Origin of the sequence: Phragmitibacter flavus, assembly GCF_005780165.1 — a bacterium.
In the GTDB taxonomy this organism is placed as follows: Bacteria; Verrucomicrobiota; Verrucomicrobiia; order Verrucomicrobiales; family Verrucomicrobiaceae; genus Phragmitibacter; species Phragmitibacter flavus.
In genome coordinates this window covers 1-57,671 of the sequence record NZ_VAUV01000013.1, presented here as the reverse complement: position 1 = coordinate 57,671, position 57,671 = coordinate 1, and the positions used below count along the sequence as shown (strand labels likewise).

The window sequence follows — 57,671 nt, the reverse complement described above, 5'->3', positions numbered from 1 at the left end:
GGGTTCAGCGGTTACTTTTTGGTGATCTGGGATCTGGTGAATTTTTGTCGGGACGAGGGCATTTTGGTGCAGGGTCGGGGCAGTGCGGCGAATAGTGCGGTGTGTTATTCGTTGAGCATCACCAATGCGGATCCGATTGCGGGGCAGTTGTTGTTTGAGCGGTTTCTGAGTGAGGGTCGCAAGACGTGGCCGGACATTGATCTGGATCTGCCGAGCGGGGAGAAACGCGAACGGGTGATCCAGGAGGTGTATCGTCGTTTTGCTCCGCATGGCGCGGCGATGACGGCGAATGTGATTACTTATCGGGGGAAGAGTGCGATGCGTGAGATGGGCAAGGTGTTGGGGTTGACGCCGGATGTGTTGAGCCGGTTTTCGGATTTGTTTGGGCATGGGGATTTTGCGCATACGCTGGAGTTGAAGGATCATTTGAAGCGGTCGGGATTGCCGGATGGGCATCCGCGTTTACCGGCGTTGTTGAAGCTGTATCAGGCGGCGTATGGTTTGCCGCGGCATCTGGGTCAGCACAGTGGTGGCATGGTGTTGTGCAGTCAGGGGTTGGATGGGATCGTGCCGCTGGAACCTGCGAGCATGCCGGGGCGGGTGGTGGTGCAGTGGGACAAGGATGATTGTGAAGACCTGGGCATCATCAAGGTGGACCTCTTGGGGCTTGGCATGATGGCGGTGATTGAGGAAACGCTGGCGACGTGCAGGGCACGCGGCGAGGCGCGCACGGTGGAACTGCATCGCATTCCGGCGGATGATGAAAAGACGTATGCGATGATCCAGCGGGCGGACACGGTGGGGGTTTTTCAGATTGAGAGCCGGGCACAGATGGCGACCCTGCCGCGTCTGAAACCGAAGTGTTTTTATGACATTGTGATCGCGACGGCGATCATTCGTCCGGGGCCGATTGTGGGCAAGATGGTGCATCCTTTTTTGAACCGGCGCGCGGGCAAGGAGAAGGTGGATTACATTGCGGATTGTTTTGAACCGGTGTTGAAGCGCACCCTGGGCATTCCGTTGTTTCAGGAGCAGATGTTGAGCATGGCGATGACGGTGGCGGGGTTTAGTGGCAGTGAGGCGGAGGAGTTAAGGCGCGCGTTGAGTTTTCATCGGTCGCAGGACCGGATGCAAAAGGTGATGGTGAAGCTGCGTGTGGCGATGGATGAGCGGCGGGTGGATAGTCATGTGCAGGAGCGCATTGTGCAGTCGATCCAGTCGTTTGCGGTGTATGGATTTCCTGAATCGCATGCGATCAGTTTTGCGTTGCTGGCTTATGCGAGTGCGTGGTTGAGGGCGCATCGGCTGGCGGAGTTGACGGCGGCGTTGTTGAACAATCAGCCGATGGGATTTTATTCGTCGTCGACCTTGGTGAGTGATGCCAGGCATCATGGGTTGCGGGTGTTGCCGGTGTGTGTGGTGGAGTCGGCGTATGCCTGCGAAGTGGTGGATGATGAGACGATTCGACTGGGTTTGAAAATGTTGCGTGGGTTCAGTCGCAAGTCGGCGGAGCGGTTGTTGATGGAGAGGTCGCGCATGGCTTGGGGGAGTCTGGATGATTTGTTGTTGCGATGTTCGTTGCCGCGAGATGAGCGTCGGGTGCTGGCCAAGGCGGGGGCGTTGAATGCGCTGGCCGGGCATCGTCGTTCGGCGTTGTGGGAGGTGGAACGCGAGCGTGAGGTGGATTTGTTTTCGTGGAAGCAACGCGAAGCGGAAGCGAGCGTGTCCAACGTGCTGGAGGCAATGACGCCGGAAGAGCGGTTGGAAGCGGATTATCAGGCGGTGGCGTTGACGGTGGGGGTGCATCCGATGCGCTTGATGCGGGCATCATTGCCGGGGGTGCGGAGGGCCATTGAGCTGCCGCGAGGCCAGCATGGTCAGTTGGTGACGATTGCCGGGCTGGTCATCTGCCGACAGCGTCCCGGCACCGCCAACGGGCATGTGTTTATCAGTCTTGAGGACGAAACGGGGATTGGAAATGCCTTTGTGCCGTCGGCCCTCTTTGAGGCGCAGAGACTGGTAATCAATCAGGAGAGTTTTTTGAAGATCCAGGGTCGTTTACAAATCGTGGATGAGGTGACCTCGGTATATGCGTTGAGAGTGGAGGCGCTGGTTTTTGAGTCAGAAGTGACGGCGAAGTCGCATGATTTTAAGTGAAGAGGGGTGGACAAATGGGGATAATCCTTTAGGCGTGAAGAGATATTTGGCTGGTTACGGCTGTGGATTAGGGGGCTGAAAGCTGGATTCGGAAAAATCTTGAGGGGCCGTCAATGGGAGTGGTGAGGGTGCGGGTTTGAGTGTTGGCGGGGATTAGCCAAGTGTTGGTGGGGACGTTCCAAGGGGTCCAATTCATGAGGTCGAGAGAGGTTTCGACGATGGCGGTGCGGTTGGCGGGGTGTTCGAAGGTGAGGGAGATGTGGCTGCTGGTGGTGGACAGGGTGGGTTGCCAAGGCGGGTTGATGGCGAGGGGATCCTGGCCGAGGAGGAATTCGAGGCGGTTGATGGTGCCGTCGTTGTCGGCGTCATCGCCTGGCTGGGAGTTGGGGGCATCGGGAGTGGGGAAGTTCTCTTGCTGCCACTCGGCGTAACTTTGTCGGGAGGGGAGTGCGAGATTGATCCAGTCGGTGAGGAGTTGTTCGGCGGCGAGGTCGCGTTCGGTGGTGGCGAGAGGTGGCATGCGTGGGACGCCGTCGCCGCGGAGACGTTTGAGGATCATGGAGCGGGCGGTGTCGCCGGGAATGCTGAAGCGATTGGTGGGATCGCCGCCGTCGTTGACCAGGGGTCCACGGATGAGGTTGGCGAGATCGGTGGGGGTGGTGGAGCGGGCATCCCAGGATCCGGTGGAGGGGCCTCCGGGTTGGTGGCATTGGACGCAGTTGACTTCAAGGTAGGAGCGGACACGCCATTCAAGGGAGGCGCTTTGGTCATCGGCGGCGGCCAGGGCTGGCAGGATGTGGGTGTTGGTGACCGGTTGGGAAAAATAGCCGGCGTTGCTGAGTGCGGCGATTTGGTTTTGGGTAGTTGTGGGGGATTCGAAGAAGCGGTTCATCTGTTGGGTGTTGAAGCTGAGGGCGTAGCCGCCGACAGGGGTGTGGCAGGTGCGGCATTCGTTGCGACTGGGGTAGCGCCAAGTTTGGGTGGGGCTGGAGGCAGGGATGGGTTCGGTCTGGCCTTCTTCGGGGACGAGGTCGGCGTCGGATTGATCTTCGCGCCATTTGTAGGTGAGGCCGTAGATGTCGGTGGCAGTTTTGATGAGGAAGCGGGTTTCTAGTCGGCGGCTGGTGGCGGGGTCGCCGCGGGTGGTGTTGATGTCGAAGTGTTTGACCCAGACCATGCCGGTGGGGAAGGTCCATGGGGTGTCGGGGGAGAAGGTGATGGTGTCGGTGAGGTTGCGAATGGCGAACCAGCGTGATTTGGTGGCGTGGTCGCTCCAGAAATCCACGTTGGGAGCGTAGGCGACGAGGCCGGGGTTGGGGGTGAGGGTGGTGAGGTCGGAGAAGGCTCCGGTGGCGGAAAGGGTGGCGGGTGGTTCAGTGCCGGTAGTGCCACTACGGGCGAGACGTTTGACCTCGTTGCCGGTGATATCACAGAGCAGGGCATCGCCGTTGCGTGGGTCGTATCCCCAGCCGGAGATGCCGTTGTCGGTGGCGAGTTGTTGGCCGAAGCCGTCGCCGCCTGCCCAGGTGCCGTCGGGTTGTTCGGTGAGGGCGACGATGAAGCCGGAATTGTAGTCGCAGAAGAGGTATTTGCCGGCAAGCTCGGGCAGGCGGTCGCCGCGGTAGACAAGGCCGCCGGTGACGGAGGTGCCGTGGATGACGGTATTGGATGGGAGGGAGTTGGCGGTGCGGCCGTAGTCGTAGATGGGAGGATTGCTGGTCCAACCTTCTGGCGGGGCGAATGGGGCGAGGGCGGGGGTGTGGGGCTGGAGACCTTCGCGCCAGGACCAGCCGCCGTTGAAGCCCGGGGTGATGAGGTTGATTTCTTCGCGGTTGTTTTGGCCGACATCGGCGCAGAAGAGGCGTCCGCTTTGGGGATCGAAGGACATGCGCCAGGGGTTGCGGAAGCCGATGGCGTAGAATTCGGTGCGGATGGCGGTTTTGGGGAAGGTGAAGCCGTTGTAGGTGGCATCGCCGGTGCCTTGGGCGAGTGGGAGGAATGGGTTGTCGGGGGGGATGGCGTAACTGTCGGCAGTGATGGCGCTGTCGCCGACGGTGTCGGTGCTGCTTTCGTCGTGCGGATTGGGTGGGAGGGAGCCGGGTTTTTTATCGACGTCGATGCGCAGGATGGCGCCGAAGAAATCTTTGGCGATGCGGCGGGCGTTGTCGGCGCCGTCGTTTTGGGGGCCTTCGTCGCCGACGGAGATGTAGAGGTAGCCGTCGGGTCCGAAGGCGAGGTCGCCGCCGTTGTGGTTGCCGGCTTCGTCGCGCTGGGTGATGAGCGGGGCTTCGGTTTCTTCATTGGCGACGGTGGCGGCGTTGAAGTTGCCGGGGGTTCCTGAGGCGGTGAAGCGGGTGACGCGTTGGTGGAGTTGATTGTTGATGGCGAGGCTGTAGAAGATGTAGAAGTAGCCGTTTTGGTTGTAGTTGGGGTGAAAGGCGAGGCTGAGGATGCCGCTTTCGCTTTCGGTGCGAAGGGGGGTGCCTTCGTCGTCGAGATAGTCCTTGAGGGGAAGGAAAGTGGATTTGGTCATGGTGTCCAGATCCACGATTTGGATGCCGAGATTGCGTTCGATGACGAAGAGACGGTTGGTGACGCCTGGAGGAGATGCGACATCAATTGGACTGGAGAAAGTCAGTGAACCGAGTGCATTTTCGGTGATGTAGCCGGTGGCAGAGGGGAGTTCCGCGGGGAGGTTAAGCGTGGTGTTGGCAACCCGCACCAGCTGGGCATGGGTCGTAGAGAATGCCGAAAGGAAAAACAGCAGCGAAAGCAGAAAGGGTTTCATCATGGTGCGCATGAAGTTGAGGTTGAGGGCGATGCATGGTTTCGAATAATGCGTTCGCTGCCCTTTATGGATTCTATGCAAAGTCCGAAGTGGACGTCTTAATCGACGGATATTCTTTCGTGCGGCTTTGTGAACGGGTTTTGGAAAGTGGCGGTCCGATGCGAAATTGGCCGACAATATTGGCAGCCACGATGGCTGCGATTGGAGGATCTGCTGTGCAGTAGTAGTGGCGGAGAGAGAGGGATTCGAACCCTCGGTAAGATTACTCCTACGCATCTTTAGCAAAGATGTGCTTTCGACCACTCAGCCATCTCTCCAAATCGTTCAACGCGACTCTTGGTTCGCGTTGAAGCGTCCGTTAGTTAGCACCAGTGGAGGGACGTCGTCAACTGGGTTGTGAGAGTTTCTTGAAGGATTTTGAGGATGGGACGGCGGATCTCAAGACCGACGGAACGTCGGTAGTCCGATTGAGGAGGAATGTCCGACGAAACGTCGGCGCTCCAGGGTATGAGACGAAACGTCGGTAAGCGGCGCGTCAGGATTGCGGGGAACGGGGAGGGCGGGGGGATTCGCCGCGACGGAGGCCGCCGGTTTGTTCGGGGCGGTTGGGACGATTGGATCGGTTGCCTTGACCCTGACCTTGTCCACTGCCTCCACCGGTGCCACCGCCGCTACTGCGCTGGCTGTCTCTGCCGCGAGGGTTGATGGGGTTGCTGCGATTGGGGCGGCTGTTGCGGGTGCTTTGGTTTTGGTCGCCGGGCTGGCGGGGTTTGCGTTCGCGCTGGGCGACGTCGTGATTGGCACCGGGGGAGACGGTGTAGTCGAATCCTTCGGCTTGTTTGCGGATGAGGCCGCGGTTGATGAAACGTTCGAGGGCCTTGAGGGAGCCGTGGTCTTCTTTGGTGACGAAACTGATGGCGTCGCCGATGGCCTGGGCGCGGCCGGTGCGGCCGATGCGGTGGATGTAGTCCTCGGGGGCTTTGGGGAAGTCGTAGTTGATGACGTGGGAGATGCCGTCGACGTCGATGCCGCGGGCGGCGATGTCGGTGGCGATGAGCACCCGAACGGCGCCGCTTTTGAAGTCGGCAAGGGCGCGAAGGCGCTGGTTTTGGGTGCGGTTGGAGTGAAGGGTGGCGGTTTTGACGCCGTAGCTGTCGAGGTAGCGGGCGATGCGGTCGGCCCCGTGCTTCATTTTGGCGAAGACGAGGACGGTGTTGAAGGAGGGGTCGACGAGGAGGTGGAGGAGAAGGGGGGATTTGAGGTGTTGGGGGACCTCGTAGACGAGCTGGGTGACGCTTTCGGCGGGGTTGGAGCGTTTGCCAATCTGGACGGTTTTGGGTCGCTGCTGAAATTCGTGGGTGAGGGCTTCGATCTCGCGGCTGAGGGTGGCGGAGAACATAAGGGTCTGACGCCGGGAGGGGAGGGCTTTGACGATGCGCTTGATGGAGGGGAGGAAACCCATGTCGAGCATGCGGTCGGCTTCGTCGAGGACGAGGCATTCGAGATTGCTGAAGTTGCCGTGGCGCTGGCCCATGAGGTCGATGAGACGGCCGGGGGTGGCGATGATGATGTCGGCTCCGTCGCGCAGGGCCTGGATTTGGGGGCGTTCGCCGACGCCGCCGAAGATCATGGCGACGCGCAAGGGGAGGTGTTTGGCGTAGGCGTCGATGTTGTCTTTGATTTGGGCGACGAGTTCGCGGGTGGGGGCGAGGATGAGGGCTTTGGTGCTGCGCATGCGGCCCTGGCCCTGAAGGCTGGCGAGGTGGGTGAGGATGGGCAGGGTGAAGGCGGCGGTTTTGCCGGTGCCGGTTTGGGCGATGCCGATGAGGTCTTGTCCGGTGAGGATCTGCGGGATGGCAGCGGCCTGGATGGGGGTGGGTTCAGTGTAGCCGGCTTCTTGGATGGCTTGGAGAATGCGGGGGTCTAACCCGAGGGAACGAAATGGCATGGAAAGCGGACTATCGTCGGGATTGGGGAAATGGCACGGGATTTTGGGGGATTCTTTTTGTGGCCACGAAGGATCACAGAGAAGATAAAGGCAAGGTGGGTGGCGGAGTGGAGGACCACGGCAGAGGAACAGGTAAAATGCCTGTCAATGCAGATGGCATCTGCGGGGGGGAGGTATCTATGTGCACTGAAAGGGAAGCCGGGCAGAATGCCCGGCTCACCCACAGGCTGCAAGCCTGTGTCACTCACGGCAGACCTACTCGCTGAGAAAGTGGTGGCGGCTGGCGTGCTGGGCGCTCAGGGCGAGGAGGGCGGTGGACTCGTTGCCGAGTTCGGCGCCGATGATTTCGTGTTCGCGTTTGAGGTTGGTGTGAATGAGATAGGGGTTGTCGGTGTTTATACAAAAGGGGATGTCTGAAGCGGCGAGCTCACGCACAAACTGGGCGATGTGGGTGATGTCGGGAATGACGCGGGTGACGATGTTTACGGTTGGACAGAGTTCGAGGCACACGCTGTTTTGGCGCAGGAGGTGGACGAGAGAGGCCTTGGTGGTGCCGGTGGCGTGACGCAGTTCGATGCCGTGTCCGATGCGATCAGGCTGAATGTTTTCGAGCACGCGCAGCATGCCTTGCGGACCGCTGCTGGGACTTTCGCCAATGTGATAGGTGATCTTCAGTCCGGCTGCACGCGCCTGGTGCATCATGGTGGTGGTTTCGCTGAGCCAGTCGGGGTCGAGTTCGAGGGCGCGGGATTCGGGTCCGGCCATGTCGATGCCAACGACGCCACTGGCTCCGTTCAAGGGTCCACGGCTGCGCCATTTGATGGCGGCTTCGATGATCTGCCAGTTGGCGTCGAGGGGGAGGTCGCGTCCGAGCGAGAGAATGATGCCGGTGGCGACGCCGTAGTGGAGGGAGGCGCGTTCGAGGCCCTGGATGACGGCGAGGATGATGGCGTCCATGGTGTGGAGTCCATGGCGCATGCGTTTGTGGGGATTGAAGCGCAGTTCGAGGGAGGTGACTTTGGCGCGTCGGTAGGCTTTTGCGACGACCTGATAGGCGGAGACGTTGGCGGCGGAGGGGGAGGACTGGATTTCTTCGGTGACTTGAAAGTAACGACCGAGGAAATCGTCGAGGGATTTGACTTCGTCGGGACGCGCGGTGAGGGAGTCGTGGAAGGTGGCAAAATCGACAAACTCGGTTTGCAGTCCGTTGTCGCAGAGGGTTTCCCAGAGGACGGAGGAAGGGACGGCACCGCCGAGGTGGATGTGAAGGTCCTGCATGTTCGTGAGTTACTTCAGTAAATACGTTGCGGCAAAGTGGTTGGCAATGGCGGATAGGTGAAGCTTTAGCAATTGGGCGGCCAAGTGGATGACCGCGTGTGGTCGAAAGTTTTGTGGCTTGAGGACGTTGAGGTATCTCATGAGCGGATCCACCACAGGGGAATACAGGCGTGAATTTTTGGGACGATGCGGGATGATGGGTCTGGGATTTTTCGTTGGGGCGGGATCAGGAATGGCCAAAGGATCGGCTCCGCAATGGTTATGGGACGCGAAGTGGAAAAAGCATGGGGAGTTGTTTCGGCATGAGGGCGAGCCTGCGGGCGGTTGGGTGCAGAATTTTACCAGCACGGTGGAGGCGATTGAGGGGGATCGATGGAGAATATGGACCAGCGTTTCAGTGCCGAAATCAAAGTTCAAACAGATGGGGTTTCACGAAGGCAAGGTGGGAGGCGAATGGAAGCGCACGCTGGCGGTATGCACTCCGGGAGAGCCGGATGAAAAGGCGGCTTTGGCGATCGGAGGTTTGCCTGAGGGATGGCATCCGGTGCAGGGGGTGACGTTGCGACTAAAGGACGGGCGCACGAGGATTTATTTTTGGGCGCATGGGGAGGGCATTGTGCGTTACTTGGCGGCAGACAGTGATGACGGGCGGGCGTTCAAGGTGGTGAACGCGTTGCAACCTTGCATCTATCATCCGGCGGATCGGGCGGTGGATGGCAAGGTGGCGCTGGAGTTGGGGCTGAAACGGTTTGCCAAAAGGAAGGCGGCTCCGGCGGATGGGGAGGATTTGGCTCCGTCAAGATTGATCACCAATGACGCGACGAATGTTTATCAATTGCCGGACGGTAGCTTTGAGATGTTTACGGTGGGGCTGATTCAGGTGGGCAAGGATGATCCACGTTATGCCGCGAATGATAACATTGCTGGTATGGTGAGGGTGATTGACCGCTATGTGAGCGAGGATGGTTTGAGGTGGGGCGATCGCCGACGGGTGCTGGTTCCCGATGAGCGCGATCCGCATGATTTGCAGTTTTATTATTTATCCGTGACGCACACGGAACAGGGAAGGATTGGTCTCTTGGGCCATTACCGGTTGGGTGCCCAGACGATCGATATTGAACCGTGTTTTTCGACGGATGGGATTCATTGGGAAAGGCCTTTGAGGAAGCCGTTGATCAGTCGGGATGAGGCCAAGGTGACGGTGGCGAGTTACATCCTCCATGCGCCTCATGCGATGGTGAAGCGGGATGGTTTATGGCACTTGTTTTACACCGGGGGTAACTTTGCGCACAATCATCTGGAAACGCATGGGACACCTGATCGAGCGGTGATGCTGGCGAGTTGTAGCGCCGACTAATTGATGTCGGACGACTCCGGGAAAAGTGCGGATTGAATGCGGTTCAAGAAGCGCTCTTCCGAGCTGGTAAGTCCATCGACGGAAAGAACTTTGGAAAGCCAGGTAAACGCTTCGGTGGAACCGCCTTGCTCGTTGATGGTGGAGGTGAGTTGATGGAAAAGGGCTTCGGCTTTTTCGGGATCGATGGCTGCTTCGCGCGCGATGTCGAAGGAGGTGAAAATGAAGCTCTCGCGTGACGAGGCGGATTCCCAATCCAGGGATTCAAGGGCGTCGTTGAAGACGCGGTCTTCCGCGAGGGAGACGTGGTTGTCCCGGTAGAGGGCAAGAAAAAGCAATTGGATGATGGCTTGGCGCGATTGCTGGGTCATGGAACGGGAGTTTAGCCGGAGACGGGACAAAGAACAGGGATATCAATTTTTGAAATTGGATGGTTTTCGTTTTTGGGCAAAGAGCCATTCGGCAATCTTTGGATCGCTCCAAACATAGACGGAGATTCGATGGGCCCCTTTGGCGAACTCGGTGTAACGGGGGTGCCCTCCGGCGGCGGTGATTTCGGCAAAGGCGCGTCGGGATTCGGCAACGGGCACGATGTTGTCGTTTTCGCCGTGGAAGATCCACAGGGGAAGGCGCTTGAGTTGGGCAGCCTGACCTTCGGGCATGCCGCCGCAGACGGGGATGGCGGCGGCGAAGCGTTGGGGTTCGCGCACGATCCAGTCCCAGGTGCCGTAACCGCCCATGGATGCACCGGCGAGGTAGATGCGGGTGGGGTCGATGGGGTGGGTTTTGAGGAGTTCATCGAGCAAGGCCATCACATCGGCGAGGGCAGGGGCGGGTTGGGGTGCGAGGGGATGGTCGGGCGAAGTCCAGGAAGCGGTGTGAGTCCACATTTCGCCCGGTGGGCATTGGGGGGCGAGGACGAAACAGGGGTGTTTTGCTTGGGATTCGGGGCTCGCCCAGACGCCTGCGCTGAGGGTGGCGTTGCCGCCAGTGAGTTGGGTGAGGTTGTCGCTGCCTTTGCCGGAGCTGCCGTGTAGGGTGATGATAAGTGGCAATCGTCCGTCGGCTGACTTCGGAGTGAACCAACGATAGCGCACTTCCCGGCCGGCATGTTCAAAGGTGCGGGCTTGAAAGCGACGGGGGTTTTCCTTTTCCAGACGTTGATGCAAGGCTTCTACTTCGGCATCGCGGGATTGGTAGTCTGATGGAGGGACGATTTGAACTTGTGGTTCGACTGATTGAGCCTGGGTGGATAAACTTACCAACAAGATAAAAGAGAAGATGGCGCGATGGATCATTGGTTGAACGAACTTCGCGGTTCTCAGGATTTGGACGGGATAAACCCGCTGTCGGTGAGCCATTCGCGGAACCGGTAGGGCCAGGCACCGGCGGCGGTTTTGGTGCCGGGTTTGTAGCCGAAACCGTGACCGGCGTTGGAGTAGATGTGCAGCTCGGCTTTGACGTCGGCTTCCTTGTATTTGAGGTAGAGGGAGGCCATGCCTTTGGCGATGTCGGGCCGGTCGCTGTAACCGCAGGCAATGAACAATGGAGGCATGCCTTTCTCGACGGTGAAGAGATGAGAAGTGCCGGGATAGATGAGGGCTTGGAAGTCAGGGCGGGAACTGGTGCGTTCGATGGGATCGGTGTTGTCTAAGTTGCCGGAATCGGATTTCATGGCGGAGAAGGCGGCGAGTTCGCCACCGGCGGAGAAGCCGAGGATGCCGATGTGGTCGGGTTTAATGTTCCATTCGGTGGCGCGGCTGCGGATGATGCGCAAAGCGCGGCGGGTGTCGGCCATGGCATGGTCCTGGATGGTGTAAGCGCCGTTGGAGTCTTTGTCGCGGGCGAGGCGGTATTTGAGGACAAAGGCGGCGATGCCTTGATCGCGGAACCATTCGGCGAGGGCATAACCTTCGTGACCGAGGCAGAGTTTGGAATGGCCGCCGCCGGGGGCGATGATGACGGCGACGCCAGTGTTGGTTTCGGGAGTCGGGAGATAGGGCGTAATGGAGGGGTTGTGAACGTTGGTGACGTTGCTGCCTTCGAGTTTCTCGGGTTCGGTGCGGCGGGATTCGGAGCCAAGGGCGCCGTTAGGCCAGAGCGGGAGGGCGGCGGGTGGTTCGGCGAGGAGGGGTTGGATGAAGAGAGGAACCGTCGCGAGGAGGGAGAGGAGGTGCTTGGTCATGTGAGGAGTAAATGATAGAAGGTTTTAGGGAGAGAATTCCCAGGGGTTGACGAGGGAGATGCCGGTGGGTTTGAAGTCGGCGGTGTTGCGGGTGGCAAGGGTGAGGCCGTGGATCTTGGCGGTGGCGGCGATGAGGGAGTCTTCGAAGGAAGTTCCGTGCTCTGCGCGGAAGTCGGCTGCTTGCTCGGCAATGGCGCGGTCCACGTTGAGGATACGGAAATGGTCAGGCAGGGCGATGATTTGGTCATACCAAGTGGCGAGGTTTGACGCAAAAACGGGATCACGGGACTGCACTTTTTTCATCCCAAAGCGGAGCTCATTTAGGGTCACAACGCTCAAGTAGCCAATCTGACCCTGCTGCGATTGCTGCCATTGAACCAGCTGGGGACCGGCCTTCGCAGGACGACGGAAAGCTGATATCGTCACGGTGTCGAGGAGGAACGGCATCAGTCCTCGTCAGGCTCGAAGGTGAACTCACGGTGTTTTGTGGCTTTTCGATCTGGCAGGGGGAAATCCTTCTCGTAGAACGAAGCGGGCATGTCGGGAAGGGTCAGGGCTTCGATCCAGGTTTTTGGCTTTTCGATTTCGGTGGCGGACTTTGTGGCGAGTTCTCGGCGAACAAGGTTAGCCATCCAAGCAGAGAGGGATTGGGATTGGTTGACCGCCAGGTGCCGGGCTTCGCGGACGAGGTCGTCGGGGAGTTTGAGGGTAACGTTCATGGCGGTAAACTGACGAGGTTCGTGCAGCACGATTGCACGGTTGCACGAGAAAGTCAATTCGCTGATCCGATGGCACCACTCACATTTCCCAAGGATTGATCAAGGTAATCTCAGTTGGGTGATCACTGGTGTTTCTGGTGACCAGGCGGTGTCCGTGAGTGATGGCGGTCGCAGCAATGAGGCTGTCGAGGACGGGGAGGCGTCGTCCTTTGCGTTCATATTTGGCGCAGAGCTGGCCCCAAGTGCGCATGACTTCGGTGCTCGGTGGGAGCAGTCTGTCAGCGGCCCAGTGATTCAGGCGGTCAAACCAAGCGGCGATTTGTTTACGGCGTTTTCCAGGGGCTAGAAGCTCGATGCCTTTGACGAGTTCTCCATAGGAGATGGTGGACAGGTAGATTTCGTGATCATGGGCGTCCAGCCAGGACATGACCTTTTCATTCGGGATTGCTTTCGATGATTCGCTCAGAACATCGGTGTCGAGCAGATAGCCCATGTCAGTCGAGGTGGATGGTGCGGCCTGTATCCTTGTCGCGGGTAAGGTTCCATCCCTTGGCCGGGCAATCGCGAAGAATGCTGGAGAGTTTTTCTTTTTTGGTCTGACGGTTGTATTCGTCTGCTGCGATGACAACCACGGTGGGTCGACCATGACGGGTGATCGTTTGCGGGCCTTCGCTCAAGGCGAGGTCGACCAGTTCACTGAGTTGGTTTTTCGCCTTTTGGAGTTGCCAGACCATGATGACAATCTAGCTAGTCTGGCTAGATTGTCAAGAATTGGTTTCGAAGTCATGGGGACGGTGTTCGGGTTTGTTTCGAGGGTTGAGTTGTGGACTTCGTTCTGCAGGTCTGCAAAAATGTGTAGAAAGCCGAGTCTCGTAGTGTCGATGATCAATTTGGATCGGGTGGTCGAGATGCAAATATATTCAGAACCTGTCATGGGGGTGATGGGAAATGTATTTGAATGTGGATTTATACGACGCTTGGGTAATGCTGATGGGCATTCAATGAATCGACGCACCTCATGCACCTATGGCGGCATACAGTTTCCTGGCGGACTACTGGATGCGCAGAATGCTGGCAAATTGGTAGTTTTTGCAGGTGCTGGAGTTTCCAAGCCATGGCCAAGTTGCCTGCCGGATTTTCGAGGATTGGTAAAAAAGATTGGAGGCGGGCATTTTAAACAGAAAAGTCGTGAACCTTTTGATCAATATTTGGGCAGGCTAAAAGAGTCGGGAGTCGACGTGCATGCAAGGGCCGGAGAATTCCTTGGCGGGACCGCACCCCACCGGCAGCTTCATGAGGACCTATTGAGGATCTTTGTTGATTCTGAATCAGTTCGGCTGGTCACTACGAATTTCGATGGGCATTTTTCAACGGCAGCAAGAAATGTCTTTAAAGGCATTGCGCCGGAAGAATTCTACGCGCCGGCGCTGCCGCTTGGAAACGACTTTGGAGGCATTGCTTATCTTCATGGTAAGCTGACTCGTCCTCAGCAAGGGCTAGTTTTGACGGACATGGATTTCGGCAAAGCCTATGTCACCGATGGATGGGCACGTCGGTTTCTCATCTCGCTGTTTCAAAACTATACCGTGCTCTTTGTGGGCTACAGTCACGAGGACCCGATCATGCATCATCTTGCCAGGGGCATGGCCAAGATCAGCAATGATAAAAATGACGATGAAAATGGGTTCGTGCCTGAGCGATACGCCATAGTCACGGATGATCTGGGAAGCCGCGAGCGATGGAAATATCTAGGGATACAACCAATTTTATATACTGTTGATCCCAAGGAGAAAGGCAAAGGTCGAAAATTCAACCCGCATCATTCGCTCGATACGTCAATCCACCTTTGGGCATCACACTATCGTCGCTCAAACTCCGAGCGCGTCCTGCGTTTAAGAGAGTTTGCCAGAGATCCACTTTCTGTAGCTGATCCAGACAACGCCACAGAAGTCCTTGAGGTATTTGGAGAACCTTTTCTAGCTGAGCAATTTCTGAAGGGGGCCGAATCTGTGGAGTGGATGGACTGGCTCAATGGACAGGGGACATTAAAGCCGCTGTTTGAATTGGATGGTGAATCGGACAGAGCGGCGCATCCGACTCTGATTGAATTGGCAAAATGGTATGCAGGACAGTTCAAGCGGAATCATCAAGAGGCGCTGAGTGTATGCCAAAGGCACGGTGGAAAGCTTCATAGCAAACTGGTCTGGCAGTTGTTTGTAAGCATAGCCTACGGCCCGCCCGAAAAAGTGCCGGATGAAGTTTTTGATAAAGGTGGCTGGCTGCTGTTGCAGCAAGCTGATGGTGTTCTTACTACTGAGAATTGGGGCCAAATGTTGGATCGGTGTCAAATTCCACAGCATCGAGTGCTAGCGCTGGAGATATTTCGGAGGCTTACACGACCGAGGCTTGAATTGCGTGAGGAATTCAGGTTTTCTTGGGAAGATTCGAATGCTCCAAAAGCAATTTTCAAACTGGTGCCTCCTGAATTGCATGGTGCAGGGCTTTATGACTGGACGGATAGAATCCTGAGGAATTATCTGAATCTATATGGTGATGAAATCGGTTTCATACTTACCTGCCATCTTGGCCAGGCGAGTTGTCTGAGTTCAAGAACTTATCCAGATGAAGAGGTTTACTTGGGTGATGACCTCGGGTTTGGAGCGCATCATCTCGACCATGACAATTTGCTTCTGCTGCTAGCTCGGAGACTTCTGGAAGAACTTGGTAGTCAGAGGCCTGATTCGGCCATTGCGCTTATTGAACCGTGGAGCCGTTCGGAACATTTTGTTCTGAATCGCTTGGCATTACATGGGTTGGAGCATCTGAAGTCATGGACAGCTGACCACAAAATTCGCTGGATGATGGAACGCTTTGCCAATGGGGTGCTCAGAGCGGAACATGGCATCTATTATCTATTAGATGTTTTTTGGAGCGATATGTCAGATGATGTTCGTGATCAGGCGGTTGATTGGCTGCTCCTAAGTCAAAATCTGGACGACGAGAACAGAGCTAGGAGGCTATGGCGGAACTTGCATTCACTGGATAAAATTGCGCCAACGCACTCCATATCAAATGCCAAGAAAAAAATTAAGGAGCGCTGGCCAAGGTTCGAAGAGGTTACTGATATGGAAATGATTGCGGGCCCGCGTGCGCCCAAGCCATTAGAACGAGCTTTGCAATGCACGGCAGAGGAATGGGTGAAGGTGATCATACAAGATCAAAATGCTCAGGGTGATCGACGGCATTCCAACGCGCGCACCGTTTCTGAGGTGCTCATGTTGACCGGTCAGAAAAATTTGGAGTGGCATCTTAAGTTCCTGAAAGCAGCTTTGCAGGATGATGGGTTTCCTGACAATGTATTGCACTATTGGTTCTCAAGTTGGAGAGAGTCATCCCCTGACGCGAGCCATTGGCAGAAGTTGTTTGATCTGGTTGATGAAGTGCAAATGGCTTCGTTTGAATTTTGGAAGGGCATTGCAGGACTCTTATTGAGAGGTGTGGAGCGCAAGGAGGGCGGGATGCCGGATCAGTTCCTGCAAAAAGCGGGTGATATTGCTGTGATAACTTGGCCGCAGTTGGAGAGGGATTTCTCTGGAGACTGGCATGATGAAAGAAAGCATGACTGGCTATTTCTTGTATTGAACCGTGCGCCGGGAGATATCGCCCGGTTTTGGCTCTTCTGGGTTACATATTTATCAAGTGACAGTGACGAAAATTTGGCCAATGACCAAATCATCACCATGGCAGAATCGAGATCCGATGCTGGCGCGCTGGCCCAAATTACTTTTTGCTGGCATTGCAGCACTCTTTATAATCGCGCACCCAAGCTGGTATTAGAACATATTCTACCGTTGCTAGATTGGGAGCGCGATGAGGTTACCGCCAAGCGTTGCTGGAGCGGCTTTTTGCACGACAGGTGGCATAAAGATTATATCCCAAGTGTGCTGCCACATTTTGAGAAATTGTTGAAGCGTGAAGCAGAAAAGAAAAGTGATTTTGATGACCGTGTCACCAGATGCGTGGTTCACTTAGTTTTTGATTTCATTGAAGTCCAACACAAGACCAAGTGGCTCAAAAGCATGGTCGGGATGATGAATGATGGGATGCGAATACTAACCGCCGAAACTATGTGCAATCGGCTGTTGTTTCGTCCTTCTTCGGAGGCTGATGAAGCATGGATTTCGTGGTTGGCAGAATATTTGGCGGACAGAAAAACTGGATTGCCGGTTGGGTTGATTGATGATGAGGTGACAAAAATCATGTGTCTCCCTGCCTGCATGAATAACGAGTTTCCCCATATGGCGGAGTGGGTGATGCGCGAAATTGGACCTGTCTTGAATGGACTAAGGGCTAATAGACCGATTCCAATCGTTAAAACGATTAATGAAAGACAGCTAGCGTTACGATTTCCTGATGCCACCTGTCGGTTCACCACATGGTTGCTTGAGCATTCTCAAAGGCTATCGAGAATGGCGGAGTGTGATGCGGTGCTCAAGCTGAAAGAGGATCTGAGGGAGAATGGGGTTGCCGATGAGCTTTACGCAAAGCTTGAGGATGTGTTGGTTCCATTCATTTAATTGACGAGGTCCGCTCAAAAAAGGGGGCAAGTTCACAAAGCTTTGTGCGAAGGCAGAATATTAACTATGTTTTGCTGGTAGTTCAGCGGGAGATGGAGTGCACAGCTTTGATCTGGATGCGACGGCAGAGATGCGCAGGGACGTGGCGCGAAGTTTTTCCACGATGCGGATTTTTTCGGGGAAGGGGAGGTGGGCCAGTGTTTGGCGCCGCTGGATTTTTTGGTCGAGAATTTCTCGAAATAAGGGGCTCATGGCTCAAGGAAGCGTTTTTGAAACTTAGTCCATGTGTCAACGAGGTGGTGGCGTTGAAGGATTGACTCAAAGACGGTTGCGTCTGAGGTGCCGGATTCGAGGAAGGCGTGGAGGCGGGCGAAATCTTTGGCGCGTCCTGTCTGGAGAGCGATGGCCATGAGATGCTCTGCTTTCATGACGCGAGTTGGGGTGCCTTCGAAGTCGACCGTGATGGCCTGTTCGACCGCTTCGGTTAGAAGTGGCGACTCTGCAGGAAGAAATTGCACGGGCCATCCATGAATTTGAATGGCATCACCCTCGGGTTGGTGGCCGCGGGCTTCTAAAAACTCATAGATTGGAGTGAGGGTTAAAATGAGGGGGGGGGATTCGAAAAGGACAAAGATGTCGAGATCGTAGGTGGAGATGGGTTCGAGATAGAAGGTGGCACCGATGGCTCCGCCGATGGCGCTTTGGCCGATGATCTTTGCATCGGTCAATGCTTTGATTTCGGCCAAGGTTTCTTTCATGGAATATCTATGAGGATTTCGATCCACAGGCAGGATGCCCGTGGGAGTTCACAGCCTGGAAGGCTGTGTTACAGGGTGGCGAGAATCGTATTGAAGGTTTGGCTGGGGCGGAGGGCGGTGTTGGCTTTTTGGTCGTCGGGTTGGTAGTAGCCGCCGATGTCGATGGGACTGCCCTGGACGGCGAGGAGTTCAGCGACGATTTTTTCTTCGTTGGAAGTGAGCTGCTCGGCGATGGGGGTGAAGAGGGTTTGGAGTTCGTGGTCGCTGGTTTGGGCGGCGAGGGCTTGGGCCCAGTAGAGGGCGAGGTAGAAGTGGCTGCCGCGGTTGTCGATGGTGCCGAGTTTGCGGCCGGGGCTGCGGTCGAATTCGAGGAATTTGCCGGTGGCGGCGTCGAGGGTGTCGGCGAGGACTTTGGCCCGTGGGAGGTTGAAGGTTTCGGCGATGTGTTCGAAGCTGGGGGCGAGGGCGAAGAATTCACCGAGACTGTCCCAACGAAGATAGTTTTCTTCGAGGAATTGTTGGACGTGTTTGGGGGCGGAGCCGCCGGCGCCGGTTTCGAAGAGGCCGCCACCGTTCATGAGGGGGACGATGCTGAGCATTTTGGCGCTGGTGCCGACTTCGAGAATTGGGAAGAGGTCGGTGTTGTAGTCGCGCAGGACGTTGCCGGTGACGGAGATGGTGTCTTCGCCTTTGACGATGCGTTCGAGGCTGGCGGTGCAGGCTTCGGCAGGGGGGAGGATGCGGAGGTCGAGGCCGGTGGTGTCGTGGTCTTTGAGGTAGGTTTCGACTTTGGCGATGAGCTGGGCGTCGTGAGCGCGGGTTTTGTCGAGCCAGAAGATGGCGGGAGTGCCGCTGGCGCGGGCGCGTTTGACGGCGAGTTTTACCCAGTCCTGGATGGGGGCGTCTTTGGTCTGGCAGGCGCGCCAGATGTCGCCAGCTTCGACGTCGTGGGAAAGGAGGATGTTGCCGTCGGTGTCGATGACTTCGACTTTGCCGTCTGCGGGGATTTCGAAGGTTTTGTTGTGGGAGCCGTATTCTTCGGCGGCCTGGGCCATGAGGCCGACGTTGGGGACGGAGCCCATGGTTTTGGGATCGAGGGCACCGTTGGTTTTGCAGAAGTCGATGGTGGCCTGGTAGATCCCGGCATAGGAGGAGTCGGGGATGACGGCGAGGGTGTCGCCGGTTTTGCCTTGGGCGTCCCAGACTTTGCCGCCGGCGCGGATCATGGCGGGCATGGAGGCGTCGACGATGACGTCGGAGGGGACGTGGAGATTGGTGATGCCTTTGTCGGAGTTGACCATGCTGAGCGCAGGGCCGTTGGCGTAGGCGAGCTGGATGTCGGACTCGATTTCGGCTTTTTTGTCAGAGGGGAGTTTGCTGAGTTTGGCGATGAGGTCACCGAAGCCATTGTTGAAGTCGACGCCGAGTTCGGTGAGCGTCGCTTCGTGTTTGGCGATGAGGTCTTTGAAGAAGACTTTGACGGCGTGGCCGAAGATGATGGGGTCGGAGACCTTCATCATGGTGGCTTTCATGTGCAGGGAGAAGAGGACACCTTCGGCTTTGGCGATGGCGATTTGTTCTTCGATGAAGGCGGTGAGGGCCTTTTTGCTCATGAAGGTGGCGTCGATGATTTCACCGGCTTTGAGAGGGGTGGAGGCTTTGAGGATTTTGACGCTGCCGTCTTTGCCGGTGAACTGGATTTTGACGTCGGTGGCGGTGGGGACGGTGACGGATTTTTCGTTGGAGAAGAAGTCGCCTCTGCCGTTCATGGAGCCGACGGTGGTTTTCGAGTCGGGGGACCAAAGGCCCATGGAGTGGGGGTGGGCTTTGGCGTAGTCTTTGACGGCTTTGGGGGCGCGTCGGTCGGAGTTGCCTTCGCGGAGGACGGGATTGACGGCGGAGCCCATGACTTTGGCGTAGCGGGCCTTGATGTCTTTGTCGGCGTCGGTGCTGGGGTTTTCGGGAAGATCGGGGAGCGCGTAGCCTTTCGATTGCAGTTCGGCGATGGCGGCTTTGAGTTGGGGGACTGAGGCGGAGACGTTGGGGAGTTTGATGATGTTGGCCTCGGGAGTGAGGGTCATGGCACCGAGTTCGGAGAGGTGGTCCGCGATTTTTTGGTCGTCGGTGAGGAAATCGGGGAACTGGGCGATGACGCGGCCGGCGAGGGAGATGTCGCGGGTTTCGACGTTGATGCCGGAGTGTTTGGTAAAGGCCTGGACGATGGGCAGGAAGGAGTAGGTGGCGAGGGCGGGGGCTTCGTCGGTCTTGGTGTAGATGATGGTGGGAGTGGCGGACATGGTTGAAAAGTAAAAAGTGAGAAGTGAAAAGTAAGATTTGGTAAGGGGGACTTTAGGCGGGGGGGAGGGGTGGTCAAAAGCAATTGCAGTGCCGGTGGGGGGCGGGATGAGAAAAATGTTGGGTGTCAGTCGCCGCCGCCACCGCAGCCTCCACCTCCACAGCCGCTGGACCCGCCGCCACCTGAATCAGAGCCAGAGTCGGAGCCGCAACCGTTGCCGCATCCACCTCCCGCGCCAAAGGAGCTGCAGCCGTCGCCTTTGTCGTTGCGCTTGCGTTTCTTTCTGTTTTGGCGACTGATCTTGCTGATCAGGATCAAGAAAAACATCATGGCGGGGGCCACGATGATGAAGAATCCCCAAGGGAAGAAATTTTTGTTGCTGGGTTGGATGATGCACGAGGCAAGGATGAAGGCGGTGGAGGACCAGAGGGCGGCGTGTTGGGTGAGGCGTTTGGGAATGATCCAATGGGCGCTGGAATCGATGCGCTTGAAACGGTCGGCGGGTGCGAAACGAATATTTGCGGGCGGCCAGATGTCTTGTGGAGGTGCTTGGCCAAAGAGGCGTTTGTAGCTTTGCTTGGTGCGGGCATACCAATCGTCGAATTTCGCGGCTTCGGCGTGGCCGCCCTTGGTAGGGCCGTGGTGGAGGGGTTTGCCGAGAATGTTGCGGCACAGGTCATCCCAGTAGGAGCGGGTGTAAACGAGGTGAAGGTGCCAGGCTTGGTCGACTTCATCAGAGGGCGTGACGGGATGGCCGGCGACGGTGGCGAGGTAGATGAAGCGCAGGTATTCGTGGACGACGCGTTGGGCGAAGGATTCGGACCAGTGGTTTTCGCGGGCGAGCCGTTGGGTGAAGGTGAACTCAGCTCCCGGGGTGTCGATTTGCAAGGATTGAAGTCGCAGCCAGAGGGGATCGTGTTCCACAGTCATGGAATCGGAATTTCGTGGCGAAAACGTGGGTTTCAACTGCGGTCTTTGGCGGAAGCGAAGGAATTTTTAGGCATGTCGAGGCAAAAAGTTGCATCGTGAGCGGTGCAAAGTTGCGTCCGACGGCTGGCTGGGCAATGTAACGTTATTGTGATTCGTGCGGTCGGAAGACAATCTCTTAGTTTGGTTGAGGCGTTGGGGGACTTTACCCTGTTCGTCGGAAAGGCTTTCAAGTCGATCTTGGGCTCTCGGAAGATTGGACGGCGGATCGTGAGGGCGGGGTTTGAGCAGGGGGTGAGGTGTTTGCCGGTGATTCTAATTGTCGGCGTTTTCACGGGACTGGTGCTGGGCTTGCAGGGATATTATGTGCTTAATCGTTTTGGCTCGGAGACCCTGCTGGGGGCATTGGTGTCGCTGAGTTTGGTGCGCGAGTTGGGTCCGGTGCTGGCGGCGTTGATGCTGGTGGGCCAGGCGGGTTCGGCTTTGGCGGCGGAGTTGGGGATTCAACGCAACACGGAACAGATTGCGGCGTTGGAGACCATGGGGGTGAGCAGTCACGGGTATCTGGTGGCACCTAGGTTGATTGCCGCGTTGCTGGTGTTTCCGATGCAGGTGGCGTTGTTCGTGACGGTGGGTTTGTGGGGGGGGAGTTTGTCGGGTTCGTTATTGCTGGGGCTGGAGTCGAGCGTGTATTGGTCGGCAGTGGAGCGGGCGGTGCAGATGGATGATGTGATGGAGTGTTTTATCAAGGCGGTGGTGTTTGGACTGCTGACGATGTCGCTGTGTGCGTATCATGGATTTAATGCGCATCGTTACCGGACCGCGACGGGGGCGATGGCGGTGAGTGCTTCGACCACAAGGGCGGTGGTGCAGTCGAGCATCGCGGTGCTGGCGGTGGATTATGTAATCACCTCGTTACTGGTTTAGTAAGTGAACTTAGGATGAACTTAAAGGAAGATACAGCGCTGTTGCTTCGGGTGGAAGGTCTGCACAAGGCCTTTGATGATCGCGCGGTGCTGGCGGGTGCGACTTTGAAGGTGCCGAAGGGAAGTCTGGTTTCGGTGTTGGGGCGCAGCGGGACGGGCAAGTCGGTGTTTTTGAAGTGTCTGGCGAATGTGCTGGAGCCGGATGCTGGAGAGATTTATTTTGATGGCCGATTACTGGCGGCGGGAGATCGCGTGGCTAGGACGGATTTCCGCAAGCGCAGTGGGTTCTTGTTTCAGAGCAATGCGTTGTTTGATTCGATGACGGCATTGGAGAATGTGGCGCTGCCGCTGGAACAGACGATGGATTTGTCGGCGAAGGAGGTTCGTGAGCGGAGTTTGGAGGCGTTGAGTCAGCTTGAGCTTGAGGAGTTCAAGGACCGCTTTCCGTCGGAGCTTTCGGGAGGCATGCAGAAGCGACTGGCATTGGCGAGGGCGTTGGTGACGAAGCCGGAACTGGTGTTGTTTGATGAGCCGACGGCGGGGCTGGATCCGTTGCGGCGCAATGCGGTATTTTTGATGATCGCGAAGTATCAGCGGCAATTCAATTTCTCGGCGCTGGTGGTGACGCATGATGTGCCGGAGGCGCTGGCGTGCAGCGACCGGGTGGCGATGCTGGAGGATGGGACGATGTGTTTCGAGGGGACGCCGGAGGAGTTTTCGGTTTCTCCGTTGGACGCGGTGAGGAATTTTCGTGACAGCACGGTGGCGCTTGGCGTAGCCATTGCTGGACTTGGAAAGAGAAACGACGGGATGCCTGTTTAAATTAGTTTAGATTAGAGTTTAGAGATCAACGACATGAAGCAAGCAAAGTTAGAGTATCTGGTGGGCATCTTTGTGATGCTAGGGTTGGCTGCGATTTTTTATCTGACGGTGAAGCTGGGCGCGGGTTCGTTGCTGGGCGGCGACTCGTATGAACTTGAAGCGAGGTTCACCAACGTGAGTGGATTAAATGTTGGCAGCACGGTGGTGGTGGCGGGGGTGACGGTGGGTCGGGTCGAACGGATTCACGTCGACCCAAAAGATTATAGCGCCATTGCGAAGATTCGCGTCGATTCAGGATTGAAGCTGCCGACCGATTCGATGGCTTCGATCAAAACCACGGGTTTGATTGGAGACAAATACATCCTGCTTGCTCCTGGTGCTGATGAAACGGTTCTTGAACCTGGAAACCTTATCACCATGACCGAGTCATCTGTCGATATTGAATCGTTGATCGGCAAGATGGCCTTTGGTGGGGTTGAAGAGGCTTCGGAAAAACCTGCTGCTCCTGCCCCTGCTCTCGACCCCGTTCCTTAACAACCCGACCTGAATTTATTCATGAAAAGATTGCCATTTATTCTTTCCCTTTGCTTGGCCACGCTGGTGTTGCCCATGACGGCTTCGGCCGAGACTGAGGCGGCCGTGCAGAAGCTCAAATCGGCCGTGGGCGATGTGCTGGCGGTGGCGGATGGGGCATCAAGTCCGGCGGCCCTCGCGCAGAAGCTGGGGCCGGTGTTGAACAAACACGTTAGCTTTGAGGCAATGACCCGCCGCGCGGTGGGACCAGGTTGGAGAAGTTTTTCGCCGGATCAGCAGAAAGAGGCGACCAAGCTCTTTTCGACACTGGTGATTCGCACCTACAGCGCGAAATTCACGCCGGGCGCAAAACCGGTGATTGATTATCAAACGGCAACCAATCCTGCCAAGGGGCGGGTGGATGTGCCGACCAAGATGCAGTATCAGGGCAGTCGCTACAGTGTGGACTACCGCCTTGAGCAGGGAGGTGGCTGGTTGATCACCGATGTGGTGATCGAGGGGGTCAGCATGATTGCCAACTACCGGAGTCAGCTGGATGCGCAGTTCAAAAAAGGCGGTGCGGCATCCGTGATCAGTGCCCTTAACCAATCCTTGTCCCGATCATGAAAACATTGACGCAATCCTTTACCGGTCTGGTTTTTGCAGCGGGGCTGCTGGCGACGACTTCATGTGCCACCAAACAGAACGTTTCGTCAACCGGTCAGGGTGATGAGACTTCGCCTTTGCCTTCGACGGTTGCCGGGGCTGACTCTGCAACTGCGTCTTCGATGGGGGACGGAGGCATTGTCGATGATGGCGATGACTATGCGATGGCCGAGGTGTCTGATCCTTGGGAGGGGTTCAATCGCGGAGTGTTTCGTTTTAATGACGGCGTTTACACGGTGTTGTTCAGGCCGGTTTCAAAAGGGTATCAAGTGGTGTTTCCGCAGCCAGTGCGCAAGGGGATCTCCAATGCTTTTGACAATGTTCGGTTCCCGATTCGTTTTGTGAACAGCACCTTGCAGGGCAAGTTCAAACGGGCGGGGCAGGAGACGGGGATGTTTGCCGTGAATACCGTGGCGGGCCTGGGTGGTCTGTTTAAGGTTTCAAGGCAGATTCCGGCTTTGTCCGATGTGCCACCGGAGGACACCGGGCAGACGTTTGGGACATGGGGGATGGGTCACGGCCCGTATTTCGTCATGCCGGTGTTGGGTCCTTCCAGTGTAAGGGATGGGTTTGGACTGGCCTTCGACTACGCGTTGAATCCAGTGAACTGGGGGGTGTTCTGGAGCAGTGGTGGCGACTGGAAACAGATTCCTCCGTATGCCAACACGATCCAGATGATGCCGGCCCAGTTGGACTTGTATGATGTGGCGGTGGAGAACTCGGTGGATCCGTATATTTCAGCGCGGAGTGTGTATATTCAAAACCGCAAGCATGCGGTGGAGAAGTGATTGGCGGGGTGGGTTGGCTACTAAAATAGCAGGGAAGTCGCTCTTCCAAAAATGCCAGGAACTGGGACTTGCTCTAGGGCGGGTCCCGCGCTATTGCCAGCGCCCTGTTTCGTTGTTTTTTTGATCGTTGATCTATCTCCCCATGCCTGCATCTCTCCCTGCTCAAAGTGGATTCCGTCGCACCCTCAGTAATCTCATTTTCCTAAGCCGCTGGTTACAGGCACCGCTTTATGTAGGACTGATCGTCGCCCAGGCGATTTATGTTTACCGGTTCATGATTGAGCTGTGGCATTTGATCGGTCACTCGGTGTTTGGCGACAAGCACGCATTCGAGGCGGCGACGCTGGCTTTAGGGGCACCGCAGGCATCGGCGGAGACGATTGTGATGCTGACGGTGCTGGGGCTTATTGATGTGGTGATGATCGCGAACCTGTTGATCATGGTCATCATCGGCGGTTATGAGACGTTTGTTTCGCGGTTGAATCTGCAGGGGCATCCGGATCAACCGGAGTGGCTTTCCCATGTTAACGCGGGGATTTTGAAGGTGAAACTGGCGACGGCATTGATCGGAATTTCGTCGGTGCATTTGTTGAAGAGTTTCATCAATGCGACGGAGATGTTGAAGACCGACACCGGTGGTCAGGCGTTGATGTGGCAGGTGATCATCCACGTGGTGTTTTTGCTTTCGGCGGTTGCGCTGGCGTGGATTGACCGTCTTACCTGGTCGAGTGCCACTCATGCCCCCAAAGGCAAGAGTGTGGTCGGAGAGGTAGCGGCGCATTAAAGCGGAGGTTGAGGTGGGGCTTGCCTGACTGGGGTTTGGTTGGGTAGAGTGGGGGCCTTATGAGTGATGATGCGCATTGTTTGGCTGCACCGGGGGCACCGGGGTTGGAACCGAGATGGACTTCAAGCTCGAAGGTGGGGGTGGGGACGGCTTACCACACGTCGTGCCGGGTGTGGTTCACGCTGTCGCATGGGATTGTGAATGAAATTTACTGGCCGACGATCGACACGCCGCAGGTGAGGGATTTTGGGTTTTTGATCACGGATGGGGAATCGTTTGTGCATGAGGAGAAGCGGGATTTGCTGCATGAGGTGGAGTATCCGGAAAAGGATTGTTTGTTCTACCGGCTGACGAATTCAGACAAGGATGGGCGGTATCGGTTGGTGAAGGAGGTGCTGGCGGATCCGCATCGGAGTGTGGTGCTGGTGAAAAGTCGGCTGGAGGTGTTGGATGAGGCGTTGAAGGGGAAGTTGCGGGTGTTTGCGTTGATGGCTCCGCATTTGGAGGGAAGGGGGAAGGGCAACTCGGCCTGGGTGTGTGATTTCGCGGGGAGAAGGTTGTTGAGGGCGGAGCGTGGAAGGACGTTTCTGGCGTTGGGGTGTGATCGAGATTTCGTGAAGCGGTCGGCGGGGTTTGTAGGAGTGAGTGACGGGTGGCAGGACGTGATGCAGCACAGGGGAATGGAGTGGGAGTATGGGAAGGCGGAGAATGGCAATGTGGCGCTGACGGGGGAGATTGATTTATCGGAGGGGTTGGAGTGGACGTGTGGGATTTCGTTGAGTGCTTCGGGGGTGCATGCGGCGACCTGTCTGTTGCAGTCGCTGGCGGTGCCGTTTGAAGAGAAGCGGGTGGAATATTGTCAACAGTGGCGAAGGGCGGAGGCAGATGAGAAGGATGATCTAAGTGGCCATACGGGGGATGGCGGTAGCATGGCGAGGCTGAGCCGGTGTGTGCTGCTGGCGCATGAGGACAAGGTGTTTGCGGGGGCAATCATTGCGTCGCTGTCGATTCCTTGGGGGGACGATCGGGGCGATGGGGAGATCGGCGGTTATCACCTGGTGTGGACGCGGGATTTGGTGCAGAGCGCGAGTGCGTTGCTGGCGAGTGGTCAGTTGGCGACACCTCGGCATGCATTGATCTGGTTGTCGTGCATTCAGCAGGAGGACGGTTCGTTTCCGCAGAATAGCTGGATGGATGGGAGGCCGTATTGGAAGGGAGTGCAGCTGGACGAGTCGGCGGCTCCGGCGTTGCTGGCGTGGCGGCTGTGGCGGGCGGGCGGAATGAAGGATTTTAATCCGATGACAGTGCTGACGAGGTCGGCGCGGTTTTTGATGTTGCAGGGTCCGGTGACGCATCAGGAGCGATGGGAGGAGCAGTCGGGTTATTCGCCTTCGACATTGGCGGTCGTGATTGCCGGGTTGGTGTGCACGGCGGAGTTTGCGGGGATGGCGGGGGATGAGGAGGGCGCGGAGTTTTTACTGGCGTATGCGGACTGGCTGAACGGGCATGTGGATGAGTGGTGTGCGTGTGGGGAGAAGGATGGGCGGAAGGCGCACTATTTGCGGATCACGCCGTCGAGTTCGGTGAGGCCGGATGCTCATCCCGATCCTGATTCGTTGGAGATTCAACTGGCGAACGGGGGTGGGAAACATCTGGCGCGGGAGGTGGTGGGTGGGGATTTTCTGCATCTGGTGAGGCTGGGGTTGAGGGCGGCGGACGAGCCGTTGGTGTTGAGTTCGATTGAAGTGATGGATGAGATGATTCGGCATGAGTTGCCGCAGGGACCGGGGTGGCGACGATACAATTTTGATGGGTATGGTCAGCGTGATGACGGGGAGGGATTTGATGAGGTCGGGGTGGGTCGGTGCTGGCCGATTTTAACAGGGGAACGGGGGCATTACGAGCTGGCGGCGGGGCGTGATCCGTTGCCATTTATCGAGACGATGGAGAAGATGGCGAATGAGGGCGGGATGATTTCGGAGCAGTTGTGGGATGGCGAGGATCAGCCGGGGCATGGGTTCAAAAAGGGGGAGCCGACAGGGGCGGCGATGCCGTTGTGTTGGAGTCACGCGGAGTATTTGAGCCTGGTGAGAAGTCGTAGGGATGGGGTGGTGTTTGATCGGATTCCGGCGTGTTATGAGCGGTATGTGAAGCTGCGGACGGGATATGAGATGGAGATGTGGACGATGAATCACCGCACGCGTTGGGTGGGGTATGGGAAGGGATTGAGGCTGGTATTGGGAGAGGCGGCGGTGGTGAAGGTTTGGGGGTTGGGCGCGAGTGAGGAGGAGGTTTTGGAGTTGGAGGCGAGGGGGGTGGAAACGCTGAATGTGTGGTTTGTGGATGTGGCGACGGAGGGGTTGGCGGCGGGAGCGAGGGTGAGGTTTGAAGTGGGTGGGGAGAAGGGGGAGGTGGAAGTTAAAAGATGAAGGCGAAAGGATGAGGGATAAAAAGTAGAAGGCCCGTCCCGGGCCTTGGGGTCTGGATGAAATGCTCGGGACGAGCATTCTACTTTTTGGGAATGTCCGATTTTTGATAAATTTCGTCCGTGCAGTTTGGGGACGGATTGCGTTGTATGTTGAGCAACGTTTTCCTTCTTGATTGAATATGAGCAGACAAATTAATATCGCGATTGTGGGCCTCGGATTTGGGGCGGAGTTTATTCCGATTTTTCAACGGCATCCGCAGGCAAACATGCTGGCCATCTGTCAGCGCAATCAGGCGAAGCTGGATGAGGTGGGGGATCAGTATGGAGTGGAGCGGAGATACACGAGTTATGAGGATTTACTCAATGATCCGGAGGTGGATGCGGTGCATATCAATTCGCCGATTCCAGATCATGGCTGGATGAGCATTGCAGCGCTGAAGGCGGGGAAGCATGTGGCCTGCACGGTGCCGATGGCGACCTCGGTGGAGGAGTGTTTGGAGATCATTGAACTGACCAAGTCGACGGGGTTGAAGTATATGATGATGGAGACGGTGGTTTACAGTCGGGAGTATTTGTTCATGAAGGAAATGAAGGATACGGGTGAGTTGGGCAAGGTGCAGTTTGTGCAGGCGAGTCATCAGCAGGACATGGATGGATGGCCGAATTACTGGCCGGGGTTGCCTCCAATGTTTTATGCAACGCATTGTGTGGGTCCGGTGCTGGGATTGGCGGGTGGGGATGCGGAGTATGTGTCGTGTTTTGGTTCAGGGACGATCCGTGAGGAGTTGATCGCGCATTATGGTTCGTCGTTTGCGGTGGAGACGGCGCACATCAAGGTGGCGAAGTCGGATTTGAGTGCACGGATCATCCGTTCGTTGTTTGACACGGCGCGTCAGTATCGGGAGAGCATTGACGTGTATGGTTCACAGAAGGCGGTGGAATGGCCGTTGATTGAGAACGAGCCGCTGGTGGTGCATACGGCGAAGAAGGCGGAGCATGAGATTGCAGAGAAGGTGTCGTGTCCGGATTTTGCCAATCGGTTGCCGGAGGAGATCCAGCGGTTTACGACCAAGGGCGTGTATGATGCGGAGGATCACGCGCATTTGAGTTTTGTGCAGGGCGGTGGGCATGGAGGATCGCATCCGCATCTGGCACATGAGTTTATCTCGGCGTTGATCGAGGATCGCGAGCCGTTTCCAAATGCGAAGCAGTCGGCGAACTGGACCTGCACGGGGATTCTGGCACATGAAAGTGCGCTGGCGGGTGGGGAGATTCGGAGATTGCCGGCGGAGACAATATCTTGATCACAGGAGTGGGGACATTCGTGTCCCCTTGGCGGTTGAGATGAAGCGGACAGGAATGTCCGCTCTCCTTGCTCGGGGAGAGTGCGACTTCTTTAGTGGCTGTGGTTTTGATGAGAAATTTACTTCGCCTACTCAGGTGAGGTAGGGATGGGTGATTGGCATTGCCTTTGACGGCGTGGGAGGGGTAAAATGCCATTTCAGAGCGATCAAATCAGTCAACCATGGAGGACGACTATGCATACCTCATTGAATCATCTGAACCGCTGTCCTATAGACGAATTCTCTTTTCTGCTTCGTCCGGTGTTTGACCATTCGTCCTGGGTGGCCGGGGCGGTGGCGGCGAGGCGTCCGTTTGAATCGCGGGTGGACTTGCTGGAGTCGTTGTGTGCGGTGGTGAAGAACTTGGATGAGGAACAGCAGTTGGCGCTGATTCGCGAGCATCACGATTTGAGAAGTCGCAATGGGGTGACGGCGGAGTCGAGCAGGGAGAGCGACGAGGCGGGACTGGACGAGCTGGATGAGGATGAAGCGGAGGTCTTGGGGGAGGTGAGCCAGGCTTACAAAATGCGCTTTGGGTTTCCTTTTGTGATCTGTGCCAGCAAACACGACAAGAAGGAGATTTTGGAGTCGATGAAAACGCGGCTTAACAATTCACGGGAGGCGGAGATCGGTCACGCGTTGAAGCAGATTTATCAGATTGCGCGGATCCGATTGGAGCGGGTGGTGGTGGAGGGGGAGTGAATGAAAGGATGAGGGATGAAGGATAAGGGATGAAGCGGGCGCGATGAAACTGGCGAAGGGAAACTTCGCGGTCCTTGGGGGGGGATTGCCGGGACGATGGAATGAAACAGGCAAAATGCCTGTTCCACCCACAGGCTGCAAGCCTGTGTCACTTTGCCTTTTCTGGGGGGGCTTCTTTGAAGGAAGCGATGGCGAGGAGGATGGCGGCGCTGACGACGCAGGCGTCGGCAACGTTGAAGGATGGCCACGGGTTGGCGAAGGGGATGTGGAGGTCGAAGCTGAGGAAGTCGACGACATGACCGTAGACGATGCGGTCGGTGAAGTTGCCACAGACACCGGCGGCGAGAAGGGCGATGGCGAGCCGGCTGATGGGGCCGGGGAACATGCCTTTGCGATAGAGGACCGCGATCAGCACCAGGGCTCCGAGGGCGATGGCGCCGAAGATGTAGTTGGAGTAGGCGCCGCCGTTGAAGTTGCCAAAAGCGATGCCGGTGTTGTCGATGTAGTGCAGGGTGAGGAAGTTGGGAATGACTTCTTCACCGGGTCCGCGCAAAGGATATTTGTGCGCGGCCCAGTATTTGGTGATTTGATCGATGATGTAGAGCGGAAGGCTCAGTAGGAGAAGGAGGCGAAGCATGGAAAAAGTCGGAAGTCGGAGATGGGAAGTTGGAGTGTTAAGCTAGACGGCTTCGGTGCAGCGGTCGCAGAGGTCGGGTTTGGTGCCCTGGCCGACGCTGGGGAGATGTTTCCAGCAGCGGGCGCAGCGCCGATGGGGGGACATCTGCACGAGGGCGAGGGGATCGGTGATTTCGCTGCTGCGGTTGATTTTGAGGACCGAGAGGATGAAGAATTCTTCGAGAACGGGAAGGTCGTTGAAGACGGCGTTGTTGAAGGATTTTTCGGGCAGGGTGAGTTCGACGAGGGCGTCGAGGTTGGAGCCGATGAGTTTTTCCTGACGGGCTTTCTCGATGGATTGCTGGATGATGGCGCGCACTTTAAGCAGTTCGTCAACAATGACCGTAGAGTTTTCACCGGGAAAAACTTCTTGAACTTCTGGGAATTGCTCAAGATGCACGCTTTTGGAATGTCCTAAATACTCCCACGCTTCGTCAGCGGTAAATGCCAAGATAGGAGCGAGCAAAAGACAAAGTGTCTCAGTTACTTTATACATTGCTGTTTGTGTCGCTCGCCGACGAATGCTGTCTGAGGCATCGCAGTAAAGACGGTCTTTTGTAATATCGATATAGAGTGAGCTTAAGTCGACAGTGCAAAACTGATTTAGAACGGTGAATACTTTGCGGAAATCGTAGCTTTTGCTTACGTCTACAACTCCATCAACCCTGTATTCAAAAGCGTCTCGGCATTCCCTTTTCACATTCTCTAGGCGCTCCAATATCCAACGATCAAGCAAGGTAAACTGCTCTGTTTTAACAGTGTTCTTCGCGGGGTCGAATCCGTGGAGGTTGCCGAGGAGGACGCGCAGGGTGTTGCGGATGCGGCGGTAGGATTCGGAGGCTTGCTGAAAAAGTTCTTCGGAAAAGGGGACTTCGTTGAGGTAGTCGACGGAGCTGACCCAAAGACGGACGAGGTCGGCGCCGTATTTGTTGTAATAATGGTCGGCGGTCATGGGCTTGGCGTTTTTGTCGCTGCCCTGATCGGATTTGGAGACTTTTTTGCCGGAGGTGTCGACCACAAAGCCGTGGGTGATGACGGATTTGTAAGGGGCGCGGCCACGGGTGGCGATGCCGACCATCAAGGAGCTTTGGAACCAGCCGCGATGCTGGTCGGTGGCTTCGATGTAGAGGTCGGCAGGGGCGTGGAGTCGCTCGTTGCGTTCGAGCACGGCGATGCTGGAGCAGCCGGAATCGATCCAAACGTCGAGGGTGTCCTGACCGCGACGGGCGTTGTCGGGGAGGTCGAGAAGTTGAGCCCACTCGGCGTCGGATTTGGAGAACCAGGCGTTGGTGCCGAGTTTTTCGATGATGTCGGCTGTCTTGCAGATGATGTCCTTGTCGAGGATGGCCATGCCGTTCGAGTGGTAGAACACAGGAAGCGGCACACCCCAGGTGCGCTGGCGGCTGATGCACCAATCGGGACGCGATTCGACGGTGCCGTGGATGCGGTTGCGACCCCAGGCGGGAAGCCATGTGACGTTGTCGATTTCGGCGAGAGCTTGTTGGCGGATGGCGTCGATCTTGATGAAGAACTGCGGAACGGCGCGGAAGATGATCGGCGTTTTGGAGCGCCAGCAGTGGGGATACTGATGTTTGTAGTCGTGACGGGCGAGCAGGGCGCCTTTTTCCTGGAGCAGGGCGATGATCGGCTCGTTGGCTTTGAAGACGTGGACGCCCACGAGATCGGGAAGGCCGACTTCATCGGTGTAGAGACCTTTGTCGTCGACAGGCGAGAGGATTTCGAGGCCGTTGGCGAGTCCGGCCTGATAGTCATCCGCGCCGTGGCCGGGGGCGATGTGGACCTGGCCGGTGCCGGTTTCGGCGGTGACGAACAGGGCATTGATCACCTTGGAGGTGCGAGGCAGGAAAGGGTGTTGGGCTTCGTAACCGGCGAGGTCCTTGCCTTTGAACTCGGCGAGGGTGGCGCTGAGGGTGAGTCCGTTTTTGGCCTGGAATTCGTCGACGAGAGATTTGGCAACGATGAGTTTTTGGGTGGAACCTTCAGCATTGGTGAAGGAGCCGACGAGATAATCGAAGTCGGGGTGGAGCGCGATACCGAGGTTGGCGGGAAGGGTCCAGGGCGTGGTGGTCCAGATGACGAGGGAGGCATCGGTGGCAAATTCAGGGGTGTTCACCAGGTCGAATTTTACATAGACGGCGGGGGAGGTTTTGTCTTTGTATTCGACTTCGGCCTCGGCCAGAGCAGTGCCGGCGCCGTAGCTCCAGATGACGGGGCGTTTGGCGCGGTAGACGAGGTCCTGTTCAACGAATTTGGCGAAGGTGCGGATGATGTCGGCTTCGTAGCAGGGGTCGAGCGTGAGGTAGGGATGGTCCCAGTCGCCAAAAACGCCGAGGCGTTTGAAGCTGGCGCGTTGGATGTCGATGTATTTGCGGGCGTATTCTTCGGATTTTTGGCGGATCTCGACGGGGCTGAGTCCGTTGCTTTCTTTCACCACGCGGAATTCGATGGGGAGGCCGTGGCAGTCCCAGCCGGGCACGAACGGCACGTGATGGCCGAGCATGGTTTTCGATTTGGCGACGAGATCCTTGAGGATTTTGTTGAGCGCGGTGCCCATGTGGACGTCGCCGTTGGCAAAAGGGGGTCCGTCGTGGAGAATGAAGGTGGGTTTGCCAGTGGATTGCTTTTGGATTTGCTGATAAAGGCCGTCTTTTTCCCATTTGGCGAGTCGCTCAGGTTCGCGCTCGGTGAGGGAGGCGCGCATGGGGAAGTCGGTCACCGGGAGGTGAAGCGTGTCTTTATAGGCGTTGGCGGCTGGCTTTTCTTTGGCGCTCATGATGAAGAAAAAAAGGAGCGCGAAGGCTAGCACTGCATGCTGTGCTTGGCAATGGATTGCCGATGTTTGCCGTCGGTGGGTGTGGAATCGGGATCCAGATCAAGGGGTGGCAGCAGGGGCGGGGGCCGGTGACTGGCGGGCGCGTTGCTCGAGAGATTGAGTGGCGCGGGTGGAGGCGAATTTGATGAGGACGATGACAAGGATGAGCAGGGCAAACATGATCAGCTTGGAGCTGGGCATGGTGGCTTCACGTGGACGCATGATCGGATTGAGTAGATGAATGGGATGGATGGGCGACAAAAAATAAGGGATCAAGCCGCTTTTTGGGCGGTGATCCCTGGAGATTGACTCTGGCACTTGGGCCAGTCGGTCGAGCTAGCCCTTTTTGATATTGCCTTCGTATTTGGCGGGATCGGCTTCGAATTTCTTTTTGCAGTTGTTGCAGCAGAGGGCGACTTCTTCACCTTTATGGGTCACGGTGATGTCGGTGCGGGCAGGGCGGGAGCCGACCGGGCAGGTTTTGTTGACCGGAGCGGCAGAGGCGACGCTGGCGAGGGATGCAAAGGCGAGGGCAAGGAGAAGTTTTTTCATATCAGATCAGCGGGATGATTGGATTTAGATAGGTGAGCTGCCATCAAGATGAGATGGCAGCGTGGATGATGTCATAAAATTAACGTGTGTGGCGAGCAAAATATTTGCCAAAAAAGCGAGCGGTGGAGTTTTTGGCCGATTGCCGGTGAAAATGGAGGCCGGGAGATTGGGGGTGAACGAATCTTGGGCATGATTGCGATCAAAAACTTTGCAAGGTCGGAGGAGGCGCATTTGTTCGCCGCCTGGATGTTGAATCAAGGAGTCGACGCCATGGTGGTGGATGAAAGTGCGTTGGGGGGCAACTTGTTGGGCGGAACGACCCCGGGCAGTGTGCGGGTGGAGGTGCCGGTGACGCAGGAGCAGGAGGCGCAGCGGTTGGTGGTGGAGTATGAGACGTTGAGCGAGGTGCGGGGGGCTGTTTAAAAGGCGGAAGGATGAGGGATGAAGGCAGGCGCGGGTCACTGAAACAACGGACAGGATGTCCGTTGCACCCACAGGCTGCAAGCCTATGCTACCGCTCCGCGCGGAAGCTCCCGACCGGGCAGGCAAAATGCCTACCTCACCCACAGGCTGCAAGCCTGTGTCACTCACTTCTTTCCACATTTCCCTTGCTTGTGACGCGATCCCACGCATCTTTCTTGCCCGCGTTTCCGGCCTCTAATAAACGTTCGCTGCGGGGTTCAGGCCGGACGGACACTGTTGCGTGACCCGCTGCAGTTGTCAGAAACCCAACAAACCAATACACATACGCATGAGCGCATCGCTCTCGGAACTGATCGCAGGATCATTTCGCATTTATCACGAAGGATCCATCGTCAAAGGCCGGATCCTTGAAATCAAGCCCCAAGTTGTCCTGGTGGACATCGGTTACAAATCCGAAGGGGCCATCCCACACTCCGAGTTCGAAGACGAGGACATTCAGGTGGGCGACGAAATCGAAGTGCTCCTTGAGCGTCTCGAAAACGACGAAGGCATGGTCGTCCTCTCGAAAGAGAAAGCCGCCCACAAGCAGAACTGGGACAAAATTTATCGCGTCTTCCTCGACGGCGGTCTCGTCAAAGGCAAGGTCAAGAGCGTCGTCAAAGGCGGACTTATGGTCAACGTCGGTGTCGAAGCTTTCCTTCCTGGTTCGCAGATCGACATCATCCCACCGAAAGACCTCAACGAATACGTTGGCAAGGTTTACGAATTCAAGATCGTCAAGGTCAACGATGAGCGCAAAAACATCGTCCTTTCCCGTCGTGAAGTCATCGAAGCAGAGCGCGCTGAACAGCGTCAGTCCTTCCTCGGCAGCGTCGCTCCTGGCGACATGGTCGAAGGTGTCGTCAAAAACATCACCGACTTCGGTGTGTTCGTCGACCTCAATGGCATGGACGGCTTGCTTCACATCACCGACATGACTTGGGGCCGCTTGAACCATCCTTCCGAGATGGTTTCGATTGGTCAAAAGCTCAACGTGCAGATTCTCGAGGTCAACCGCGAGAAAGAGCGCGTCAGCCTCGGTCTCAAGCAGATGCAGAACAACCCATGGGAGAGCATCGAAGCTCGTTACCCGGTTGGTCAGAAAGTCAGCGGTCTCATCACCAAGCTGGTGGCTTACGGTGCGTTCGTCGAAGTCGAAGAAGGCGTCGAAGGTCTCATCCACGTGTCCGAACTTTCCTGGACCAAACGCATTGCCCGTCCATCCGACGTGCTGCAAGTCGGCCAGAAAGTCGAAGCCCAGGTGCTTGGCATCAACAAGGAAGAGCGCAAGATCTCCCTTGGTGTCCGTCAGCTCGAAGGCAATCCTTGGGACGACATCGAAGGTCGTTTCCCTCTCGGTGCTCTCATGAAGGGCAAGGTCCGCAACCTCACCGCTTATGGTGCGTTTGTGGAACTCGAAGAAGGCATCGACGGCATGATTCACGTGTCCGACCTCAGCTGGACCCGCAAAATCAACCACCCATCCGAGATCCTCAAAAAGGGTCAGGAAGTGGAGGCCACCATCCTCGAGATCGACAAGGCGAATCAACGCATCAGCCTTGGCATCAAGCAGATGGAAACCGATCCATGGAGCGAGATCGACAACCGCTTCAAAGTCGGCGACCTTGTCAAAGGCCGCGTCGCGAAGATCGCCAGCTTTGGCGCCTTCGTGGAGCTGGAAGACGACATCGACGGTTTGGTTCACATCAGCCAGCTCAGCGAAGACCACGTGGCGAAAGTCAAAGACGTGCTCAACGTGGGCGACGAAGTGGAAGCCCGCGTCATCAAGGTGGACAAAGTCGAGCGCCGCATTGGTCTTTCGATCAAGGCCGTCAACTACGACGAAGAGTCCCTCAAGAAAGAGAGCCAGGCATTCGACAGCCTTCGCCCCACCACCGACCTCGTCGGCCTGGAGCAAGCGTTCAAGTTTGCCACCGAGGAATACCGCCCCGGTCAAGGTTAAGGCTAAGTCTTGCGACCTGTTTATTTGTTTGATCAGAGCAGCCTCGAGAGGGGCTGCTCTTTTTTTGGGGTTTGCTATGAAGGATCACAAAGAAATCAGAGAGGGGAGCGGGATGGATGGATTGAGGAAGCGGCTGAAGCATCAGGAGATAGCTGGGTTGTTGTGGCGGCGTTTATTGGGGTGATGCGTTTTGGTTTAACTCTTTTCGTGGTGGTTGGGTTGGCGGGCGGTTTGCTTGCGGTGGAGGATGAGCCGTTTCTTGAGGTGCTGCCCGAGCCGGTGATGCGCGGGATGATCCATCTTCCGGGACTTTTGGTGACCGAGGCTGACACGGTGCTGCTCATTGCCCAAAGCCGCATCAAGAAGGGCGATTGGGACCCGGCGGACGTGGTCATTTCCCGCAGCCTGGATCAGGGCAGGACGTGGACGGAGCCTTTCAAACTATTTGCCTCCGATGGCAGCAGCAATCTCGGTTACAGTTGCATGCTGGTGGAGGATCGCCGCACAACGCCCCACACGGTGTTTGCTTATTACACCACGGGTCCGGTGCCGTGGGAATCTCATCAATTGATCTGGTATGGTCGACGCAGCGTTGATGAAGGAGATACCTGGAGCGAACCGTTCCTGGTGAAGAATGATGGTGACGCCGAGTCGAAACCCAGCAATGGAGGACATGGATTTCAGTTCGCGAATGGCCGGATGGTGATCCCGGGAAGAAAGAGTTTTCTCACCAGTGATGATGGGGGGATTTCGTGGAGAACGCATCGTGCGGTGGATTCAGTGGAGACCAAGGTGGCGCCACTTTCGTCGACCGAAGGGACCGGTGCGGATTCCATTTACAGCATTGGGCGAAAGACCTTGGAGTATCAGATTTTCGGATCATATGGCGACAAGCATTTGGAAACGGGAAAGCATGGCAATCCGTTCACGACGATGGGGCGCAATCCGGGATTGGTGAGTTATCCTTCATCGGATACCAAAAGTTCATCGTTGTTGCTCATGTCGGGAATCATCGAGAAGGAAGGCAAAGCGTTTTGCATCACTTCCAGCAGCGACCAGGGAAGGACTTGGTCGGCAAGAAGGATGATTGATGACCAAGGTTGGTATTCCGATCTCGGTGTTACCAAAGACGGAACCATCATTGCTGCCTACACCGTTGGCTTTTCTGCGGATCTGAAAATCGCCCGGTTCAATTTGCCTTGGGTGACCTCTAGATAACAGATTGAGCTTTCTACGAAGGAGTTAGACTTGGAGTGCGGCTGCTTGCTGCCGTTGGGTCTGATGCAGCTTGCTGCGAGGACTGGGGGATGGGGGGGCGCGACAGCAGCGGGCTGCTGGCTTCACAGCGGCAGCAGGCTGCCGCAGTCCACAGGGGGTTGCAGCCAGAACTTGGCGAATTTATTGGAGCAGGGCTACGCCCTTGTGGAAAACAACGTCGCGATGACATTCGCTGCTGCCGTCGCTTCAAGGAGATAATCCGACGCAAATGACGGGGCGTATTCAGCGAGAAATTCCTGGTCTGGGCGGAGAACCACCGTGTCGATTTGATCATTCATCACCTCAAGCAGTTTGGAACTCTGGACCTCACCGGCTTTGATGACCACATTCCAATAGACACTGAAGCCGAGTGCTTTGACGACCACGTCGGACCATTGGGCGGATTGACGCGGGTCGTTGCCCAGTTCCACAAAAGCCTGGGTCGCCAACAGCGGGGTGCGCCAGGTGAGATTGAGCAGTTTGCCATCGTGATCGGCCCCTTCCAACGTGGAAGTGAGTGGAATGAAATCGGGCTTGCCCACGGCTTCCCAATCTTTGAGCGCCCACACCCGCAGTGCTGGATTGCCCGTGCCATGCAGCATGGGATACAGTTCATCGATAACGGAGTCCTGATTCGCGCTGCGGACCCGAAAGGCTTCTGCGGGCTTGAGCTGCGAAAGTCGGTCGCCTGTTAGATCAGTGATCTTTTCCAAGGCTGATGCTGGCAGCAGACCGGGTTCGTCTTCGGTGCCAACGAAGGTGGATTGGGTCAGGGCCAGCGCTTCCCTGATATCGGCGTCGGTCATGTCGTGGCGCAGCAGTTCGAGATGATCCAACAACTCGCTCATGGTCGCAAAAATCAGCACCGGCTTTTCGGATGGCAGGTTTTGTTTCAGTGCCGTTCTGAGTCGGATATCGCTGCATACGACGGCGATCCCGGTGTCATTGGCGGTGGATACGTCGTGTGCAATGGTTTCCAAAATCAGGCGATCTCTGAACCCTTTTTCCCACTTCGATTTGTCGCCTGAAAAGGTTTCAAATGGAGGTTGGCGCCAGGTGCTGTCATAAATGAGGCGCCCCCAATCGATGGCGCGGATGGAGGGCTCGATGATGGTGATGTCATGCTGGCGAAGAAAGCTGTCGAAGCGTTTCTTCAATTGCTGCAATAGGGTGGCATCGTCGGGCACGTCATCAAACGGGCATGTCGTGGCGAGGTTCACCTGCTTCTTCGAATGGCGCAGCTGGGCGGCCTCTGCGGCCAGCAGTGAGCTCTTTTGGTAAATGATCTCATCGGCGACGATGCGTGGAATGCGCACGTCAATGTTGGCCGTGGTGCGTATTTTCGCCAGCGCACTCAGAAACGTTTTGGAGAGAAATACGGTCAGTTGATCATTCCACGCGACGCTGGAGTCCACGTAAATTCGGTAACGCAAGTTGGGCGCTGATTTCATAGTTGGGGTATGATTTGCGGCGGCGAATTATTAGAGGAACTAATGAATGTGTCAATGGGGGGCTTTGGGGATTCCGCGAATCGCTGCGGAATTCAGCCGCATATGCCGAGGCCAATTGTTTTTTGGTGTCGTGATCCGCATTGGCGTCCTGGTAGGACGCCAATGCTTTTCAATCAAATCCTGGCACCCTGTGCCGGGCTGATATGAGTCGTCTCGATGGGACGGAGATCATCGCCAAGGTCGCAGACTTCGAGGTGGCCCCATCTATTGTGGCATTTGCCATTGCTATTGCAGCGTGGGGGACGACGTAGGTCGTTGTGAATCCAAATCCTTCTTCAAGTGCCGGTCCATTGCGTATCGGTGCCATTGGTGCCGGGGGTTTTGGTTTGTTTGCCCTCCAGCAATTTCTGCAAACGCCCCATGTCGAACTCGCGGCGATCGCGGGCACGCATCGGGAAGCGGCGCTCGCCATGTCGTTGCGTTTTGGCGTGGCGGATCTGGTGGAGACGGAAACCTTGCTGGCCGATCCGACGGTGGACTTGATCTACATTGCCACACCGCCGTTTCTACACTATCCGCAGGCGCTCGCCGCTTTGCAGGCGGGGAAACACGTCATCTGTGAAAAGCCATTGGCGATGAATGTCGCGCAGGCGGATGAACTCATCGCTTTGGCGCGTTCGAAGAATTTGCTTTGTGTGGCGAACTTGATGCAGCGCTACAATCCTTTGTTTGATGCCGTGTCAGGCGTGGTGCAGACAGGTGTGCTCGGCGAATGCCTGCATGGATGGTTTGAAAATTACGCGAGCGATGAGGGACTTGCGGCTGACCATTGGTTTTGGGATCGCGAAAAAAGTGGTGGCATCTTCGTCGAGCATGGCGTGCATTTTTTTGATTTGTTCGAAGGCTGGCTGGGCGTGGGTGAGGTCGTCGCCGCCCAGCGCACTCTTCGCCCCGGTTCCGAAATCGGTGTTGAAGAACAGGTGCAATGCACGGTGCGTCATGCCAGCGGACCACTGGTGAATTTTTATCATGGTTTTACGCAACCCTCCCGGCTTGATCGGCAGGAGTTTCGGCTGCTGTTTGAGCACGGCGATCTGACGCTCGAAGAATGGGTGCCCACCCGCGCGCGGGTTCGCGGGGCGGTGAATGAAGCGCAAACACGTCAACTGATGGAGCTTTTCCCGGGGGCGCGGCTTGATGTGTTGAAGACTTTCGGCGGCCGGGATCGCGTCGCCAGGGGGCGGCACAAGGACCTGGATATTTCCCAGCAAATCGACCTGCGTCATGATGGCGGTGGTGAAGGTGACAAGATGCGGCTCTACTGTCAGCTGCTGCGTTCCCTGTTTGCCGATCAGCTCGCATGGCTAAAGGATCGCAATCATCCGCGCAAGATCACCGAGCAAAACGGCCGGGACTCTGTTGCCATGGCGGAGGCGGCGACCAACCTCTCCCTTTGCTCGCTTTGATGCGGTGAAGCTTCACGCCACCACCAATTTCTCGATGAGGAATCGCTCGCAGATCCGATGGTAAAGTTCCATGGAGGCGAGGTCCATCCACTCATCCTCTCGATGCAGATTGCCGACCACAGGGCTGGAGAGCACCACCGGGATGCCGTATTGCGCGATGAACAGCGCATCACTGCCGCCGGAGGCCCGCACCAGTTTGGCGGGTGCTCCAGTGAGTTGTTCGGTGATTTGCAGATAAAGTGGATCAGGTGACAAGCGCGTGGTCGCGGCGGTGTTGACGGGTTCGATGATCACCTCTGGTCCGGCGATTTCCCTGACGACATCGAGCATGCTTTCTATCGTGTTGGGATAGGGGAATCGGATATCGACAATCGCTTCGGCCTCACCGGGGATGCAGTTCACGGTGCGATTGGGCGTGCTGCAAATGGTCGGCACGCAGGTTGGATACCAGTGGTCTGGCGATGTGGCATCTTGCAAGGAATCGAAATGTTGTGTCAATCGAGCGATGCATAACGCAAGGGTTTTGAGCGCATTGGGCCCGAGCCACGGGGCCGCCGCATGGCCTTCGTGACCAATCACACGAAGGCGAATTTGCAGGATGCCTTTCTCTTCCACGGTGATCCGGTTGATTGAGCCGCCATCGGGAACCATCGCCAGTCCACAACGGATTCCCAGCTTTTCAAACAGATATCCCACGCCGTCTTCGCCACCGCGTTCCTCATCGGAGGTCAACGCAATGCCTAGTGAAATGCCGGGAAAGCGACGGTGAAGATCACAAAAGAGTTCGATCATGATGGCGCATTGTCCCTTCATGTCGCCCGATCCGGGACCCCACAGGCGTCCGTCACGAATCGTTGAGCGATAAACAGTTACATCGGGGTGTTCAATGACATCAAGGTGTCCCACCAGCAAAATGCCGGGCACTTCCAGACCCGCGGGACCCGCCACCAGCGAGGCAAAACCATTGCTGTCGTATTCGCGGATCGACACCCCGGGAACGGCCTGCAAAAAGTTGCGGCAAACATCAAAACACCGCGCCCGCTCTTCGGGCCGGCTTTCGGTGCTGGGGATATGCATCAGTTCGCGAGTAAGCGCGATGAGTCGATCAAGGATGGAGATGGAGTCCGGCATGAAAAGAAAAGAAAAGGTAATGGAGTTCGCTATTGACCTGATTTCAGGGTAAGGGTGGTGATTGTGTCATTGATGGCACGACATCCGCGCTGAAGCAGAAAGCGCGTGTTCTCTGAGGATGGTCTTCCGAGTCCGTTCTTAGCCCCATGAATTCAGACTACCTTGATCTCACTGTTCGCGTCGGGTGCAACCTTGTTTACGAAACTTCTCTCTTCACCCCCATTTCGTATCTGCTGCGCCCGCGTCGTGATCGTGGCTGCCTTGTGCTTCAGGAAAGCTGTGACTACGGTCCCTATCTAAATCCCTACGAATTTCATGATTCGCATGGCAACGTCACCTGCCGGTCGATGCTGGTGCCAGGTCGCAACGTCATCAACATGGACGCGCTGGTCGCCGTTTCATCATTGCCTGACAAACACGAACAGGTGCTGAATTCCCTGCCAGTCAATGAGCTGCCACAGGAGCTGCTTCGTTACACGTTGCCAAGCCGGTATTGCGATTCCGACACCCTCTCCAACTTTGCGTGGCAGCAGTTCGGTCACATCAACAACGGCATGCAGCGGGTTCACGCCATCTGCGACTGGGTCCATGACAACATTGAGTATCGCTACGGTTCAGGAAGTCCGGATCTCACCGCCTTCGATGTGTTGCAGCGCGGTTATGGAGTATGTCGTGACTTCGCCCACCTTGTGGTGGCCCTGTGCCGGGCATTCAATTTGCCAACGCGATATGTGACAGGACACCTTCCAGACATCGGTTATTTCGACAACGGCACCCCGATGGATTTCCATGCATATGGCGAGGTCTATCTCGGTGAATGGTTCACCATTGATGCGCGATTTAACGTGCCGCGAATTGGGCGGATCAAACTGGGCCATGGCATGGACGCAGTGGACGGTGCCTTTTCCACCATTTATGGTCCGGCGACCTTGAGTCATTTCATGGTTTGGGCCTATCAGGTGCCTCCGAACACCGTGTCGGTGGGCGATCCGGTTGATCTCTCCAAACGCATTGATGGGACGGTGGAACTGCGCATTTCCTGAAACACCCGCTTACTAAATAAGAATAAGAAACACCACCTATTTGAAAATCCACATCCACCATCGGACGAGCTATCGATACTCGACCCACGTCTCCTTCAGCACGCATCAACTGATGATGCGACCTCGCGAAAGTCACGCCATTGATCTCGAATCCTGTTCCATCGAAATCTCCGTGCCGCATCGAACCCGATGGATTCGTGATCCGTATGAAAACAACATCGCGCTGGTGGATTTTAATTCAACCGCGTTGGAGCTGGTGATTGAGGCTGAGTTTTTCATTAATGTCCGGGAGGATAACCCGTTCAATTTTGTCATTGCCCATGAGGCGATGGAATATCCTTTCACTTACGAGCATGATTTAGGAGCGGAACTCCGGCCACTTAGTCGCAGCATCTATGTGCGCGACATCGACGAAATCCGCGACTGGCTTTACGATTTATGGCATCCCGGCAAAAGACTCGGCACGCTGGACTTGTTGCAGCAACTTAACCTTCACATTTATAAATCCATCGGCTATCAGCGCCGCATGGAGAAAGGCGTGCAGTCCCCGGCGGAAACCTTGGAGAAGGGCACCGGATCCTGTCGAGACTCCGCCACTTTATTTATTGAAACCTGCCGCCATCTGGGGCTCGCGGCCCGCTTTGTGAGCGGCTACATGTATTCTCCTGACATCAGCGGTCGCATGTCCATGCATGGTTGGGCTGAACTGTATCTGCCGGGAGCCGGTTGGGTCGGCTTTGATCCAAGCTGGGGCATCCTCACTACCTCGAACTACATTCCCGTGGCGGTTTCGAGGCATTCTGAGCACGTGCCGCCTATTGCAGGAAGTTATCTGGGCACGGCCAAGGCATTTATTGAGTCTGAAGTGGATTTGTATGTTCGAGAGGTTGGGATTTCTGATGATTCTGCGGTTCCTGCGATGATGGCGACGCAATCCATGAAATGAAAGCATTTCCCATTAAGCTAATACATACGAACATGCAGATAGTTCAGCAATCTCAGGAATCGCCATTACTGTGGACTAATGCTCCATGTTTTTCTCACCAACCAACGGGCGGAGCTAATTGAGCGCTGCCGGGCCAAGGTGGCAAAGCGTGCTTCGCCTGAAGCCACGGCGGACGAGATGGATCACGGGGTGCCTTTTTTCCTCGATCAGTTGATCAAGACCCTGAAGGTTGAACAGACCGACAAGCCGATGGAGAGCCGCAAGGTTTCCGGTGCTTCGGGCGGTGGCAAACCCGCTCTTTCCGAATTGAGTGAGGTCGCAGCGCAGCATGGTCGGGAATTGCTGAGACGGGGATTTACCGTGGAACAGGTGGTGCATGACTACGGCGATCTCTGCCAGTCGATCACCGATCTTGCGTTTGAGGTCGATGAGCCGGTCGAAGTGGATGAGTTTCGCACGCTCAACCGCTGTTTGGACAATGCCATTGCGATGGCGGTCACGGAGTTCAACTATCAGAGAGACTTCGTGATGGCCGACAAACACATTCAGACGCTCAACGTGCAGATCGGATTTTTCACCCATGAACTGCGCAACCTCCTCAATACAGCGACCCTCGCCCTTTTCGCGATCAAGGATGGCAACCTCAGTCTCAGTGGTGCCACGGGTTCAGTGCTAAACCGTTCTCTTGTAGGCATGGGATCACTGATTGATCGTTCCCTCACGGATGTGCGCCTGATTGCCGGTCTTCCGGTGCGCAACGCCCTGTTTGCCCTTTCTGACTTCATTGGTGAAATCAAACTGTCCGCCGCGCTCGAGGCGAAGGTAAAGGAATGTGTGCTCACGGTTTCCGCAGTCGATCTGCGGCTTGCGTTGGATGCCGACCGCGATCTGCTGCTCTCGGCGGTGGGCAATCTTTTGCAGAACGCCTTCAAATTTACCCACCGTGGAACCGAAGTGATCTTGAATGCCTATTCGGTCGGGGACCGGATATTGATCGATGTTGAGGATCACGGCGATGGACTGCCTCCCGGCGAGGCGGAAACGATGTTTGAACCCTTCACCCAAGGCGGAAAAGACAAAAGCGGCATGGGGCTTGGTCTTTCGATTGCCCGTCGGGGTGTCGAGGCCAATGATGGAATCCTCAGCGTCCGCAACAAACCCGACGAGCAGGGCTGCGTGTTTACCATTGATCTTCCAAGGCATGCGATGCCTTTAAATTAAACTGACGGCCAGCATCAACTAATTGGATCACTGATACTGGGTTGACTGGGCAAAACCACACGGAACTGGCTGCCTTCGTCCATGGCGGATTCCAGATGAATCGAACCGCCCAGCAGATCCACCACGGCGGTCATGATGGCGAGTCCAAGACCGGAACCGCGAAGGGGCGATTCGTTTTCCACCCGGTAGAACTCGGAGAAGATGTGCTCACGGTCTTCTTTGGCAATGCCGATGCCGGTGTCCTTCACCACAATCGCCCATTGTTGTCCATCCAACTCGTCAAAAGAGAGGTCGACTGATCCGGTGGAAGTGTAGGTGATGGCGTTGGACACCATGATTTGGGTGATTTGCCGCACCTTGGCTTCATCGCCGACCAGATGGCTCAGATCGCCCTTTATGGAGGTGGAGAAGCGCAGACCTTTGGCTTCGGCCACGGGTCGGAAGATCGCGTCCATTTCTTCCAGCAGTTTCGGTGCATCAACAAACGACATTCGCAGGCTGCGGTTGGGTCCCAAAATGTGGGAAAGACCCAAAAGATCGTCCAGCACCTCCTGCATTTGCAGGCAGCTTTGATCGAGCTGGAGTTTGACGGTGTCAGTGGATTCGGAGCCGCTGTCATCCAGCAGCATCGACGAAAGTCCGAGGGCGTTGAGCGTGTTGCGAAGCTCATGGGAGATGGAGCGCACCAGGCGCAGACGTGCCACATCGGACCGCCGCTGTGCCAATTCTCTTTCCTCCATGAATTTCGCCACCGACACGACCTGCATCTCATCGAAGAACACGTCAGTCGCCTTGCAGGCCGCGGCATAACTGGTGAGCGAATCGGATTCGACCTTGGCGAAGGTGACCATTTCGCGCAGCAGCACGGCGCGCAGTTGGTGGATTTCCCAGATCAGTTCCTTGATGCTGTAACCCTGGCCCCAACGTTCTGTGCCATGTTTTTTGGCATTCTGATTGGCGTCGTTGCGGCCTGAGCGCAGGAACTCGATGAACGAATGAAGCAGATCGGGGACATGGTCCTTCAGCAGCGTTTTGGGAAGTTCATCCGCCTTGGGCAGGCTGGGATCGTGCCTGACGTCCTCCATCCACCGTTCCAAAACGGCGTTGATTTTGGGCTGCAAATAGTCTGCGAAACGGGAACAGGGTAAAGATTCGTCATTCGCTCGTTGATCTTGCACGGTGGGATTCGGAGGGGGGTGCAAATCTGGATGTCATTGATTGCATGGAGGGTGATCAGGGCCTGTGAGAGTCTGCAAAGGAAAAAGGAACGGCACGGAGGCGTGAGTTGCGGACCAACCAGCAGCAGCGTGGGAGTATCTGGAAGTTATGACAAAGGTGCCGGGGCGGTGACGCTGCTGATGACTTCTTTGAGCTTTTGCAGGTTGAGGGGTTTGGTGAGGTGGGCGTTGAAGCCGGCGGTTTTGCAGGCTTCGATGTCTTCTTCCATGCCGTAGCCGGTGAGGGCGATGGCGGGGAGGGAGCTGGTTTGGCGAATGGTGCGGATGATGTTGAGGCCGCTGCCGTCGGGCAGGCCGAGGTCGCAAAGGAGTAGATCGAAGGGGTGCTGGCTGAAGGTGGCGAGGGCGGTGGCGACGGTGTCGGCGTTGACAACGCGGTGACCGGAGCGGGTGAGCAGATGGGTGAGAACACGGGCGGTATCGACATGGTCTTCCACCAGCAGGATTTCAAGGGCGACCTGGTCTTGGGTCTGGGGTTTCGAAGGTGGGGGTTGGCTGGTCGCGATGGATGGTTGGGGTTCGGTGATGAGGGGCAGGATGACGGTGAAGGTGGAGCCCTGGTCGGGGCCTTCGCTGGTGGCCTGGATGTCGCCGTTCTGGGCTTCGACGAGGGCTTTGGAGATGGACATGCCGAGGCCGAGGCCGCCGTAACGGCGGATGGATTGTTCGGTGCCCTGCTCAAAGGGACGGAACAGGCGGGTGAGCATTTCGGGGGTCATGCCGATGCCGTTGTCGCGGAGGATGGTGTGGATGTGGGTGTCGGTTTGCCGGGTGGTGATTTCGATGGTGCCGTTTTCGGGGGTGAATTTGGTGGCGTTTTTGAGGATGTTGAGAAACACCTGCTGCATGCGGCCGGTATCGACCATGGCGTGATGAGAGGTGGCGTTGAGATGAAGGGTGAGGCGGAGGTTTTTGCTGTGGATCTCGCTGTCGAGTATCTGGCTGATGGAATGAATGAGCTGGTGGAGGTCGACGGGTTCGAGGTTGAGCGGGAGTTTGCCTTTGACGATGCGGGTGAGGTCGAGGAGGTCGTCGATGAGGCGGGCTTCGAGTTCGATGTTGCGCCGCATCATTTGCACGGTGGGGAGCAGGGTTCCGGGGAGGGCCGGGTCGGTTTCCCAACCTGCGAGGGTGGCGACGACGGGGGTAAGGGGGGTGCGCAGTTCATGGGAGAGGGCGGCAAGGAAGTTGTCCTTGGTGTCGTTGGCGGTTTCGGCGGCTTCTTTGGCGGAGCGGAGAGAGGTTTCCAACTGGCGATGCTGGGTAAAGTCGCGGAAGACGAGCACGACGCCGTGGAGATTGCCGTGCTGATCTCGAATGGGGGCGCCGCTGTCGTCAACGGGCAGCTCGGTGCCGTCGCGGCGGATCAACAGGGTGGGGTCGGTGGGCCCGATGATCTGGCGGGAGTGGAGGACCTGGTGGACGGGGTTCTCGACGGCGGTTCTGCTTTCTTCGCTGATGATGTGGTAGACCTCGCGGCAGTCGCGTCCCATGGCCTCGGCGGAGGTCCAGCCGGTGAGGGTTTCGGCGACCTTGTTCATGAGGGTGATTTTGGCGTGCTGGTCGGTCATGATGACGCCGTCGCCGATGCTGGTGAGCGCGACGGCGAGGATTTCTTTTTGCTGGAGATAGCGGGAGGCGGCGTGGTGGCTGGTTTCGATTTCGCGGCGGATGCGTCGATAGGCCCAGGCGAGGAAGCCAAGCGTGATGAGGGAGGAGAAGCCGAACAAAGTGGTGCGGATGTGGGCGAGGCGTTCGGTGAGGTGGAGAAGCCGGTCGAGTTCCGCGTCGGCGTTGCTGTTCATCAGCTGGGCCCAGAAGAGCATGTCGCTGGTGGAGTTTTCACTTTTGTCGGTATTGATGATGGCCATGGCAGCATCAAGGTTGCCGGCTTCTCGCAATTGGATGATTTTGGCAAACCCGGCCATTTTTTCACGGGCGAGGGTGGTGAGTTGATCGACATGAACGGGGCGGAAGTCTTTCAGGCTGGCGAGATCGGCATCGAGTTCTTTCCTGGCGAGTTCGTAGGGTTCCAGGTAGTGCCGTTTGCCGGTGAGGAGGTAGCCGCGTTGGGCGCTTTCTGCGGCCTGGATGGTCTGGATGACGGTGTGCAGGGTGCTGAGGGATTCCTCTTTGCGGTTGATTTGCTGGTGGACGCTGATGACACGCAGGCCGGTCAGATACATCATGGCGAGGCAGACGAGGGTAACAGTTCCCACGATGGCGAACGATGGCAGCAGGCCTTTCGGTGAGAGAAGGTGGAATTCTTCGTCAGGCGGCTTTTCCATGGGAATAGAAGCGGTGCGGTGCCCAGGACGTTACGGAGGGGTTGGGTCGATGCAAATCGAGACTGGTGTCGGCGTGCCACTTGGAAGGTGGGGAGTTTTAGATTGCCTTGTATCTCTCGAGGGTGGTTTTTAGTTGGTCGAAGCGGACGGGTTTGACGAGGTGGGTGTGGAAGCCGGCATCAAGGCTGTTGGCGAGGTCTTCCTCCATGCCGTAACCGCTCAATGCGATGCCGCCGAGGCCGTAGCAGGCTTTGAGTTCGCGCATGAGTTCCAGTCCACTGCGGTCAGGCAGGCCGAGGTCGCTGATGACGAGGTCGAACGATTGATTGCGGGCGAGCTGAACGGCTTCTTTGGCGGTGGCGGCAACGCTGACCTGATGGCCGGATCGGGTGAGGAGGCGGCTCAAGACATCGCGGGTGGAGTCGTGGTCTTCGACGAGCAGGATGCGGAGATTGGAGGAGGGGCTGCTGCCACTGTTGACGGTGGGCGGGGATGCGGGGGTTGCAGGACTTGGAATGGACGGGAGTTCAAGGATGAAGGTGGATCCGGTCATGGGACCTTCGCTTTCGGCGCGGAGGGTGCCTTCATGCATGAGGGTGATGCCTGCGGAGACGGCGAGGCCGAGCCCAAGGCCGCCAAAGCGGTGGGGTTCTTCGCGATTGCCTTGTTCGAAGGCGTCGAAGATGCGGGTGATCTCGTTGGCGGGGATGCCGATGCCGTTGTCGGCCACGCGGATGACGATCTTTTTTGAATTGGCGGAGTTGGTGTTGGTGGTCGAGACGGTCACCTGTCCGCCCTCAGGCGTGAATTTGACGGCGTTCTTGAAGAGGTTCCAGAACACTTGCTGCAGCCGGGCCGGGTCGCCGTGGACGTAAGGTTGTGCGGCTTGCAGGGACAGGGTGAGTTCAATGTGTTTTGCCTGGGCGTCTTCGCTGACGAGTTCGACGGTGTATCCTAGCAGTTCGTGCAGATTGATGTCGGAGAGCAGGAGTCGGAGTTTGCCATTGGCGATGCGGGTGACGTCGAGAAGGTCGTCGATCATGCGCGCTTCGAGTTCGGCATTGCGGCGCATGATGCTCATCTGCGCCCGCGTGGATTCGGACAGGCCGGGGTCGGATTCCAGCGCGGTCGACATCAGCAGGATGGGGGTGAGCGGGGTGCGCAACTCGTGGCTCAGGGCGGCGATGAACTGGTCTTTGGCGCGGTTGGCCCGTTCGGCTTCCTTCTTGGCTTCGAGCAGCTCTTCTTCGAAACGATCGCGTTCGAGGATGCGGATGAAGACGGCTTCGTGAAAGGTGGTGTCGCCGGAATTTTGGAGGGTGACGTTGGCGAGGAAGGGGACGTCTCTGCCGATGCTGTTTCTCAGGGAGAGGTAGAGTTCGTCGAGTCGGCCACGTAGTTTGAGGGTGGGGAAGATGTGGGTCTGGTAGAAGATTTGCGAGGCGGGAGCGAGGAGGTCCCTGAGTTCTGAGAGGGAGGAATGGTCCGTGTCATAACCGAGCGTTTGCAGCAGGGTATGATTGATGAAGGAAATTTTGCCGTCTTCCTGGATTCTAAGAAATCCGCAGGGAAGGGTGTGATAGAAAGGATCCATTTGCGGTGGTGGGGCAGCAGCAAAGGGGGGTGGGCTGGTTTCAACGAGAGGTGGTATTCAAGTAGTCTTCAATGTGTTGAATCGTTTCCTGAGGATGACTTAGATGGGGGCAATGTCCGGTGGCCTGGAGAATTTTCAGGGTGCTTCCCGGCAGCTCGCGATGCAGGTATTGGCCGACTTCAAGCGGGGCGATGCTGTCGTCGCTGCATTGCAGGATGAGGATGGGAAGGTTGAGCGCGACATGGGCGAGGTCGGCGCGGTTGTCGGAGAAGAAGGTGGTCTCGGCGAACTGTCGGGCGATTTTCGGATGGATGGCGCAGAAGCTTTGTTCCAGCTCCTGGGTGAGCTCGGGCTGGTCAGGATTTTTCATGACCACGGGGGCGAGGAAGCTGGCCCAGCCCATGCGGTTTTTGTCCATCATGTGCAGAAGGCCTTGCAGGTCTTCGCGGTTGAATCCGCCGTGATAATGCGGCGGGTGGTTGATGTAGCAGGGGGAGGGTCCGATGAGGATGAGGGTCTTGAAAAGATGGGGATGTTGTTTGGCCGCGAGCATGCCGATGATGCAGCTGACGGAATGACCGACGAAGATGAGGTCCTGGAGCTGCAGTTCCTGGCAGATGTCGATGAGGTCCTGGGCGTAACCTTCGAGTCGGCGGTAACGCTGGTCGTTGTAGGCGGAGGTGTCGGATTTTCCTGAGCCGACGTAGTCGAAGAGGACGGTGCGGTATTCATTTTCAAAAGCGGGGGCGACGAAGCGCCACATGTTTTGATCGCAGCCAAATCCGTGGGCGAACAGGATCGTTTCGGGACCGTGACCGGAAACGTTCACGTGGTTCCGCGTTGCGATGGTTGGGGACATGAATTGCTAGCGCATCGTGGCAGTGAGTGGTTTCACCGCAAGCGCAATCCGCCCTAAGATGAGAAAAACTTATGCTTGGCGGCTTCGGCGACGACGGAGAGTCAGCGCCATGAGGCCCATGGTGCCGAGGAGGGAAATGCCCGGCTCGGGGATGGCTTCGGCGGTAAAACGAATCTCGCTGAAGCCGATGAAGTTGCTGTTTTCGGCGGGGCCGAAGTTGGAGAAGCTGCTGAAGCGGATGAATTGAATTCCGGTGTTGGTGCCGGTAAAGGTCAGTGACTGGGCCTGGCCGCTGCTGTTGATGAGGGCTGGGTTGATGGTCTGGCCATTGGTCCAGTCGGTGCCATTGGTGGAAAATTCGACGAAGACGGAGTCGATGCCACGATTCAGCCGGTTGCCGGTTCCTTCGCGGTAGTTCCACAGCCAGAGGCCGCCGATGTCGTAGGTGTCACCCAGGTTGAAGGTGAGACTGACGCCGGCGGGAGTGAATGAGGTGCCCTGGCCGTTTTGGTTCTCGAGATTGGCGTTGTTGAAAAAACGGGCGGTGTTGGTTCCGAAGGTTTCGGTGTGGGTGGGGCCGCTGGTGACGAGGGCGGGGACGAGCTGACCGGTGGCAACCAGGGCGGCGTTGGAAAGTCCGGAGCCGTCGATGGCGCGGTCAAAGGTGGAATCGACGGAGTATCCGGTGACGACGGCGGCGGTGACGGCGGTGGGTCTGACGAAGATGGTGACGGCTTGGCTGAGAGACGTGGTGAGGATGAGGAACGAGACGGCCAGGAGAGAGTTGATGACCCATTTTTGAGGAGCTGGTGTGATGGCGGTCATGAGGCGGTCGGGACGAAGAACTTGGGAGTCTGGAGAGGGGGTTATATTAGGATCTTGAGGGGAGTTTGGCCAGCGGATTTGTTCGCGTGGATTTCGAGGGGACGATTTGGAGAGCGGTGAAAGGTTTTGGGGTTTGGAGATGTAGAATGGGGACGATGTTTCGTGTTTCTTCTTTTTGCATGCTGGGTTTGGTGGTGGTGACGATGGGTGTTGGCAGGGGGCTGGCTGGTGATGTCAAGCCGGTGTTTGAGAGTGCGGCGATGACGAGTCTTTCGAAGCCGAGGATGTCGGAGATTGAGGTGGAGTTGAAGGGGGCGAGGGAGCTTTATCTGATGGTGTCGGACGAAGGGGGGATTAGTTGTGACTGGGCCAACTGGCTTGAGCCGCAGCTGGTGATGGCAGATGGATCGGTGAAGGATTTGATGGAGAGCGAGTGGGTATCCTCGGAGTCGACCTATGGCGAGGCACGCAAGAATCTGGCGACGGGGGGATCGCCGTTGTTGGTGGAGGGGAAGAAGTTTGAGAAGGGGATTGGGACGCATGCGGCTTCGCGGATTGTGTATGCCTTGCCGGAGGGGGTGGTGAAGTTTCGGGCGAAGATTGCGTTGGATGACGGGGCCATGGTGAGGGATGGGAAGCCGAGCAATGCGGAGGTGAAGTTTGCGATTTATACTCAGAAGCCGTTGCCTGAGGCGGTGCTGGTGCCGGTGGATATGTTTAAGGTGCCGGAGGGGCTGGAGGTGACGTTGTGGGCGGCTTCGCCGTTGTTGAACAATCCGACCAACATGGATTTTGATGCGCTCGGTCGGTTGGTGGTGACGGAGGGGGTGAACTATCGGGGCAAGGGAGGAAGGCAGAAGGAGGGGGACCGGGTGGTGATGCTTGAGGACACGGATGGTTCGGGGTCGGCAGACAAAAGCACGGTGCTGATGCAGGAGCCGGGGTTGGCGGCCCCGTTGGGCGTGGCGGTTTTTGAGAACAAGTTGGTGGTGTCGCAGCCACCGGATCTTTTGGTTTATACGGATGTGAACGGGGACGGGAAGTTCGATGCCAATGGCGGAGAGAGGGAGGTATTGTTGACGGGGTTCAATGGGCGTCAGCATGATCACAGTTTGCATAGTGTGACGGCGGGTCCGGATGGGTTGTGGTATTGGAATCAGGGCAACATGGGGGCGAAGTTTACCGACAAGTCGGGCAAGACGTTTCGCATGGGGAGTCCGTATATGTTGCAGGAACTGGCGGGTCAGAAGAGTGATGATGGCAATGTTTGGATCGGCGGATTTATGGCGAAGATGCGGCCTGACGGGTCGAACGTGAAGATCATCGGGCACAATTTTCGGAACAGTTATGAGCAGACGGTGACGTCGTTTGGTGACGTGTTTCAAAGTGACAATGATGATCCGCCGGCGTGCCGGGTGTCGGTGGTGATGGAGGGGGGCAACGCGGGGTTTGCTTCGGCGGACGGATTGCGCAGTTGGGGGGCGGACAAGCGGCCGGGACAGGACACGCCGACGGCGGAGTGGCGTCAGGAAGATCCGGGGACGATGCCGGCGGGGGACATTTATGGGGGCGGATCGCCGACGGGGGTGGCGTATTATGAGAATGGAGCTTTGGGGGACAACTGGAAGGGTTTATTGTTGGCGTGCGAGGCCGGCAAGAATGTGGTGTTTGGGTATTTTCCGAAGCCTGATGGAGCCGGGTTCAAGCTGGAGCGGTTTGATTTTATGACGTCGAATGCGGAGAAGGAATTTGCGGGATCGGATTTTCAAGGAGGGAAGCCGAACAAGGAGTTGAAAACGAGGTTTCGGCCGAGCGATGTGTGTGTGGGTCCCGACGGGGCGATCTATGTGGCGGACTGGTTTGATGCGCGGGTGGGAGGGCACGGGACGCTGGATGAGGGTCACACGGGGGCGATCTACCGGATTGCGCCGAAAGGGTTCAAGTCGGTGGTGCCGAAGTTGGATTTGGCAACGACGGAGGGTCAGTTGCTGGCGTTGCGCAGTCCGGCGGTGAATGTGCGGGACGGGGGACTTCGGCGGTTGAGAGAGCAGGGGGCGAAGGCGGTGCCTGCGGTATCGGCGTTGCTTGAGGATGAGGACAAGTATGTGGCGGCGCGGGCGATTTGGTTGCTGGCGCAGATGGGTTCGGACGGGGTGGCGAAAGTGAAAGGGTTGTTGGAGTCGAAGGATGAAGCGGTGAGGCTGGTGGCGTTTCGGGCGTTGCGGACGGCGGATGTGGATGTTTTGGAAATGGCCAGGAAGATGGTGGGGGATGGTTCGGCGGCAGTGCGGCGTGAGGTGGCGTTGAGTTTGCGTGGGGTGAAGGCGGAGGTATGCGTGCCGTTGTTGGTGGAGGTGGCGAAAGGTTTTGATGGCAAGGACCGAGCTTATCTGGAGGCATTGGGATTGGGGAGCACCGGGATTGAGGTCGAGGTTTATGAGGCGGTCGCGAAAGTGATGGGCGGTCCAGCGGAAGAGTGGAGCGAGGCGTTTGCGTGGATCGCGTGGCGGTTGCATCCGGCGTTGGCGACGGCGGTGAGTGATTTTAAGACGCGGGCTTTGTCGGCGAAGTTGAGTGAGGATCAGCGCAAGTTGATGGTGACGGCGCTGGCGTTTGTGAAGAGTCGGGAGGCGGCGAGTGCGATGATGCAACTGGCGCATGAGAAGGATTTTGTGATGAAGGATCTGGCGAAGTGGTGGTTGATGAACCGCAAGTCAAACGACTGGAAGGCGTTTGGGGTGGATGAGGGGATGAAGGCGCTGGGCTTGTATGATCCGGACAAGGTCAAGCTGGTGGCGGTGGAGATGCCGGCAGAGGTGCCTGGCGCAGTAAAGTTACCGGCGGGTGCGGAGATCGCGAAGTTGAAGGGCGACGCGGCGCGGGGGCAGGCGAAGGTGGCGGTGTGTTACACGTGCCATAAGATCGGCGCGGCGGGCGTGGAGTTCGGGCCGGATTTGACGAGTTATGGTAAGCAGCAACCGGCGGAAGTGATTGCGACGGGAATCGCGCACCCGTCGGCGGACATTTCGCATGGATTTGAAGGGAGCGAGGTGCGGACGAAGGACGGGTTGGTGATCACGGGGATGATGTTGTCGGATGGCGATCCGTTGATCATTAAATGCATGGGAGGATTGATCCAGACGGTGCCGCGGTCGAAGGTGGAGTCGGTGAAGAAGATGGAGCGCTCGTTGATGTATGAGCCGGGGATGCTGGGATTGGACGCGCAGAGCGTAGCGGACATCGTGGAGTATCTTCGAAAGGATAAAGGATGAAGGATGAAGGGTAACTGGGGCGTCCTGTTGGGACGCATCATAACAGCCCGGCACACGGTGCCGGGTAGGTGGGGAGGAGTGGGATCGCGTTCTGTCGGAACGCTTCATGCGCGTCATGCGAAGTGAAACTTCGCGGCCTTCCTTAGATTCCTTTGTTTAAAAGGAGTTGTAGATGGCGTCGAGTTTTTGGAGGTCGACGCCGGCGGGGGCGAGTTTTTTGAGGAAGTCGAGGTCCTCGCGGGCACCATTGGAGTCACCAATGCGGGAGCGGAGGAGGGCGCGGTTGAGACGTTCGGCGGTGGAGTTGGGGTCGATGGCGAGGATGAGGTCCAGATAGGGAATGCTTTGTTCGGGAACTTCGCAGAAGCTGACGAGGTTGTAGAGAAGGCGGAGGATCATGTCGCGCGGAGTGGCGGCGGCGAGGTGCTCGGGCGTGGGCTGCTGCCCGGTGCTTGAGCGAATGAAGGTTTCAAGTTCTTCGCGGTCGAGATGGGTGCCATTGTTGAAAACGTCAACGTATTGGGGGCCGTCCACATCTTGATAAAAGATCATGAAGCGACCGGGAAGATTGGCACCGTGAATGTCCTGGAGCTTGAGCTGACGGACGAGCTCGAGATAGACGATGGAGAGGGTGAGGGGGATGCCTTCGCGGTCGTCGATGACTTCGTTGAGATAGCTGTTGGAGAGTTCGTTGATGGCGTCGCCACGGGTGCCGTGGAAGCCGTTTTCGCGGAAAAGATAGTCGCTGAGACGACGGGCGGCGGTCTGGGGATCTTTCTGGAGGGCGGGGTCGTTGCGCAGCTCATCGACCATTTGCTGAACGGTTTGCTGGGGAGCGCGGATGTCGATGTCGGGATTGTCGTGGGAGGCAATGAGGAGGGCGGCGCTAAGGAGTTCTACCTGGTCGTCGGGTTTTTTCAGATGGTCGACGAGCTGTCGGGTGATGTCTTGTCGGTGAAGGTTTTTCTCGAGAACGCGCAGGGCGGCGGCTTGTTGTTCGAGGGTTTTGGTTTGTTGCTGGAGGAGGCGGCGGGCCGCAGCGGGAGTGGTGAGAAGTTTTTCGGAAGGGGCTTTGTCGATTTCCTTCTGGGTAAGGAGTTTTTGAATCTCGCTCTGCAGGTCGGTGAGGATTTCTGGCGAGACGGGATTGGTGGGTGCGAGGGTGGTTCCGAGCTGGAAGTTTTTGTAGGCGGCTTTGGTGTTGCGGAATTTGCAGAGGCCGACCTTGCCGCCGCGCAGGTGGTTGTCGGTGAATTGGATGACAAGCTGGTCGTTGACGTAGCAAAGGAGGTTGTCGGCTTCGACGCGAACGCGCAGGGTGTTCCAGGTGCCGGGGATGTAGGCGGGGCTGGTTTCGTCGGCGAGGATGGTCCAACTGAAGAGGTCGGGTCCGTTGAAGCGGGTGAGGCGGAGTTTGCCGGCGGTAGGGGAGAATCCGGAATGCTGGTCGGTGCCTTCGGGGCAGAAGATGAGGGCGGCGGCTCCAGATTCGCTGTCGAGTTTGACGTCGACGGAAAGTTCGTAGGGGATGGCGGGGGGCGTGGTCTGATGCAGGAGGTTGCTGCGACCACCGAAGCCGTCGCCGGGGCCTTCAACATGGATTTGGCCGGCGTGCTGGGTCCACAAGGCACCGAGGGTGGGCTGCCAGAGGCTGGGGTTGAGTTTGCCGATGGTCAGCCAGCGGGTCATGGGGACGGGATTGGGGCGGTCGATGAGGAGCTTGAGCTGGTTGACGGGATGGGCGAAACCGAGGTTGTCGGTGATGGCGGATTTGAGGGTGATGATGCCCTGAACCTTGCCCTGGCGGTCGAGGACAGGGCCGCCGCTGTTGCCTTCTTCAATAGGGATGGCGAGCTGGAGCATGGGGCTGCTTTCGACTTCGCGAACGGCGGAGAGCACGCCTTCAACCACGCTGTAGGTGAGGCCTTGGGGATTGCCGAGGGCGAGGATGCGTTGGCCTTGCTTGAGGCGGTCGGAGTCGCCGAGGGGGAGCGGGGTCAGGCCGGTTTTGGCGATTTTGATGATGGCGAGGTCGAGACTGGCGTCGGTGGCGTGAATTTCGGTGACGTCGTGGCGGAGGCCGTCAGAGGTTTGGACCTGTAGGCGGCGGGCGTTGCCGATGACGTGGCTGTTGGTGGCGATGAGGCCGTCGGGGCTGATGACAAATCCGGTGCCGAGAGCTTCCTGTTGTCCGCCGCGTCCGAACTGGGTGACGGTGACGATGGACGCGCGGGCGGTCTGGGTGATGTTCTCGATGCTGAGGGTGCGCTTGGAAGGCGGGTCGTTTTCCCTGGCCTTGCCGGGATGGGGCAGGCTGATGGCGATTGCGGTCGCAGTCGCGATGAGAACGAGAACGAACAGGCGCATGAACTAAAGCTGGAGCTGGGGGAGGATTTCGGGGTGTCCGAAGTTTCGCTGATCCTCTTGGCTTTCTGCTGAACTTAGCGGGCCGGGCCGGGGCTGGAAAGGGTTTTTTTCGGGGGTGTCAGGCGGCCTGTTGCCTCAAAAGTTTTGACACCGGGGGCGGGGTGGATGGGCGGAGGAAAAAAGGTCGTTGACTCAAAAAGGATGACACCGGCAACCCATACCCATGCCGATGAGTCAAAAAGTCCGAGAAGAAATGCTGCCGCGCCTAC

Annotated in this window: 46 protein-coding genes and 1 tRNA gene (1 of these 47 running past the window's edge); 20 read left to right on the top strand and 27 right to left on the bottom strand. The window is 57.1% G+C overall.

Features of this window, described 5'->3' with window-relative positions:
* Positions 1-2,157, top strand: partial view of a DNA polymerase III subunit alpha gene (locus FEM03_RS17390; RefSeq protein ID WP_138087564.1) — the 3' portion only. The gene continues 954 nt to the left of window position 1, outside the view; only the last 2,157 of its 3,111 coding nucleotides appear in the window; its start codon lies off the left edge, out of view; its stop codon occupies positions 2,155-2,157.
* Between the two features lie 67 nt (positions 2,158-2,224).
* On the opposite strand, the gene FEM03_RS24515 is transcribed toward FEM03_RS17390, so the two are convergent.
* The 4 genes from FEM03_RS24515 to FEM03_RS17360 all read right to left on the bottom strand — a co-directional run bounded on the left by FEM03_RS24515 (position 2,225) and on the right by FEM03_RS17360 (position 8,171).
* On the bottom strand, positions 2,225-4,948 hold the full coding sequence (locus FEM03_RS24515; protein WP_166442944.1) for a PQQ-dependent sugar dehydrogenase: 2,724 nt from the start codon (positions 4,946-4,948) through the stop codon (positions 2,225-2,227).
* 224 nt (positions 4,949-5,172) lie between these two features.
* Positions 5,173-5,262: transfer RNA gene (locus tag FEM03_RS17370), tRNA-Ser, on the bottom strand.
* Positions 5,263-5,480: 218 nt separating this feature from the next.
* Positions 5,481-6,893: a DEAD/DEAH box helicase gene (locus tag FEM03_RS17365; RefSeq protein ID WP_138087561.1), complete on the bottom strand. Its 1,413-nt coding sequence runs from the start codon at positions 6,891-6,893 to the stop codon at positions 5,481-5,483.
* A 255-nt stretch (positions 6,894-7,148) separates the two neighbouring features.
* Entirely contained in the window at positions 7,149-8,171 is a 1,023-nt protein-coding gene (locus tag FEM03_RS17360) for an amidohydrolase family protein (protein WP_138087560.1), read from the bottom strand.
* A 139-nt stretch (positions 8,172-8,310) separates the two neighbouring features.
* Here FEM03_RS17360 and FEM03_RS17355 point away from each other — a divergent pair, with 139 nt between their 5' ends.
* Positions 8,311-9,528, top strand: a complete 1,218-nt coding sequence (locus FEM03_RS17355) for a hypothetical protein (protein ID WP_138087559.1) — start codon at positions 8,311-8,313, stop codon at positions 9,526-9,528.
* Here the strand turns inward: FEM03_RS17355 and FEM03_RS17350 are convergent.
* The 7 genes from FEM03_RS17350 to FEM03_RS17320 form a co-directional block, all read right to left on the bottom strand.
* Positions 9,525-9,896 carry a hypothetical protein gene (locus FEM03_RS17350; RefSeq protein WP_138087558.1) on the bottom strand — a complete coding sequence of 124 codons (372 nt, stop codon included), beginning with the start codon at positions 9,894-9,896 and terminating at the stop codon, positions 9,525-9,527. The genes FEM03_RS17355 and FEM03_RS17350 overlap by 4 nt on opposite strands.
* Positions 9,897-9,938: 42 nt before the next feature.
* Positions 9,939-10,886, bottom strand: a complete 948-nt coding sequence (locus tag FEM03_RS17345) for a carboxylesterase family protein (protein ID WP_138087557.1) — start codon at positions 10,884-10,886, stop codon at positions 9,939-9,941.
* Positions 10,847-11,710, bottom strand: a complete 864-nt coding sequence (locus FEM03_RS17340) for an alpha/beta hydrolase (protein ID WP_138087556.1) — start codon at positions 11,708-11,710, stop codon at positions 10,847-10,849. Before FEM03_RS17340 ends, FEM03_RS17345 begins: the two co-directional genes overlap by 40 nt.
* A gap of 24 nt (positions 11,711-11,734) precedes the next feature.
* The gene (locus FEM03_RS17335; RefSeq protein ID WP_138087555.1) at positions 11,735-12,157 is read right to left on the bottom strand and encodes a type II toxin-antitoxin system VapC family toxin; all 423 of its coding nucleotides are present in this window, start codon (positions 12,155-12,157) and stop codon (positions 11,735-11,737) included.
* Positions 12,157-12,429 carry a type II toxin-antitoxin system CcdA family antitoxin gene (locus FEM03_RS17330; protein ID WP_138087554.1) on the bottom strand — a complete coding sequence of 91 codons (273 nt, stop codon included), beginning with the start codon at positions 12,427-12,429 and terminating at the stop codon, positions 12,157-12,159. The genes FEM03_RS17335 and FEM03_RS17330 overlap by 1 nt, the downstream gene beginning before the upstream one ends.
* Before the next feature lie 79 nt (positions 12,430-12,508).
* Positions 12,509-12,922 carry a type II toxin-antitoxin system VapC family toxin gene (locus FEM03_RS17325; protein ID WP_166442942.1) on the bottom strand — a complete coding sequence of 138 codons (414 nt, stop codon included), beginning with the start codon at positions 12,920-12,922 and terminating at the stop codon, positions 12,509-12,511.
* Position 12,923: 1 nt separating this feature from the next.
* Positions 12,924-13,163: a type II toxin-antitoxin system Phd/YefM family antitoxin gene (locus FEM03_RS17320; RefSeq protein WP_206171055.1), complete on the bottom strand. Its 240-nt coding sequence runs from the start codon at positions 13,161-13,163 to the stop codon at positions 12,924-12,926.
* Positions 13,164-13,310: 147 nt separating this feature from the next.
* Between FEM03_RS17320 and FEM03_RS17315 the strand changes: the two genes are divergently transcribed.
* The gene (locus tag FEM03_RS17315; RefSeq protein WP_166442941.1) at positions 13,311-17,006 is read left to right on the top strand and encodes an SIR2 family protein; all 3,696 of its coding nucleotides are present in this window, start codon (positions 13,311-13,313) and stop codon (positions 17,004-17,006) included.
* A 248-nt stretch (positions 17,007-17,254) separates the two neighbouring features.
* Here FEM03_RS17315 and FEM03_RS17310 read toward each other — a convergent pair whose 3' ends face one another.
* The 3 genes from FEM03_RS17310 to FEM03_RS24810 all read right to left on the bottom strand — a co-directional run bounded on the left by FEM03_RS17310 (position 17,255) and on the right by FEM03_RS24810 (position 20,990).
* Positions 17,255-17,764 (bottom strand): hypothetical protein, encoded by a 510-nt coding sequence (locus FEM03_RS17310; protein WP_138087551.1) that lies wholly within the window; start codon positions 17,762-17,764, stop codon positions 17,255-17,257.
* Between the two features lie 68 nt (positions 17,765-17,832).
* Positions 17,833-20,061 (bottom strand): NADP-dependent isocitrate dehydrogenase, encoded by a 2,229-nt coding sequence (locus FEM03_RS17305; protein WP_138087550.1) that lies wholly within the window; start codon positions 20,059-20,061, stop codon positions 17,833-17,835.
* Positions 20,062-20,186: 125 nt separating this feature from the next.
* Entirely contained in the window at positions 20,187-20,990 is an 804-nt protein-coding gene (locus FEM03_RS24810; RefSeq protein ID WP_206171053.1) for a glycine-rich domain-containing protein, read from the bottom strand.
* Between the two features lie 237 nt (positions 20,991-21,227).
* Here FEM03_RS24810 and FEM03_RS17295 point away from each other — a divergent pair, with 237 nt between their 5' ends.
* The 9 genes from FEM03_RS17295 (at position 21,228) to uraD (ending at position 29,959) form a co-directional block, all read left to right on the top strand.
* Positions 21,228-21,914, top strand: a complete 687-nt coding sequence (locus FEM03_RS17295; RefSeq protein WP_206171052.1) for an MlaE family ABC transporter permease — start codon at positions 21,228-21,230, stop codon at positions 21,912-21,914.
* A 14-nt stretch (positions 21,915-21,928) separates the two neighbouring features.
* Positions 21,929-22,735, top strand: coding sequence for an ABC transporter ATP-binding protein (locus tag FEM03_RS17290; protein WP_138087548.1), 807 nt, complete (start codon positions 21,929-21,931; stop codon positions 22,733-22,735).
* A gap of 33 nt (positions 22,736-22,768) precedes the next feature.
* Positions 22,769-23,269 carry an outer membrane lipid asymmetry maintenance protein MlaD gene (gene mlaD, locus FEM03_RS17285; RefSeq protein ID WP_138087547.1) on the top strand — a complete coding sequence of 167 codons (501 nt, stop codon included), beginning with the start codon at positions 22,769-22,771 and terminating at the stop codon, positions 23,267-23,269.
* 21 nt (positions 23,270-23,290) lie between these two features.
* Entirely contained in the window at positions 23,291-23,875 is a 585-nt protein-coding gene (locus tag FEM03_RS17280; RefSeq protein ID WP_138087546.1) for an MlaC/ttg2D family ABC transporter substrate-binding protein, read from the top strand.
* Positions 23,872-24,702 (top strand): MlaA family lipoprotein, encoded by an 831-nt coding sequence (locus tag FEM03_RS17275; RefSeq protein WP_138087545.1) that lies wholly within the window; start codon positions 23,872-23,874, stop codon positions 24,700-24,702. Before FEM03_RS17280 ends, FEM03_RS17275 begins: the two co-directional genes overlap by 4 nt.
* Before the next feature lie 142 nt (positions 24,703-24,844).
* Positions 24,845-25,486 carry a TIGR00645 family protein gene (locus FEM03_RS17270; RefSeq protein WP_138087544.1) on the top strand — a complete coding sequence of 214 codons (642 nt, stop codon included), beginning with the start codon at positions 24,845-24,847 and terminating at the stop codon, positions 25,484-25,486.
* Between the two features lie 59 nt (positions 25,487-25,545).
* A complete protein-coding gene (locus FEM03_RS17265; RefSeq protein ID WP_138087543.1) occupies positions 25,546-27,915 on the top strand; it encodes a glycoside hydrolase family 15 protein in 2,370 nt (789 codons plus the stop codon).
* A gap of 178 nt (positions 27,916-28,093) precedes the next feature.
* A complete protein-coding gene (locus FEM03_RS17260; protein WP_138087542.1) occupies positions 28,094-29,218 on the top strand; it encodes a Gfo/Idh/MocA family protein in 1,125 nt (374 codons plus the stop codon).
* Positions 29,219-29,407: 189 nt separating this feature from the next.
* A complete protein-coding gene (uraD, locus tag FEM03_RS17255; protein ID WP_138087541.1) occupies positions 29,408-29,959 on the top strand; it encodes a 2-oxo-4-hydroxy-4-carboxy-5-ureidoimidazoline decarboxylase in 552 nt (183 codons plus the stop codon).
* 148 nt (positions 29,960-30,107) lie between these two features.
* Here the strand turns inward: uraD and lspA are convergent, their stop codons facing one another.
* From lspA to FEM03_RS17240, 4 genes are all read right to left on the bottom strand, one after another.
* Positions 30,108-30,596, bottom strand: coding sequence for a signal peptidase II (gene lspA / locus FEM03_RS17250; protein WP_138087540.1), 489 nt, complete (start codon positions 30,594-30,596; stop codon positions 30,108-30,110).
* A gap of 42 nt (positions 30,597-30,638) precedes the next feature.
* Entirely contained in the window at positions 30,639-33,428 is a 2,790-nt protein-coding gene (ileS, locus tag FEM03_RS17245; protein WP_138087539.1) for an isoleucine--tRNA ligase, read from the bottom strand.
* Between the two features lie 99 nt (positions 33,429-33,527).
* On the bottom strand, positions 33,528-33,689 hold the full coding sequence (locus FEM03_RS24510) for a hypothetical protein (RefSeq protein ID WP_166442939.1): 162 nt from the start codon (positions 33,687-33,689) through the stop codon (positions 33,528-33,530).
* A 114-nt stretch (positions 33,690-33,803) separates the two neighbouring features.
* Complete coding sequence (locus FEM03_RS17240; protein ID WP_138087538.1) at positions 33,804-34,019, bottom strand: ferritin family protein; 216 nt, start codon at positions 34,017-34,019, stop codon at positions 33,804-33,806.
* A gap of 189 nt (positions 34,020-34,208) precedes the next feature.
* On the opposite strand from FEM03_RS17240, the gene FEM03_RS17235 reads away from it, so the two are divergent.
* From FEM03_RS17235 to FEM03_RS17225, 3 genes are all read left to right on the top strand, one after another.
* On the top strand, positions 34,209-34,442 hold the full coding sequence (locus FEM03_RS17235; protein WP_138087537.1) for a hypothetical protein: 234 nt from the start codon (positions 34,209-34,211) through the stop codon (positions 34,440-34,442).
* 328 nt (positions 34,443-34,770) lie between these two features.
* Positions 34,771-36,444, top strand: a complete 1,674-nt coding sequence (gene rpsA / locus FEM03_RS17230; RefSeq protein WP_138087536.1) for a 30S ribosomal protein S1 — start codon at positions 34,771-34,773, stop codon at positions 36,442-36,444.
* A 183-nt stretch (positions 36,445-36,627) separates the two neighbouring features.
* A complete protein-coding gene (locus tag FEM03_RS17225; protein ID WP_138087535.1) occupies positions 36,628-37,662 on the top strand; it encodes a sialidase family protein in 1,035 nt (344 codons plus the stop codon).
* Between the two features lie 194 nt (positions 37,663-37,856).
* Here the strand turns inward: FEM03_RS17225 and FEM03_RS17220 are convergent, their stop codons facing one another.
* Positions 37,857-39,152: a PIN domain-containing protein gene (locus tag FEM03_RS17220; RefSeq protein ID WP_138087534.1), complete on the bottom strand. Its 1,296-nt coding sequence runs from the start codon at positions 39,150-39,152 to the stop codon at positions 37,857-37,859.
* Between the two features lie 317 nt (positions 39,153-39,469).
* Here FEM03_RS17220 and FEM03_RS17215 point away from each other — a divergent pair, with 317 nt between their 5' ends.
* Positions 39,470-40,618: a Gfo/Idh/MocA family protein gene (locus FEM03_RS17215; protein ID WP_138087533.1), complete on the top strand. Its 1,149-nt coding sequence runs from the start codon at positions 39,470-39,472 to the stop codon at positions 40,616-40,618.
* Between the two features lie 12 nt (positions 40,619-40,630).
* On the opposite strand, the gene FEM03_RS17210 is transcribed toward FEM03_RS17215, so the two are convergent.
* Positions 40,631-41,749: a M20 family metallopeptidase gene (locus tag FEM03_RS17210; protein WP_138087532.1), complete on the bottom strand. Its 1,119-nt coding sequence runs from the start codon at positions 41,747-41,749 to the stop codon at positions 40,631-40,633.
* Positions 41,750-41,895: 146 nt separating this feature from the next.
* Here FEM03_RS17210 and FEM03_RS17205 point away from each other — a divergent pair, with 146 nt between their 5' ends.
* The 3 genes from FEM03_RS17205 (at position 41,896) to FEM03_RS17195 (ending at position 44,959) form a co-directional block, all read left to right on the top strand.
* Positions 41,896-42,792, top strand: coding sequence for a transglutaminase-like domain-containing protein (locus FEM03_RS17205; protein ID WP_138087531.1), 897 nt, complete (start codon positions 41,896-41,898; stop codon positions 42,790-42,792).
* 40 nt (positions 42,793-42,832) lie between these two features.
* The gene (locus FEM03_RS17200) at positions 42,833-43,738 is read left to right on the top strand and encodes a transglutaminase family protein (protein ID WP_138087530.1); all 906 of its coding nucleotides are present in this window, start codon (positions 42,833-42,835) and stop codon (positions 43,736-43,738) included.
* 78 nt (positions 43,739-43,816) lie between these two features.
* Complete coding sequence (locus FEM03_RS17195; protein ID WP_138087529.1) at positions 43,817-44,959, top strand: sensor histidine kinase; 1,143 nt, start codon at positions 43,817-43,819, stop codon at positions 44,957-44,959.
* A 14-nt stretch (positions 44,960-44,973) separates the two neighbouring features.
* Here FEM03_RS17195 and FEM03_RS17190 read toward each other — a convergent pair whose 3' ends face one another.
* The 5 genes from FEM03_RS17190 to FEM03_RS17170 all read right to left on the bottom strand — a co-directional run bounded on the left by FEM03_RS17190 (position 44,974) and on the right by FEM03_RS17170 (position 51,763).
* Positions 44,974-46,137 carry a sensor histidine kinase gene (locus tag FEM03_RS17190; protein WP_166442938.1) on the bottom strand — a complete coding sequence of 388 codons (1,164 nt, stop codon included), beginning with the start codon at positions 46,135-46,137 and terminating at the stop codon, positions 44,974-44,976.
* Positions 46,138-46,283: 146 nt separating this feature from the next.
* A complete protein-coding gene (locus FEM03_RS17185) occupies positions 46,284-48,485 on the bottom strand; it encodes an ATP-binding protein (RefSeq protein ID WP_138087527.1) in 2,202 nt (733 codons plus the stop codon).
* A 97-nt stretch (positions 48,486-48,582) separates the two neighbouring features.
* Positions 48,583-50,079, bottom strand: coding sequence for an ATP-binding protein (locus tag FEM03_RS17180; RefSeq protein ID WP_138087526.1), 1,497 nt, complete (start codon positions 50,077-50,079; stop codon positions 48,583-48,585).
* A gap of 40 nt (positions 50,080-50,119) precedes the next feature.
* A complete protein-coding gene (locus tag FEM03_RS17175) occupies positions 50,120-50,938 on the bottom strand; it encodes an alpha/beta fold hydrolase (RefSeq protein WP_138087525.1) in 819 nt (272 codons plus the stop codon).
* Positions 50,939-51,007: 69 nt separating this feature from the next.
* Positions 51,008-51,763 (bottom strand): hypothetical protein, encoded by a 756-nt coding sequence (locus FEM03_RS17170; protein WP_138087524.1) that lies wholly within the window; start codon positions 51,761-51,763, stop codon positions 51,008-51,010.
* 179 nt (positions 51,764-51,942) lie between these two features.
* Here FEM03_RS17170 and FEM03_RS17165 point away from each other — a divergent pair, with 179 nt between their 5' ends.
* Positions 51,943-55,035 (top strand): PVC-type heme-binding CxxCH protein, encoded by a 3,093-nt coding sequence (locus tag FEM03_RS17165; protein ID WP_166442937.1) that lies wholly within the window; start codon positions 51,943-51,945, stop codon positions 55,033-55,035.
* 156 nt (positions 55,036-55,191) lie between these two features.
* Here the strand turns inward: FEM03_RS17165 and FEM03_RS17160 are convergent, their stop codons facing one another.
* Entirely contained in the window at positions 55,192-57,402 is a 2,211-nt protein-coding gene (locus FEM03_RS17160; protein ID WP_138087522.1) for a transglutaminase family protein, read from the bottom strand.
* Between the two features lie 74 nt (positions 57,403-57,476).
* Positions 57,477-57,671 (bottom strand): hypothetical protein (locus FEM03_RS24805; protein WP_206171051.1); only part of this gene is annotated, 195 nt, incomplete at its 5' end.

What these genes read in the sequence shown, in the direction of transcription:
- FEM03_RS24515 (WP_166442944.1), bottom strand. Translation starts at nt 4,948, where the DNA reads ATGATGAAACCCTTTCTGCTTTCGCTGCTGTTTTTCCTTTCGGCATTC.
- FEM03_RS17365 (WP_138087561.1), bottom strand. Translation starts at nt 6,893, where the DNA reads ATGCCATTTCGTTCCCTCGGGTTAGACCCCCGCATTCTCCAAGCCATC.
- FEM03_RS17360 (WP_138087560.1), bottom strand. Translation starts at nt 8,171, where the DNA reads ATGCAGGACCTTCACATCCACCTCGGCGGTGCCGTCCCTTCCTCCGTC.
- FEM03_RS17355 (WP_138087559.1), top strand. Translation starts at nt 8,311, where the DNA reads ATGAGCGGATCCACCACAGGGGAATACAGGCGTGAATTTTTGGGACGA.
- FEM03_RS17350 (WP_138087558.1), bottom strand. Translation starts at nt 9,896, where the DNA reads ATGACCCAGCAATCGCGCCAAGCCATCATCCAATTGCTTTTTCTTGCC.
- FEM03_RS17345 (WP_138087557.1), bottom strand. Translation starts at nt 10,886, where the DNA reads ATGGCTCACCGACAGCGGGTTTATCCCGTCCAAATCCTGAGAACCGCG.
- FEM03_RS17340 (WP_138087556.1), bottom strand. Translation starts at nt 11,710, where the DNA reads ATGACCAAGCACCTCCTCTCCCTCCTCGCGACGGTTCCTCTCTTCATC.
- FEM03_RS17335 (WP_138087555.1), bottom strand. Translation starts at nt 12,157, where the DNA reads ATGCCGTTCCTCCTCGACACCGTGACGATATCAGCTTTCCGTCGTCCT.
- FEM03_RS17330 (WP_138087554.1), bottom strand. Translation starts at nt 12,429, where the DNA reads ATGAACGTTACCCTCAAACTCCCCGACGACCTCGTCCGCGAAGCCCGG.
- FEM03_RS17325 (WP_166442942.1), bottom strand. Translation starts at nt 12,922, where the DNA reads ATGGGCTATCTGCTCGACACCGATGTTCTGAGCGAATCATCGAAAGCA.
- FEM03_RS17320 (WP_206171055.1), bottom strand. Translation starts at nt 13,163, where the DNA reads ATGGTCTGGCAACTCCAAAAGGCGAAAAACCAACTCAGTGAACTGGTC.
- FEM03_RS17315 (WP_166442941.1), top strand. Translation starts at nt 13,311, where the DNA reads ATGATCAATTTGGATCGGGTGGTCGAGATGCAAATATATTCAGAACCT.
- FEM03_RS17310 (WP_138087551.1), bottom strand. Translation starts at nt 17,764, where the DNA reads ATGAAAGAAACCTTGGCCGAAATCAAAGCATTGACCGATGCAAAGATC.
- FEM03_RS17305 (WP_138087550.1), bottom strand. Translation starts at nt 20,061, where the DNA reads ATGTCCGCCACTCCCACCATCATCTACACCAAGACCGACGAAGCCCCC.
- FEM03_RS24810 (WP_206171053.1), bottom strand. Translation starts at nt 20,990, where the DNA reads ATGACTGTGGAACACGATCCCCTCTGGCTGCGACTTCAATCCTTGCAA.
- FEM03_RS17290 (WP_138087548.1), top strand. Translation starts at nt 21,929, where the DNA reads ATGAACTTAAAGGAAGATACAGCGCTGTTGCTTCGGGTGGAAGGTCTG.
- mlaD (WP_138087547.1), top strand. Translation starts at nt 22,769, where the DNA reads ATGAAGCAAGCAAAGTTAGAGTATCTGGTGGGCATCTTTGTGATGCTA.
- FEM03_RS17280 (WP_138087546.1), top strand. Translation starts at nt 23,291, where the DNA reads ATGAAAAGATTGCCATTTATTCTTTCCCTTTGCTTGGCCACGCTGGTG.
- FEM03_RS17275 (WP_138087545.1), top strand. Translation starts at nt 23,872, where the DNA reads ATGAAAACATTGACGCAATCCTTTACCGGTCTGGTTTTTGCAGCGGGG.
- FEM03_RS17270 (WP_138087544.1), top strand. Translation starts at nt 24,845, where the DNA reads ATGCCTGCATCTCTCCCTGCTCAAAGTGGATTCCGTCGCACCCTCAGT.
- FEM03_RS17265 (WP_138087543.1), top strand. Translation starts at nt 25,546, where the DNA reads ATGAGTGATGATGCGCATTGTTTGGCTGCACCGGGGGCACCGGGGTTG.
- FEM03_RS17260 (WP_138087542.1), top strand. Translation starts at nt 28,094, where the DNA reads ATGAGCAGACAAATTAATATCGCGATTGTGGGCCTCGGATTTGGGGCG.
- uraD (WP_138087541.1), top strand. Translation starts at nt 29,408, where the DNA reads ATGCCATTTCAGAGCGATCAAATCAGTCAACCATGGAGGACGACTATG.
- lspA (WP_138087540.1), bottom strand. Translation starts at nt 30,596, where the DNA reads ATGCTTCGCCTCCTTCTCCTACTGAGCCTTCCGCTCTACATCATCGAT.
- ileS (WP_138087539.1), bottom strand. Translation starts at nt 33,428, where the DNA reads ATGAGCGCCAAAGAAAAGCCAGCCGCCAACGCCTATAAAGACACGCTT.
- FEM03_RS24510 (WP_166442939.1), bottom strand. Translation starts at nt 33,689, where the DNA reads ATGCGTCCACGTGAAGCCACCATGCCCAGCTCCAAGCTGATCATGTTT.
- FEM03_RS17240 (WP_138087538.1), bottom strand. Translation starts at nt 34,019, where the DNA reads ATGAAAAAACTTCTCCTTGCCCTCGCCTTTGCATCCCTCGCCAGCGTC.
- FEM03_RS17235 (WP_138087537.1), top strand. Translation starts at nt 34,209, where the DNA reads ATGATTGCGATCAAAAACTTTGCAAGGTCGGAGGAGGCGCATTTGTTC.
- rpsA (WP_138087536.1), top strand. Translation starts at nt 34,771, where the DNA reads ATGAGCGCATCGCTCTCGGAACTGATCGCAGGATCATTTCGCATTTAT.
- FEM03_RS17225 (WP_138087535.1), top strand. Translation starts at nt 36,628, where the DNA reads ATGCGTTTTGGTTTAACTCTTTTCGTGGTGGTTGGGTTGGCGGGCGGT.
- FEM03_RS17220 (WP_138087534.1), bottom strand. Translation starts at nt 39,152, where the DNA reads ATGAAATCAGCGCCCAACTTGCGTTACCGAATTTACGTGGACTCCAGC.
- FEM03_RS17210 (WP_138087532.1), bottom strand. Translation starts at nt 41,749, where the DNA reads ATGCCGGACTCCATCTCCATCCTTGATCGACTCATCGCGCTTACTCGC.
- FEM03_RS17205 (WP_138087531.1), top strand. Translation starts at nt 41,896, where the DNA reads ATGAATTCAGACTACCTTGATCTCACTGTTCGCGTCGGGTGCAACCTT.
- FEM03_RS17195 (WP_138087529.1), top strand. Translation starts at nt 43,817, where the DNA reads ATGCTCCATGTTTTTCTCACCAACCAACGGGCGGAGCTAATTGAGCGC.
- FEM03_RS17185 (WP_138087527.1), bottom strand. Translation starts at nt 48,485, where the DNA reads ATGGAAAAGCCGCCTGACGAAGAATTCCACCTTCTCTCACCGAAAGGC.
- FEM03_RS17180 (WP_138087526.1), bottom strand. Translation starts at nt 50,079, where the DNA reads ATGGATCCTTTCTATCACACCCTTCCCTGCGGATTTCTTAGAATCCAG.
- FEM03_RS17175 (WP_138087525.1), bottom strand. Translation starts at nt 50,938, where the DNA reads ATGTCCCCAACCATCGCAACGCGGAACCACGTGAACGTTTCCGGTCAC.
- FEM03_RS17170 (WP_138087524.1), bottom strand. Translation starts at nt 51,763, where the DNA reads ATGACCGCCATCACACCAGCTCCTCAAAAATGGGTCATCAACTCTCTC.
- FEM03_RS17165 (WP_166442937.1), top strand. Translation starts at nt 51,943, where the DNA reads ATGCTGGGTTTGGTGGTGGTGACGATGGGTGTTGGCAGGGGGCTGGCT.
- FEM03_RS17160 (WP_138087522.1), bottom strand. Translation starts at nt 57,402, where the DNA reads ATGCGCCTGTTCGTTCTCGTTCTCATCGCGACTGCGACCGCAATCGCC.